Below are 45,832 nucleotides of genomic sequence, written 5' to 3' on the forward strand. Positions count from 1 at the left end.
TGGCAAACACATTAAGTTTTTAGAGACGCACCTGGGTACCAGGCTAATTAACCGTACCACTCGCAGGCAATCATTAACCGAAACCGGGCAGCTCTATTACCTGGAATGTAAACGAATTCTGGATGACATAGCCGAAGCCGAAAATAGCCTGCAGACATTGGAAAATAAGCCCAAGGGAAAGGTACGTATTAACTCTCCCGTCACCTTCGGTAATATAGTTCTCGCGCCAATAGTCGCTGACTTCCTGCAACAATACCCCGATATCAATATAGAACTGACATTAGATAACGATTTAATCGATACACTACATGAGCAGGTCGATCTTGTGTTCCGTATTGGTGAACTTGCCAGCTCCACACTTATAGCCCGACAGATTGCCGTCTATGAAATGGTATTTTGTGCTTCACCGGATTATCTTGCCAAACACCAAATACCACTTTCGCTGACTGACTTAATTGAGCATCAATGCCTGGGCTTCAGCTATAGTGATGTTCAGGCGAGTCTGGCACTGCAAATCGATACACAGGCATTTGACCAACAACACTCCAGACTGACCTCGAACAGTGGTCAGGCGCTGAAAGTCGCGACATTAAAAGGAGCGGGCATACTACTGCAGCCACGTTTACTGCTATCTGAAGAGTTGAAGCGTGGAGACCTAATCGAAGTGTTGAGTCATCGAGTGCCGACTCCTGCCCCCATACATCTCATGTATAAGAGCAAGGCCCAGCCACTGAAAACGCGGGTTTTCATAGAGTTCGTTATGGCTGCGATGAGTCATTCATAACGTCAGGTTTGATTTAACTCAGCCAACACCTCACAAGCTTGTTGGTGGATATCCCCCGAGCCTTGTAACCAATGGATCTTGCCGCCATGACGTTCGATTCGTCTGAACCAGGTTTCCTGACGTTTTGCGTACTGACCGATAGCGATATTCAGCCTGTCGAACATATCCTCATAGCTGATTTGCCCAGCGATATATTGACTGACAAATCGATACTCGAGACCATAATATTCCAGCTGTTCGTGTGACACGCCCTTGTCCAATAGCCCCTGCACCTCTTCGACCATGCCCTGCTCGAAGCGCTCCTTTAATCTGGTCTTGATTCGCTTACGCAGAACCTTTCTGTCCCATTGGATACCAAAATAGAGCGGCCTGATCTCGGGAAGTGCCTTAGGTGGCTTGGGGTCGACCTGTTTGCTTTTTGCGATTTCGATGGCGCGGTATAATCTGGGCCTTACCGTGAGATCGGTTTTTTCATATTGAACGGCATCGAGCTCCAGCAGCAGCTTCTGAACCTGCTCCAGAGGTTGCAGATCGAGCTCCGCCCTCAGGGCTAAATCTTTATCCAACTGCACAAATTCATAACCGGAAACCACGGCATCGACATATAACCCCGTACCACCGACCAGAATAGGCTGTTTATTGCGAGACTGAATATCGGTGAAAGCCTCGAAGAAATCATTTTGAAATTGGAAGGCATTATATTCATGGCCGGGCTCGACAATATCGATAAGGTGATGCGGCACTTCGCCATATTCGGCAAGATCTTTACCCGAACCAATATCCAGCCCCTTATAAACCTGCCTCGAGTCGGCTGAGATAATCTCTCCCTTGAGTTGTCTGGCAAGCTCAACACCCAAACGGGTTTTACCCGAAGCCGTAGCTCCAATGACCAGGATAAGGTTGAAATTTTTCATAGGTGGGCTGTTTTCCAATAACGGGCAAAAGATGAAAGTATAAATTTTACCTTAGCCCCGTAAAGCCGCCAACAGGATTCTGCTTTTGATAAGTGAAACTATGAGCCGACAGACCACTTCACAATATTTGCCGGCTCATATTAACCTGGAGAGACATCGATAACGGCTGCCGTCTGATAAGAAGCGGCCACCGATGGTGAGATAATACCAATCGATATTAGCCTAGATACTGATTGCTGTCTCTAAGGCGACACTCATCATATCGTTGAAAGACTTTTGCCTGTCTTCAGAGCTGAGTTTCTCACCGCGTTTAATATGGTCCGACACCGTGAGTATGGTTAACGCTCTGGCATCCAACTCGGCGGCCACACCATAGATCCCCGCCGCTTCCATGTCCACCGCCATGATCCCCATATCCTCCATCTTGGCGAACAGTTCGGGCTGCGGCGTATAGAAGAGATCCGCCGAGAAAATATTACCCACACGAACCTTCACTTTCTGCTCGCGAGCCTTGTTCACTGCAGTCTCAAGCAGATGATAGTCGGCGATGGCGGCAAAATCATGGTCGCTGAACCTCATGCGGTTGGTCTTAGAATCGGTCGAAGCCCCCATGGCTATCACCACATCCATCATATTCACATCATCGCGGACCGCGCCGCAACTGCCGATTCGAATGACATTCTTCACATCAAATTCGGTGATTAACTCATGGACGTAGATACAGCAGGAGGGGATCCCCATGCCGTGGCCCATGACCGAAATCCTGCCTCCCTTGTACGTACCCGTGAAACCTAACATGCCACGAACATCACAGACCTGCTTAGCATTCTCCAAATACTTGTCGGCAATATATCTTGCTCGCAGAGGATCGCCCGGCATGAGTATGGTCGGGGCAAAATCACCGGGGTTAGCATTAATGTGGGGAGTCGGCATAACAAATTCCTTATTGCTTTAGTTGACGATGATCTGAGTAAGAAACAGAAATCGGCCAATCGGACCAGGTCAAACAGGCTTCAGATGCGGGATTGCTTCTACTCACATTTACCCTAAATACTAGTTAATTATTACGAGTTTGCGCTGATACTTTCATCAAATCCGAAAGTAATAGCTTAAGTTCAGGATGCAAAGCCGATGTACGAAGAGGTAAAGTCTCAGGTTTAGAATTTAAAAAGAAGATGCTTGGTGCTGAGATATTGGTCGTGAAAATCAGTTGGCACCGCCATAACCGAGTGTGAGTCAGGGTTGATAACTCACACAAAGTAGACGGTGCCTAATCTGGTGCAGAACCCGGTAGACTCAGCCCATAGGCATGGGCTAATAACCGGAAAGCGTCATTGAGCCAGATAATTATTGATGCGCTGCCACATCCAGGGTCTGCCCATGCATCTCTCCCTTAACCGCCAGCTCATAAACTTTTGCTGTATCGGCAGCCGAAATACCCCAATCGGGATCCATACCCATCATCACCATAGTTTCTTTAACGAACGCCGGTGCAATGACATTCAGCCTTAGCTGTTCAAGCTCCAATGCCGCCGCCTTAACAAAACTTTCCAACGCACCGTTAGCCATGCTGATCGATGCACTGCCAGGCATAGGTTGACGTGACAGGACACCGGAAGTCAGGGTCATAGAACCACCATGATTAATATAATCGCGCCCTACTCTTAATAAATTCACCTGCCCCATCAACTTGTTGTTCAGTGCAAGTTCAAAGTCTTGATCACTGTGTGCATCCAGAGGCACGAAGTTTGCCAGACCGGCGGCAGACACCAGGGCATCCACCTGACCTACCTGCTCAAACATCTTTTTAATCGAATCTTTATCGCCGAGATCGACCCTGACATCACCATCGTTATAGTTGGCAGTGATCAGTTCATTATCACCGGACAAACGCTCATATACCGCTTTACCTATGGTGCCGCTGGCACCGATTATAAGAATTTTCATACTGTCTCCTGTCGATATTCATCTGTTTTAAAGCCAGATATCGATTCGATACCTGTTAACTTGTTTTACAGCTTACACCTGTGATTAAATATGAAAAATAACCTTAAAATGAATTGAATTTTCTCATGAAGAGAAATATAGACCTTATCACCGCCATGAGAACATTCCTGGTCGTGGTCGAACGGCACAGCTTCAGCGCTGCATCCCGGGAGCTGAATATCGTGGTTTCTGCCGTCAGTCGTCAGGTCGCGGATCTGGAAAAACACTTCAACTGTCAGTTGCTCTACCGTACGACCAGAGCCATGCATCTAACATCTGAGGGTGAGCATTACCTGCGCCAGTTTCAGGAGATCATAGCCCGGCTGGATAATCTCGAATCTTTCTCCCGCCATCGTGGGGAGATCATTGCCGGTCATCTCAAGATAACGACTCCCCAGGACAGCTCTCTGATAGGTATTCAGGTCTCGATAGAAGCGTTCCTGAAGTTGCATCCTCAGGTGAAAATCTCGTGGTTACAGTTAAATCGCTACGTGGATCTGGTCGATGAAGGGGTCGATCTGGCATTAAGAGTGGGTGAGCTGCAGGATTCCAGCCTGGTCGCCCGTCCGTTTGGTATGTTTACACTGAAATTTGTCGCCAGTCCCGAATACCTGAGACTCCATGGCAACCCCGACCATCCCAGCCAACTGGCAAAATATCGCTGTATCTTAGACAGCTCCAACCGCCAGCCCGGACGCTGGCAATACCGGGGATCAGGCAAAGAACAGCAGGCCAGGGTCAGCGCCGATGTCGAAGTGAATAGTGGCGAAATGGTGGCTCAATTTGCCGCCGCCGATCAGGGGATAGCCCAACTCCCCGACTTTCTGGTACAAAAGCATATTGAAGACGGCAGACTGGTAAGTATTCTGGAGGAGTTCGTCATCCCGCCAATCCCTATGTATCTGGTCTACCCGGCTAAACGGATGAAGAGTCCGGCACTGGAGGCCTTGCTCGAATTTTTGCTTTAAGTCAGATAAGAGAGAGTTTCACTCTCTCAAGCAATATCTTTATACGAAAAGTAGCCCGCCATTAAACTAAGCGTTTATAACCATACATATTTTCAAACCCCGGGATCCTTGACTCCCAAACGGGGGTATCCGCACCGATTATCTCCCTCAGGGTATCGATAAGTACTTAAAACAGAGGGATAACAACTTAATCGGCCAGGCATATGAGGGGCGATTCTGAGCTGCTCCGCAGTCGGTCCATTGAAGCCGTGATAACCTCAATCACGGCTCTCTAATCGCTTGACCGTAGCCAACCTTATCTCTCGCTCTCACTTACTTTAAATGATCCAGATGACTGACCGCATCCTTTAGCTGTTCATCAAGCTCTGCGTGCTTCATCACCAGCTTTTCACTATCAAAATTATCAAAGAAGCTGGGAATTGACAGACTGGCCTTCACAACACCATTGAAATATGGCGCCGATTGAATAGCCATGGCTAAAACACTGGAAGCGCCCATTGAGCCGGGGGAGGTAGCTAAGAGCACCATAGCTTTATTTTGGTAAACTTTTGGCTCGATACGGGAACACCAATCGAACAAGTTTTTATATGCCACGGTATAAGAACCATTATGCTCGGCGAAGGCGATGATGATCCCATCACTTTCACCTATTTTGGCCAGAAAATCTTTTGCAAGTTGGGGGTGTCCCAACTCCTCCTCTCTGTCTTGTCCATAGAGGGGCAGTTCGTAGTCATTGATGTCTAATACTTCAACCTCAACCTTAGTCAGGAGAGACGCAGCATACTCTACTAACTGTTTATTAATCGATTTACTGTGATTCGTTGCGGCAAAAGCGATAACTTTCATGGGTTACTCCTATGGTTCATCAAGAATAAATCGGACTAGATAACTGTTTATCACTCAATTGTAGTTCCGCTATCTCGGTTATAAAGTTCTTAAGTCAGATGGTTAATCTAAATAGAACATTTCCTTCTTCCCTGCCAGCTTTGCCGCTACCGGTTCAGCGGAACACTATAGGAGTCTCATCTCTTCTCAAATATAAATTCTCCCACTGGAGCACAAGTTTGACGACACCTGCGATCGCGACTATATGAAGTAGAAGCACAACAAAAATACCTCGACATAGGGCTTAGTTCTTTTCCCTGAACTCTGATTTTAAGTGATTTCTTAATATGACGGCACTCAGTAACAAACAGATTGCAGAGCGGTTACACCACCTTACTACCTTAAGTATTGCCCTTAATGACATCAAGAACATCAAGGTCCTGCTGGAGCAAATTCTACAAACCGCAAGAAACATCGCCAATGCCGATGGGGGTACCCTCTACCGGGTCAGCGCCGATAAATGCTCGCTCGAGTTCGATATCCTTATCAATGACTCTCTGGGGCTACATTTTGGTGGTACACAGGAGAAAACGGAGCAGATGCGCTCCATTCCTCTGACTCTGGACAACGGGGAGCCTAATTTAGAAGCCGTTGTCGCCTACGCAGCAAACCGCAAAGAATCCGTCAACATCGAACAGGTTTACGATACTCCCCTGTTCAGCTTTTTGGGGATGCGAAAATTCGATGAGTTCTATGGCTATCACTGCCAGTCTCTGCTGACAGTTCCCATGCTGGATCATAACTCCGAGTTAGTCGGCGTACTGCAGCTGGTGAACTCCAAAGAATCTTTCTCCCATCTGGTTCAACCATTCTCGATGACGGACCAGCTGTTTATTGAGGCACTCACCTCTCAGGCTGCTATCGCCATCACCAATCAGGAACTGATATTACAGCTGGAAAACCTGCTCGAGTCTCTGGTGAATTTAATCAACATAGGCATAGATGAGAAGTCACCCAATACGGGTAGGCACTGCCAACAGGTGCCTAAGTTAACCATGATGCTGGCCGATGCCGCACAAGCGACCAATGAGGGGGCATTAAAAGATTTCTCCATGTCCGAAAGTGAACGCTACGAGCTCTGGCTAGCGGGGATGCTACATGACTGCGGTAAGATAACGACACCTGTGCATGTCATCGAGAAAGCCACTAAGTTACAGACTATCTTCGACCGTATCCATCTGATCGATACACGCTTCGAGCTCCTCAGGCGAGACGTTGAGATCGACTTCCTGAAACAGCAAGCCATACAGGGGCCATCTGAGCAGAAATCCCGAGAGTTGGAGAATAAGCTAAAACAATTCGAGCATGACCGCACTTTTCTGGCTTATGCCAATATCGGCAGCGAGCGAATGAAAGATGAAGATCTGCAGCGCGTCGCCACCATCGCCAATTACACCTGGATAGATCATCAGGGCAATACGCAAGCTTTGCTCAATGAAGAGGAGGTTGAAAACCTGATGATCCCGGCGGGCACCCTGACCAATGATGAGCGAAAGGTTATCAACAACCATATCTCAGTCACCATACGCATGCTGGAAACCTTGCCCTGGCCGAAGCATCTGCAACATATTCCTGAGTTTGCAGGCGGGCATCATGAGCGGATGGACGGGAAAGGCTATCCCCGAGGCCTACGCGGCGAAGATATGTCGGTACAGGCAAGGGTTATGGCGATCGCCGATATCTTTGAAGCCTTAACGGCTAAGGACCGCCCCTATAAGACGGGGAAAACGCTGTCAGAATCCTTGAGAATTCTGGGAAAATTTAGTCTCAATGGACATATCGACCCCGAGCTGTTCCATATTTTTGTCACACAGAAAGTGTATCTGGAGTACGCCAATCAATTTATGGATAGCGCACAAATTGATGAGGTAGATGAAAGCAAGATCCCCGGTTACTCGAAGCCTCAATAAGCAGAACTGATGAATAAGAGCAGCCACTTTCTCAATATATTCAGCTTAGGCTTCCTGTTATTGGTCCTCACCGAGGTGTTCTGGATTAAGATGCTGGAGCCTCTGGAATTTGGTCTTTCAGACTATTTAGTCAAGATACATGCCCAAAGCGTAAAGCCTGACCCTGACATAGTGATTGTTAATATCGATGATGCCAGCCTGGCCCGAATGGAGAATCAGGTAGGCAGCTGGTTCTGGCCTCGCTCGGTTCATGGTGAAATGGTCGAGGGGATCAGCAAGCAACACCCTAAGGCCATAGTGTTCGATCTCTCTTTCGTCGAACGGGATCTCTATCGAGCAGAGAGTGACACCATGTTCAATCAGGCTCTCGAGGATAAGCAGAATATCTTTTTCGCCATGGTGCGCCTCGACTCAGAGCAAGATAAGAATGGACCCGAACTTGCGCTTATCGCCGATAAAGTTGGCTTAATCAGAACCGAAAAGGCGATGCAAAATGCCAGAGCCGCGCTTATGCCACCGCTGGCGATCGATTCTAAATTCTGGCGTTTAGGCACGGTGAACTTTCTTAATGACAGTGATGGTGTGGGACGAAAATATGATGTCTATAGGGATCTTTACGGCTGGTTACTGCCCTCTCTGCCAGCCCGGGTCGTGAGTGAACTCGGTTACGAGCTTCCCATGGTCGAGCATATTACACTCTCATGGCGTGGCCCGAAAAATCCCTATGGAAGGCTATCCTATGCCGATCTCTATGAAGACTTTAATCGGGAGATGCCCCTCAGAGACCCCAAGGAGTTAGCGAATAAAATTGTCATCATTGGCGCCGACGCCTCGGCGCTACATGATGTTAGAGTGACGCCAATCGATAGTCTCTATTCCGGCCTGGACATTCTCGCTACCGCCATAGATAACCTGAAGAACCAAAGCTATATGACGACGCTACCGTTATGGAGTTACTTGCTGATATGTTTGGCCGCCATTATCGGCGTTTATGTGTGTTTCATCTTCAGGGTCAACGCCATTTTCGTGGGACTCTCACTCCTGGGGGTAAGCGCTGTAGCCCTGCTCACCAGCTATCTGTTATTGAACCGGCAGATCTTACTTCATATGTTAACGCCACTCTTATTGATGTGGCTCTACTACTTCTCTCTATCGCTGCGCGAGTACCTGATCGAGCTAAGAGCGAGGAAAAAAACGGTTGAACTCTTCAGCCGATTCGTCGACCCGGTTGTGGTGAAAGAGCTAGTCTCAAGCGAGGGCTTAAGTCGTGAAGGGGAGAGCCGACAGGTCTCTGTACTGTTTTCTGATATTCGCGGCTTCACCAGCCTCTCAGAAAACCGTACGCCACAAGAGGTGGTGAGCCTGTTAAACCGTTACTTTACCCTGCAGGTGGCCGTGGTATTTAAGCATGGAGGTTCACTGGATAAGTTTATCGGTGACTGCATCATGGCCTTCTGGGGTGCTCCTCTGGACGACCCGCAGCACGCAACTCATGCGATCAATGCCGCACTGGAGATGGCGGAGGTTCTGCAGCAATTCAAAGAGGAGCTGGGGGAGCAGGATGCCAACTTTGATGTTGGCATCGGGATCCATTCGGGCCCCGCCGTGGTCGGCCTTATCGGCTCGGAGCAACGTAAGGAATATACCGCCATCGGAGACACGGTAAATTTAGCCAGCAGAATAGAAGGCCTGACTAAGGGGGTCTCCCGAATTTTAGTGTCCGGTGACACCATGGAACTGTGCGCCGACCACTTTGACTTCAAGCCCTACGGCTTCTATAAGGTTAAGGGTCGTGCACAAGAAGTTGAACTTTTCGCACCGGTAAGGAAAACCTGATGAAACAATTTTTAGCGGCTCGAAAAGCGATGCGACTCTGGCTGATAATGCCTTTATTCGCAGTGGCAAGCCCCTGCCTCGGACAGGATAAAGCAGAGCAGGAAAACGCGAGTCTGGTAAGAGATACTGAGCTTAAACGCAAGCCATTCAGCGATGCGCCCACGATCACAACCCTCCCCCAGGCGCTCGATATCCTTGTACTTTCACGGCAATCCAGTTGGTTGCAGATCAGGGCTGAAGATTATACCGGCTGGGTGAAGATGTTCAGTGTGCGTTTTACAGGTTATGCAGCACAGACATCAGACTCTTTCGCCGGTACCAAAGAGTTATTCAACCTCATCACCACGGGGAGCAGTGGTAGCACAGTCACGACCGCTTCTCGCGGGCTCGATGAGAACAAGTTTTCAGACCCCGCCCCTAACCCGGATGCCTTTGCAGTCATGCAAAGCCTGACAACATCTAAAACTGAAGCTCACTCCTTCGCTAAAGAGCAAAACCTTCGTGAACAGCAACAGGATTATCTTCAGGTATCAACACCTGGTTCCGGAGATAAATCATGAAACATCTAACCTTATCGCTTGTGATCTTCAGTCTCGCTGTCGCTTGCTCCGGCTGCGGATCGAATCAGAGTTTTGTGTTTAACAATATCGATATAGGTAAAGGGCTTTCGGCTCTGGGGCATACCCAGGACGCACTGACCGAGGTCGATGAAACGGCCGAAATTGCCCTGGGCCGAGATATAGCAACCAATCTTCTTGGTGTCGCCCCCTTACTCGAAAACCGGGAGGTGCAGCAATATGTCAACCGGGTAGGTCGCTGGGTCAGCATGCACTCAGAGCGTCCGGAACTACCATGGAGCTTTGCCGTACTCGATGACAACAGCATCAACGCCTTCGCCGCGCCCGGTGGCTACATAGTACTCACCAAAGGTTTACTGCTTACTCTCAACAACGAAGCTGAATTGGCCGGGGTACTCGGCCATGAAATATCTCATGTTCTGCGAAGACACCATTTAAATGCACTGAAAAAAGCCAGTGGCATGAGTGCGTTGACCGATATCACCAGCGTCATCTTAACCGCAAAAGAGCAAGATACGGAGTCGCTAAAACTCATTAATGCAGGAACAGAGTTATATACCCGAGGGTTAGATAAAGAAGATGAGTTTGAATCCGATCTGATGGGCATAGTCCTGGCCACCAGAGCCGGTTACAACCCTTATGGTCTGCCCGCCGCACTGCAGAGACTGGAGATGATACATCCCGATGACGCGGGTCTCGCCATGTTGTTTAAAACACACCCATCACTGGATGAACGACTCAACCGCTTAGATATGGGTATGGCCAGCGGCTTCGAACGGTTTGAGAACTTACCCACAGCCAAACAGAGGTTTGCCCGCACTATGGCAGGGATATCTTCGAAGGCTCGGTAAAATAAAAACTAAAAAGTTGGAATGTTATCCTTCAGAGTCGATGGGTAGCGCAGCTAATCAGTCACTTTAAACTGGTCTCGTCCGGCTTGCTTGGCGCGATATAGCTGCTCATCTGTTGCAACGACCAATGCCTCAGAGCTCATACCTGACTGCCACTGACATACTCCTTGAGACATAGTTACCCAAGGGCTAATATCTGAAGCGGGATGGGGGATTGCCCTGCTCATTAAAGCGCTTCTTATCGACTCGGCAATCTTGGAGGCGCCTTGAAGGTCGGTTGATGGCAGTACAATAACAAACTCTTCACCACCATAACGACTCACCAGATCCCGGGGACGCTTAACTGTCTCTGTCAGTACCTGTGCTACCGCAATGAGACACTCATCTCCGGCAGAATGCCCGGCACTGTCATTGAAGCGCTTAAAATAATCGATATCCATCATGATCAGACTCAGCGGATTATGATTTCTTTCTGCGGCTCTGATCTCCTGCTCCAATATGGTGTCGAATTGCCGTCGGTTACTCAATTGCGTTAAGCCATCGATTAATGCCAGCCGCCTGAATTGTAAGACTAACTTCTTTTTTTCAACATCCCGACTTACCGCCTTAATAAACCAGGACTCCATAATTTTCTGTCCGGTCGATACGATAGCGACGAAACATAAAAGTTTAGTTATAGGAAACAGGGGCGATTGCGGATAAGCATTTAGCCTTATCGCGCAGACACTGAGCATCAGGGGGAGCGTTGCGATCATCATTGCCCGCCTGTTAGGAAACAGCGCAATGGCCCAGGTCAGTATCAGGATGTCGATCATAGCCTCTACTGCAACAAGAGATTCATCCATTACATCTTTTAGTCCCCAGAAAACCAGCATCCAGGAAAAATCAAACAGCAACAAGAAGATATAAAAATTATTTATATTTAACTGTTTAAAACTAACTCTCTTAATGAGCAGGAAACGTATTCCAATGATGAGCAGCAGTGGAATAAACCAGGGGAGTGCCTGCAGTAATACAAAGAGCCCATAGGGTAAGAAATAGGTGTGGATAATGATCACCGAGAGCAGCAATATAGACATTTTCATTACCCAGCCAACGGAGTTGAGCAGGTATAGCTGCATCTCTTTTTTCAATTGAATTTCAAAAGAGGGGACCCGGGACTTCATATAGGTGATGACCAATGTTTATTCACGGTTAAAGTAAAGTATATATGACCAATAAATATTGACGAATAAAAGTGTTCAGGAATAAAGGGTTCTGGAGAGGAGTGGCGCTGGAATTAATATTACGATGGCTAAACTCACCTACACCATAATCCAGAAGGTTAGAGGTTCAAGGTTAGAGCTATCGGGAGTGACAAAAGATAAGCCTGCCTGTACCTAGCAGGCATCTTCTGAACCTGAAATGATAAATCTGTCTCTTAATCTTAAAGAATAAGTATCAGTATCAGCTCGGCTCTAATACACCCGTTTCCATGCCGCAGTTTTCTGCGAGTCGAGTCTTCAGCGCTTTATTAGACTTAGTCAGCAGGGCATTTTCTGCCTTCACTTCATCTAACTCTTCCCGGATGGCCAAGAACTTCTTAATCACTAAGTTTTTGTCAGCATTCGCCTTTTGCTCTCTCTCTTTCGTTGCCACCACTTGAGTTTTAAGGTCGGTAACCATGGACATTAATCTTTCGATATCTTCATTTTTTGTGAAACGTTGGTCACTGCCGACCTTCAGCTCGGCGATATCGTCTTCCTCTAACAGAGCATGAGTCTTATTCTTCAAAAAATAATAGCCGACTCGCGCCGAATAAAAGAGGCAGGTTATCGCCAGAACGATGAGATAGTGATTATCGGTAACCGCAGACAGTGCCGCTGTCGAGCGGGTTAATAGGTCGCCACTTGTACTAAAAAAGGTGGTGAACAGTTGGTTATGCCAGATAAACCAGATCAAGAGATAGGTGAGAATAAACCTAGGGGCAATCCTTTGATTTTCATTAAACTTAACTACCGCTTTTAATATTTTAACAGACATATCAAATTCCTTTTTTTGGGATAATGCCATCTTTAGTCATGCCTTTCAAGAATCTCTATTTAACAGCAACTTACAAATAGATATCAACGGCCCCGATTGTTGACCTGCTTCTCCAAACGAGCCGAACTCCTGTGCCGTTTATCACCCCTAAGCATCCGTTGCACAGGCGATAATTTGAATTGAACATCAAGCTGTAAACTCAGTACAGGTTATTTCGAGTAGAGACCCACCTCCCGCTGTGATCCCTTCCAGAAGCGTCGCCACTTCCTCTCCTGACTGGCAAGACCTTGAGCAATCGCATCCTGTAAGCCAGCTTCGACTAAGGAGTCCAACTTCAATTTTGCAACTTCTTGCCCCTGTGTGTGCTCAAGCAATCGACGGTAGGAGTAGAGAAAGTAATACTGACCACGATTACCGGCTCTGGAAAACTTGTACTCCATTATCTCATTCGCCAAGTTCATGGAGGAGTCTACCTGGTTTTCATCTAACTTCATCGAGATTAAATCGCCTGCCATCTCAACCATCTGGGTCGCATCATTACATGGCTGACTGCAATACTCGCCCTCCCACTCCTGGAACATAAAATGCGACAGGAAGAACTCATACATAGGCATATATTGGCGGGTCGTTCCCTTGGCGAGTAGCCAACCCAACTCCAGAGGATCATCTTGATGTCGCAGCATCAGGGCATAGGTCAGCTTAAAAGAGCGATGAAACTTGTCGGAATCCGTATTATGTTCAACATAATAGGAGTACTCCTCTGAAGTGTAATCCATAGGATCCAGATATTTGATCGACACACTATCCCACCATTCGGGTTTAGGTACGGCAACCTCGAATGCGAACCAACTCGGCCAACTCTCCTCCCTGCTACGTTCCTCTGCAAGTTGCCGGGTTTGCTGAGTAAATAACAGCAAATTGGTAACAACCGGTAAGATAAGCATCACCGCTACACCATAAACGAACTGACGACGCCTACCCTTTGCTATCTGACTGTGTCTGGTGAGCAAAGTAGCAATAAAAAATGCAAAGGACAGGAACAAGCCACTGATAATAAACAATAGCCAGAAGTGAAATGGCTGACTGATCCGTGTTTTTGGCTTGGCCAACTCGTTATAATAGATCTCCAGATCACCGCCTTTTTTAACCCTGCCATACACCAGAGGTGCAAGCTCACTGGCCAGCTCAATTTTGTCTTTCTTATAAGGGTTTTCAAACTGATAGATCACCTTCAGCGAGGTCGATGTCGACGTGCCGCTGCCGGTATTTGAACGGCTCTGAGACTCCACCTTGTTATAGACTGTGGCGTTGATCTTAATACTCTGCTCGATATAGAGCAGGTTGTTTATTCCGATAGCACCGACCACTAACGCAAGCAAGGCGGTTATTGCCCAAAACAGATAGCTCAGTCTTGTCTCGACAAGTCGCTGTTTATTTGAATCATTCTTCACAGTTAGTATTTCCCTATTCGCTACTGTGTTAAGTCATGACTAATAAGCTAGCACAGTTCGTCAACTTGAGAGCCCGAGCTTTTGCAACAAAGTATATTGAGTAAAATCCAGAGCAGCTAAAGAGACAATAGAAGGTAAAACAACAAGGCAAAATCATCCATTTAAAAAGCTTTTCAAGAGTTACCTGGAGGATATCTCGACAGGCAGCTTTCTCCCCCGATGATAGAGCGACTATCTGCGCCTCAAGCCCTATCGCTTAAAAATAGCAGTTATAGACAATAACCCCGCCAGGAGTCATCAGGCTGCCAGTCTGCCGCCCAAGTAGGAATATCTCTTGCTATCATAGGTCTCGCAATACCATAGCCTTGCGCCAACTCACAGCCTAATTGCAACAGTGCGATACCATGTTCAATACTTTCTACCCCTTCGGCAATCACTCCACGCTTAAATGACTTAGACAAGACCACAACACTCTCGACAATCGCCAAATCATCTGGGTCAGCCAACATATCACGCACAAAGGTTTGATCTATCTTAATCAAACTTGCCGGTAAGCGTCTGAGATGACTCAGTGAGGAGTAACCCGTACCAAAGTCATCTAATGCAAAGTTAACCCCCAGTTCAATACAGGCGAGCATGGTTTCAGAAACTTGCAACACATCACCTATCGCACTCGTTTCAAGTACCTCTAACTCTAAAGAGCTAGGTGCCACCTCAGGGAATGCTGCCAACAGCTCAGCCAAGCGCGTTGCAAAATCCTCACTCTGTAATTGAAGCGCACTAATATTAACGCTGACAGGGATATCCAGCCCCAGCTTTTTCCACGCTGAAATTTGACACAGTGCGGTGCCTATAACCCATTCGCCTACTTCTATACTGAGAATATGGCTCTCGATGGCAGGTAAGAACTCATTAGGGCCAACTAGGCCACACTCAGGAGATTGCCACCGTATTAAGGCCTCGGCACCAATCACCTTCCCCGTTCTCATGTTGACCTTAGGTTGGTAATGCAGCAAAAACTCATTCTGGTCTAGAGCTTTACGTATGCGATCCAACCTTTCATGCTGATTAACCATCGCCGCATTATGTGCCGAATCAAACAAACGATAACGGTTCTTTCCCTCCTGCTTCGCTACATACATGGCTTGATCTGCATGACGCATGAGCTGGTCTGCATCTACGCCATCTTGCGGATAAATGGTGACACCAATACTGGCTGAGACTTCCAGCCTTACTCCCCCCACCAGCACAGGTTCCGACGCAGCCTGCAACAGCCGCTCTAACATAGGCTCACAATCCTCCACCGTTTCTATGTCTTCCATCACAGCGACAAACTCATCCCCGCCTATACGTGCCAGCGTATCGACACTACGTAAAGCCTCTTTCATACGAGACGAGACCACAATCAACAGTTCATCACCAACGACATGACCGTAGGTATCATTAACCTCTTTGAATCCATCCAGATCAAGAAATGCAACCGCTAATAATGAGTTTTGACGTCGGCAATGCCTCATGGATTGGGTCAGACGGTCTGCCAATAATGTACGGTTAGGTAAGTGGGTTAACATATCATAATGAGCAATGCGCTCTAATTGCCCCTGATGCTCTTTAATCGCCGTGATATCGTTGAATAGGGCCACGTAGTGTTGCACTACGCTTGCATCATCGAGTACCGCGCTTATCGTGAGTATTTCCGGATAAACTTCGCCATTCTTGCGCTTGTTCCAGATCTCACCGGTCCAATGACCTTTTTCTTGCAGCGTTGCCCACATCTCTTTATAGAATTCAGGTAGATGACGTCCAGATTGAAGAAGCCGCGGATTTCCTCCTATCACTTCATCGCGTGTGTAACCCGTAATAGCACTGAAAGCATCATTTACGTCTATGATGACACCTGAAGTATCGGTGATGGTAATACCTTCTCTGGCATAGGTGAATACTCTGGCGGCAAGTTTGAGCTCCTCTTCAGATTGCTTGCTCTTGGTGATGTCTTGATGCGTGCCTGACATTCGCACCGGCTTGCCATCGTTCGTCCATTCAACCACCCGTCCTCGGTCGAGTATCCAGACCCAGCTACCGTTCTTGTGCAGCATCCGAAATTCACACTCGAAGATTTCTAGCTCACTCCTGAAGCAACTATTTAACAATTCATGGACATTATCTGCATCGTCGGGATTGAGTAGTTTCTCCCAGCTGTAGATAGTTACTGGCTCAAGCTCTTTAAGGGTGTACCCCAACATCTCGGCCCAGCGTTCATTGAATATGGTTTTACCAGTTTGTACATTCCACTCCCAGGTACCTATATTGGCGCCCCAAATCACTTCAGCATAACGCTGACTTTGCTCGCGAAATTTCTTTTCAGTCTCATGCAAATCAGCTTGGGTTTGCCTATTTCGGGTAATATCCTGGACCAACGATGTCACACCGATGACTTCACCACTCTCACTAACAATTGGTGTGTTATACCATTCACAAATGATGGCCCTGCCATCTTTTGTTATGTTCTCATTTATATTTCTGGAAGCTTCATTATTTTTAAATAACGCCTTACCGATCTTATTGATATCACCTCTAACCTCTTGAGATACCAATAAGTCTACTAAAGATCGTCCTCTGACTTCATCAACAGAATATCCAAAGATCTCTTCGGCTGAGCTGTTCAGCTCAATACAGTTTAAGTTTCTATCCCATGAAATATACCCAAGCGGAGTATTCTGAATATGATGAGATAGCATCGCCTCACTAGCCTGTAACTTCATCGCAGTCTTATTGCGCTCAGTGACATCCCGAATAAAGCCCATATAGCCCTGAATTTGACCATCAATAGTTTTGATCACTATTCTGCTTGTCTCGCCGACAACTATGGTGCCATCTTTTCGCACATAGTTGGCTTCATAAGGTTTAAGTTTATCCTCTGCATTTAGATTGAAATATCTGTGACCTTGTCGCTCGTATTCTTCATCACTTTCATAAATAACCGATGTTTTTCTCCCTGCTAGCTCATCAGCGCTATAGCCTAACATCACCTCCATACCATGATTTATCGAAATAATCCGGCGCTCTGAATCGGCGAAAATGAAAGCATCGCTAACACCGTTAAAAATTGATCGGTACAGGATTTCATTATTTACTGATGTTGCTGTAGCTTTCTCTAAGGCGCGTAAAATTTCTTCGCGTTCGCTAATCTCTCTTGGTACCCAGCGCTTGAGGAGAAGCAAGATCACCAGCAGGCCAGCAACAATATTGATTACTTTGGGGATAATGAGCAAAGAGGGTTGCGACAACAGCTCGTTGATTGCTTTCGGTATCAGTCCGTACAATGAGTTGAAATACAGCCCAAAATAGACACTTTCAATTATTGTCCTGAAGGCATCAATAGTAAGGATAGTAAGAAGAACTGCAATCGTTCCACCAATGGCACCATCAACCTCTTTTAGTTGTCTGAGTTTTGCCAGGTAAATACAGACAATAACTAACCATAGGGTAGCCAATACCCAGTATGATATCGGTGTTATCAATTCAAACGAATCCATTTGTTTTATCTCTAATAAACTTAAAAACAATCCTTCAAAGCTAATAACCATAGGGCATAGTTATATGGCTCGTTTAGTAAAAGCACTCTTCATTTTCAATGGCGAATTGAAATAATATAAACAGTGCAATGCCACCTATGGAGGCTCTTGTATGAATTGTGGCAATACTATTATCTTCAGCGGCACACCATTTCACGCAATAGTTCACCCACACTACCTGCCAGCAGACTTTCTTAAACAGGTAGACTCGTAATCTTTATATTCATATAGTTAATCGCGCTAACAATATGAATCACGGCCTGTAATTGCCTTCTGTTTCACAGACTTACCCCACCACAAAAAACCGCTGGACTTTCCCTTGAGCAACTAAAGCTGCCATGTTTGGGTTTCAGGCAGAAACGGTTCAGTAATATTGTTCCTTAGAAGCACTATCGAAACGAAAGCACCAACAATCTTTTAACATACGTATTCTGGCGGGAACTATAATTGATTAGCGTCACTAACATGTATAAAAAATAACTATTTAGACTTGAAACTTCCCACACAATCACACTTTGGAATCGATTCCAGAGCATGCAAAAGTAAAGAGGCCGTTACTTAATAAGTAGACAAACTGACTGGTACCCCTTTAAACCTGATAGGCTTTTAAAGTTCGATAAGCTATAGCTTATAACTCCTAAAAATAGGTGTTATCGGAGTAGTCATAGAGCCACTGCGGACGGTAGACCACCAGGAAGGTGATAGCCATACCGTTAAGCAGCGCCTCGGGAAACCCGAGTAGTGGGATCAGCACCAGGTAGTTATCCATAAGAAAGGCCCAGTCATAATCCGTCGTCAGCCACAGCCAGACGGACCAGGCGAAGATATGAAACAGGATAGATAGGAAACCGTTGAGAAATGCGCTGCCGAAAATATAGACGAACAGGTGGTGAGGTAAATATTTAAATATCTGGCTGTAGACCCCATAACAGAGAAACAGCGGCAGACCGATAGCCAACAAGCCATAGATCGCAAAATCGAACGGCACCTTGAACATAAAAGTGGCAAAAAACAGCACCGGCAGCAGGGCAACTACAGTCGCCATTCGCCAGCCATACATCAGCATCAAGGTGATCAGCCCCAGAAAGTGAGCATGTATCCCAGGGGTAATACTGGCATCCATCAACCACAAGCCGTTAACGCAAACTGCCACCAGCAACAGCCGTGACTGCCCTGCTTTATCTTTTACCAGCGCCCTGAGATCATCACTCGGCCATATTGCCCACAACCACAGCAGCAACGCGGCTATCGAGAGAAGCTGACCTTTCCCGATACTCCAATCTATCTCGCTAAAGCGTTGCAACAAAAACTCAGTCATGACCAACAAACCTTCAGTGTAAAATCATCCAGGCTCACTGCTAACTTAGATCAATATAGGTTAAGCAGCCACTAAAGAAGAGAAAATAGAACCAAGCAGAATATGTTTATTGCCATATGTTTACACAACTATTGCCTACATGAGGAAGGTTCCGGTATGACATTCAATAGTCGATACCAATGTTGCGATAACCTCTATTTATTAATGGATGAAAATCTGTTTTACTGACGGACAATTTCGTTTCCAACATCCCCCTGAATCACGAGCCTATCCGATGAGAACCGATTACCAGCAGCGATTAAAGCCTGTGATCCGCTACCTTGAGCAAAATTTCAATCAACCGTTGAACTTGCCCGAGGTCGCCTCCAAAGCCAATATCTCCCCCTACCATTTCCATCGGGTATTTAAGGCTGTCACTAACGAGACGCTGGCGGAGTATCTGAGACGTTTAAGGTTGGAGCGTATAGCCACAGATCTCTTCTATAAACAGATTTCAATCACCGAGCTGGCATTGAATAACGGATTCTCAAGTTCTCAAAGCCTGGCCAAGGCATTTAAACAGCGCTTTGGCTTAACACCGAGTGAACTAAGGGAATGTGAAAGCAGCGAGAAACTGTGTCAGTTGATGCGAAATAGCAAGATTGGACACACGCTGCGCAATATCGGAAACGCCAGCCAAGGCGATACTCCCTACCATGGTGATATTGACCAACAAGGGAGAGTCACAATGGAAACCACAACAATTGAAGCCGGTACCTTAGCCTACATTAGAGTTACCGGGCCTTACGGACAGGGATATGAGGAGGCGATGAAAAACCTCTGCATCTGGGCCGGTGCTAAAGGGATTAGCTGTGAGAATGCGATCTTCATCTACCACGATAACCCGGAGATCACCCCGGATGATAAATGCCGTACCGATATCTGCTTCAGGGTACCGGCAGACACTCAGACAAGTGGCCGGGTTGAGCTACAGGCGTTTCCCGGTGGAAGCTATGCCTGTATTCGTCAAACCGTCAAGCAGGTGAACGAGTATGGCCGGGCATGGAATGAACTGATGAAACAGGTTGTCGAAACCGGACTCGAGTCGGATGAGCGCCCCTGCTTCGAGCTATACCATAGCTTCGACCCACAAACATATGTAAGCGATGTCAGTTTCTGCACCGCGATAAAAATCTAGCTGTAATTTATTAACTTAGCATGACAGGCCACAATAGACGGGGAAGCATAATCGCTTCCCTATTTGCTCTATCTCAGGCTTTCTTAAGATATTTTATTTTCGGTTCAGAAGAGCGGATAGAGGCTAACATATTCAAACCAGCAATTGATTTACATCAAACTTCACCCAAAAACCTATGTTCCCATGGCACTTAATGAGTTAAATTTTAATCAGGGTCAGATGCAACTTTCTCTGTACCCTGAGTTCTTAATTGACGTTAGTCGGCCAACCTTATGTGTCGCCTATGAGTTCACGTTAATGCCAACAAAACGATAAACGGATTTTATATAAAGCTTGCTTGCAAACTTGTAATTAACGACAGGGTTAGCTTTACTTATAAAGCGATAACACTGTTTATTAACTACCTAATTAAAAGGGGTTTTTATGTTAGGCGAAGATCACTCTCTTATCAATGAGTTTCCTGAGTACCAAGAAATAATTGTCCAGCTTTCTCAAAGCAACGAATCCTTTGCAAAAGGGGCAAAACATTACGATGCGCTAGACAGAGAAATTCGAGAACTCGAATTAAAGGGCGCGCCCATCGATGATGAATCCATGCATCAACTGAAACATGACAGAGCCGAACTGAAAGATTCACTGTTTCAGCGCTTAGCAATTGAAAAAGCATAGCGCTATTAATTACTAGCGCCTAGCCCAGCTTTAACCGAAAGCTCAAGAATAAGCAGACCTGAGTATAATTCTACTCAGGCCCGCTTATTTTTGTGCCTCATCCACGACACACTTTCAAACCACACTTTCAAAAAGAGCTCGCAACCAAAGCGTTACAAATGTTTCATAAGATTACATTAACTGGTATCTTTGCTCCGCATATTTAGAAAGGATACTCAAATGCTGGAACAAAAGTTAAAGTCCCCCAAATTTTTCAAATCAATCTCAATCGTTAAATTCCTGCCACTTATTTTGCTGGCTATTGCCCTGTTCAACTCTTACTTTATTGTGATTGAAGGCCATGTCGGAGTGGTAAAACGTTTCGGTGAAGCTAAGGGACAGGAGAATCCGGGTTTACACTTTAAGATCCCCTTCATTGAAACCGTCGAGATGATCGAGGTTCGTACACGTAAGAATGCTGAAAAAATGGCGTCGAGCACGAAGGAGCAGATGCCGGTCACCATCGAGGTATCCGTCAACTGGACGGTCAACAAAGAAGCCGCCCTCGATCTATTCAAGCGCTATGGTGGCTTGACTCAGTTCGAACAACGCATTTTAGATCCGCGCTTTCGTTCTGCCACCAAGGATACGATTCCGCAATTCGAAGCCGAACAACTCATTCAAGACAGGGCCAGTGCAATTCAAGGCATAGAACACCGCCTGGCAGAAGAGATGGAAGGCTTCCCGGTTGTGGTAGATAACATACAAATTGAAAATATTATTCTGCCGCAAAAGTACATTAACTCGATTGAGATCAAGCAGACCGAGAAGAACCTCGCGGCGGCAGAGGAGCACAAGCTCGAACGTCAACGCCTCGAAGCCTTAAGAGCGGTCAACACCGCCGATGCCAAAGCAAAAGGAATTTTGAAGATCGCCGAAGCTGAAGCACAATCCATTCTGTTAAAGGGTAAAGCAGAAGCTCAGGCAATCGATGCTAAGGCTAAAGCCCTCAAGAATAATCCATTGATTGTTAAGCTGACAGAAGCGCAAGCTTGGGACGGAAAACTGCCGACCACTATGATGGGTGAAGGCGTGATGCCAATCATGGATATCAGAGATAAGTCAGAGTCGAACTAATCTTTAGCTATATAGCTGAGGTGGAGTTGAGTGGGGTCGAGCCTGACTCCACTAATTACCATAGCGAAAACAAAAAAAGGGATACTTGGGTGAGTATATAGTAGATATCCCTTTTTCATCTTCTATCGCCCCCAGCAAAAAATAGAGGGGGAACCGATTAGAACTGGTAATGCATGCCTAACGCGAAGTTAGAGATATCCATATCGGCGTTTTGTAGTCCATTAGAATACTCTGAGTCCACCTCACCAGTCACAAAATCATAGCCAAGACGAATATTCAGATTCTCAGTCACAGAGGCATTAACCCCTACGCCATAGGCCCAACCGAAGCCGGTGAAATCTTCATTTCGAAAGTAATTAGGTCTTTTAACAACGGCTATAGACGCAATACCGACTTTACCGTATACGGAAAAGGTATCATCGATCTGATAGGTAAACTTAGGCGTAATAGCGAAAGTACCGGCACCGATGTCTGTATAACTGTCACCCAGATCGCCTGAGAGAAACATGTTGGCCTCTAAACCAAACCACTCGTTAAAGTTATACCCACCGTATGCACCAAAGCCTATACCAGATTCACTATCACCAGATTTAGCTTTAAGTTGACCTAAACTGCCACCGACATAGAAGCCGGTGTGGTCATTGGCAGCCAACACATTCGTTGATGCAAAAATAGCTAATAATGATACTGCCGCGATAGAAAGTTTTTTCACAATATTCCCCAAAAAAATTATTTTTCGTTACACCTGTTTAGATGTGGCGCGTAGATTAATGCAAACCAGGTAAAAGAGTTAATCAATTCTGTTGGAATCTAAGCCCTATTCAGCAAGTGTTCAGGTTCAATTAAAGGCTGTTACAAGGGTTCAACACAAGACACATAAAATGCGGGGGAAGTGACACTCTAATATGTAAACTTGCTGTTTTCTATACATAGCAACAAGTATAAAAATGGAGGGGGATGAGTGTTGAAATTGACATGAGGATGGGAACATTGCCTGTCCCCATTTTTCCTACTTTCCACTAGTCTCTATCGTGCTTGCCTTTGACGTATTCAAACTCCACTTTCGAAAAATTAAGACTGATACTCTCCATAGGCACCGTATCTCCGGTACTGTTAGTCCCGGGTCCAACGCTATAACTGGTAACGATAACATCCTTTAATTTATAACGCAGATATGGTTCGCTACCACGTCGTTTCGATGAGACCAAATCGATAATAGCCTCATCAAATTGGACACCATCACAAGAGGCTTGCTGTAATTTTACCGATGACCTATCAAGCTCTCTGACTATGACCACATCCCCAGGAGTGGTATCCCCCCTCGGCGGCAGGTTAAGTTGACATGAGCCGGTATCAGAACCGGTTTGAGCCGTAAAAAGCGGTGAGCTCATCGACTCAATAATGATCCAGTCTTTGTGCTCATTATCTGTCGACTCACCTTTAATATCACCAAGCTTCACATAAGCCGCAGCATTAGCATTCACAGCCATGCCAAGCATCAGAAAAAGTACCAATAACACTTTATAAATATTCATTAAATTCATCTCCAAATCTATTATCACTATTTAAATGTCGAACCTAAGCACTTGAAACCTAAGGGACAAGCACTAGCCCAATTCAATTTATGCATCCTTTCAAAATTCAATCTATCTTCCCTGATATGTCCACCGTTGAAATAACACTGGAGAGTTTGTTACCCGTAGCGGTTTACTTGATATGCACACCTTTGAGTATAGACCAGACAGCGAAATGACTATTATTCGCACTAACAACATCGACTCATTCACACGCAGAGATCTGGCTAAACAAAAAGCTTCATAGTGAAGCCTTTTTACTGGCGGACGATTCAATGCACCTCCATACTGGTGCTATATCCTAAAAGCAGGCAAACTTTTAGCGATTTACCCATATAAGATGAGGGCTCACATGCTGGTTACCTTTAAAACAAAGTACTATTCAAACATCACCCTATTTGGGAATATCGCACTCACGTTTATCAAAATCATGGGCCATGGCGGCACGGTACCGGGAGCCATTCGAGCGGAAGATGTGCCCGCTGCACTGCAAAGATTATCTAAGGCTATCGAGCAGCAGTCGGCTTCCCCAAAACCCGCACCAAGCTCCGGCTATGATGACGATAACGAAGATAATGAGCCGGTGGTAAGTTTAAGACAGCGTGCCCTACCTCTCATCGAGTTGCTGCATTCTGCAGTGGAATCGGAATCAAACGTGATGTGGGAATAATACCCATTGCATTAAATAATTAACCACGCTGAATGATCAGGTACTTAATACTATTGGTATACCTCTCAATCTTTAGTAACAATTCTTTGGTTGACATTTTATGGCAGTCTTAGAATATGGTGCCGATTAATTAACACTCCCCCTTAGCAAGGAAGAACATACAACAATGAATAAATCCTTAATAGCTATTGCCTTAGCCACGACTTTTTTAGCGGGCTGCGGCACTTCAGACATCAACAACAACGAATCGAAGAGCGAAGTCACTAAAGCGGTCTCCGGCAAAGCCGAGCTAGGTAGCTTCGGTGTCGATCTATCGGCGCGCAACGAAGCCGTTAAACCCGGCGATGACTTTTTTATGTATGCCAGCGGTATCTGGTATGACAACTATGTCATGCCTGCCGATAAAACCCGCTTCGGTGCATTTACCGGTTTGGCCGAGCGCAGTGAGAAGCAGGTCAAAGAGATCATCGATGACATCGCTAGTCGCAGCGACCTAAACGATGAAGAGCAACTGATCGCCGAGTTTTATCACTCTTACATGGATACCGACACCATCAACAAGCTCGGTATCACCCCAATCCAAGGTACCTTAGATCAGATAGCATCCATAAAATCTACCGATGATCTAACTAAGGTATTTGGTAATGCCTGGCTCACAGGTGCTAAGTCTCCCATCGGTGGTGGCATGTGGTTTAATCGCCTCGATCCTAATCAGTACGAGATGTCTATCGGCGCCGGCGGCTTAGGTCTGCCCGACCGCTCCTACTACCTCGAGCAGAGCGAACGCTTCGTCAAAATCCGCAGCGCCTATGTTGAGCATATTGCCAAGATGCTGACCTTTGCCGGCATTAAAGACACCAAAGCACGCGCCACTGAGATTTTAGCCTTAGAGACTAAGATGGCCGAGGGTCAATGGCCAAGAGAGAAACGCCGTAACCGCGACCTCACCCTGAATCAGGTAAAACGCGAAGACTTAGCCAAGCAGTACCCAGGCTTTAATTGGGACGCCTACTTCGCTCAAACTGGTTACCAGGTGCCGCAACTGAACATCTCTCAGCCAGAGCCGGTAAAGGCTATGATTGATCTGGTCAATGGAGAGTCTCTCGGCATTTGGCAGGACTACCTGACTTTCCACACCATCAGTAACAATTCTGACCTATTATCTGAAGATATCTACGCCGCCAGCTTTGCATTTTATGGCAAGACCTTAAGCGGTCAGGAGGAACCTAAACCTCGCTGGAAACGTGCCGTTGCAGAGATGTCAGGCACACAGTCTCTGGGCTTTGCCATAGGCAAAGTCTATGTGGCGCGCTACTTCCCTGAGTCATCTAAACAGCAGATGGCTGAGCTGGTTGAAAACCTGCGTACAGCTCTGGGTCAACGAATCGATGGTCTCGACTGGATGGGCGCTGATACCAAGGTCAATGCCCACGCTAAACTGGCTGCATTTACCCCTAAAATTGGATACCCGGATGTATGGCAGGAGTTCGAAGGATTAACGCTATCTGGCGAAGACTTAGTCGGCAACATTGCCCAGCTGCGCCAGTTCTTTAAGGCTGAAAGTGTCGCCAAAGAGCTGAAAAAGACTGACCGTAATCGCTGGGGCATGACGCCACAACGTGTTAACGCCTACTACAACAGCTCATTTAACGAGATTGTCTTCCCGGCTGCCATCCTCCAGCCACCATTCTTTGACCCTAACGCCGACCCGGCCGTTAACTATGGTGGTATCGGTGCCGTTATCGGCCACGAGATGGGACACGGTTTCGACGATCAGGGCTCAAAGTCCGATGCCAATGGCATCCAGCGTAACTGGTGGACAGACGAAGACCGTGCCGCCTTCGACGCTAAAGCGGATAAGTTAGCCGAGCAGTACAGTAAGTACGAGCCTATCCCGGATAACTTCGTCAATGGCCGTAACAGTCTGGGCGAGAACATCGGTGATGTGGGTGGTTTGGCTATGGCTTACCATGCCTATAAACTCAGCCTGAATGGTAAAGAAGCCCCGGTCATAGATGGGGTCACCGGTGATCAGCGCTTCTTCCTGGCATGGGCACAGGTATGGAAAGAGAAACGCACCGAACAGAGCATGCTTAACCAGCTCCGTGGCGGCACTCACGCACCGGGCCGATATCGCGCACAGGCACCACGTAACCACGATGCCTGGTATAAAGCTTTCGATGTTAAGCCAGGTGACGAACTGTATCTACCTGAAGATCAGCGCGTACGTATTTGGTAAAGGCTTTTAGCTTTTAGCTTCGAGGTTCGAGACTTGAGGTTCTAGGTTAATATGATCCATGTAGGAGCGGCTTTAGCCGCGAAGCTTTTAGGGTTCGAAGTTCGAGCTGTAAGCTTTAAATCATAAGCTGTAAGTTTTAAGAAAAATGTAAAAATGCCAGTCAGAATCCTGACTGGCATTTTTTTGCGGTCCCTTTAACTGAAGAATCTAAAAAGTCCGGTTGTATTGCAACCCAACCATCATGGCATTGGCATGACTGGTCGCAGTAAGGTTGGTAGCCAGATAAGTACCACTAGCCATATCTACCGGGATCATAGGTTTCGATTCAACCACACTCACATCTTCGCCCAATACATAGGTAAAACCAAAATCCAAATCGGAGTCTGGCGTTAACCGGTAAGTGAAGCCGGTTGAGAAGAACTGTCGATCGGAATCGGGAACCGAAATAGAGGTAAGCTTATCCTGTGCGCTGGTATCGTACAGATAGCCCGCCCTAAGGGTCCAGTCGCTGTTCAGGTAATAAGTTGCGCCGATAGCGTAGTGCCAGCCATCTTGCCACTGATAGCGATTAAGGGTACCGCTGGTCTCGGCCTCGAGATTTTCAAACACGCTCCAACCTATCCATTGAATGCTGTAATGCAGCGCAAGCTTGCTGTTTTCGAGGTGATGAAAACCGGAGAATTCAGCCATATTCGGCAACGGGATCACTACCGTATCGTCGATTGGGCCGGACTCGGGAAGATAACCTGCGTAGTCGACATCCCCCTCAGTCTCCATCTCAGGACTGTAACGGTAAGACAAACCGAAGCGGTTGTTATCATCGAGCTCATACACGGCGCCAAGATTAAATCCCAATCCAAACCCTTTGGCATCGACGGTCAATAAATTCGTGTCTGTAGGCTGCAGGCTTCTTTTTAGCTTGCCGGTACTGGCAATGATATCGAGTCCGGCACCTATGCTGAAATGCTCACTCATGCGATAGGAGCCCGATAACCCCAGGTTGTAGCTCTTAACTTCACTCATACCGCCATACTCGCCGGCGATGTAATCATCACTATATTCGGTTTTGGTACCAAAATTTGAATACGCGTTAATGCCCCAGGCAAACTTGTCATTGATTGGCATGATAAAGTGAATATTGGGCGCAATGGCGTTGTCGCCGGCATCATCATAATTAGCAGATTGAACCGAACTATCGACGAGTGCCCCCTGGCTATACAGCTCACGGGTATAAAGCGCATCTTTCACTTCGACCATAGAAGTGATGCTGATGAAACCCGCCGACAAAGCGGTCTCATTAAACAGTGCCATGGTGGCAGGGTTACGCGCCATAGAGGATGCGTTATCGGCTATCACCGCATCCCCGGCAAAGGCGCGTCCCAGACCGGCGTTCGATTGCGCGTTTAACTGAAAGCCGGCACAGATTGCCTGCTGTGGTAATAATATCGTTGCGCCAATAATGATTGTTTTGTTCAATCGACTCATCTTTCTCATAGATTGCTAACCTCTGACTCCCGCCCTTTCCGAGCTTATCGAGTTTGGTTTATCGAACTTGGTTTAACGGAGTAAACAAAGCCATATTGGCTGCCACTCAAATTAGAGTAAAAACACTATATTGATAGTATGCGAATATCTACCGCATTAATGAAATTAAGGTCGTATTTTGGACGAAAAAGTAAAAATAATTGTTGAATAGTGAAGCGGGTGTTTCAGATGCGAGGATTTGAGGTGTGAGAATTTGAGGTGCGAGGATATCTCATGACCCGCCTCTTGCCTCTGTGATAATGAGATAGTGGAATGAGGAGATGTCGATTGACCTGACACCTCCGAGGCATATCATACTTAGTGTTTAGTACTGACCCCATTTCGTACCATCTCTTTACCTGTATCGAAGATTTCTTGAGTGATCCAGCGAGCATGAAGCAGTTTATTATTGTTATCGAATACCGCAACGAAGTGGCGTCCGTCTGCGTTGTTGGTAGCCATACCTACGCCGGCAACACCTTCCAGGCCCAAGCCACCATTTTCAACCGACAGTAAAAAGCGTTCCAACTCTTCCAGGTTATCGATAACATTTAATTCGTCATTCATTGTTTAATACTCTTAGTTTTTAACCGACTGCAGGCAGCGCAGCCTCAACGGCAATATGCGGCGTACTCTACAGATCATAGTCGATGATTTGAAGCCCGTAATGGCGACTTAGACAGAATAAGTAACACTCCTTGCCCGCCACCCAGCCATGCAATGAACATATAAAAGGAAGCCAAGCTTGCCACCTCTGAATGCCAATCAGCATGAGAAGCACTATTAATTTTAGTAAATATTTTTCTCCGGGACGAACAGTTTCCCAGAGCAATGAAACAGTTAGAGCAAGGGGGCTACAGGCCAGAGCCAGCGAGCCAAGTGGAGGGCTTCATCACTGACAAAAACAGCTATATTTAATAGAGGGGAAACTACGCAGGTAAAACAGATGAAATACTTCAATCAACTCCTCATAACCCTATCATTAGGGCTTGCCATACTCTCTTCCGCCCAAGCCTTGGCCGTAAGTAAGGCCCCGGAAATTACATCTAAAGGTCAGGTCATAGCAGAGCAGAAACAGGCAATGAAAAACCTACATGGAAAACTTAAAGCATCACTGCGCGCGGCCGAGCGACACACAGTCGAACTGACCAGCAGTGAACTACAAACCTTAACCACACCGGGCATGGATCCCACCGGCCGATACAGGGTCGGCGTACATCGCGCCGTCGGAAAATCGGTCTCCCACGATAACAGGGATCTGATCATCAACATTCCCGGTGCCTATGCTGTTCGACTGGAACTGACCCATGTTAGAGGCGTGGTTGCTGTGTTCAACGAGGCGGGACAGGCATACCAGTATTCACAGGATGGCTTCACCCATACCTTTATCGGTGAGCAGGTGACAGTTCGTGGCGCGGCTCATATAGAGGGCGCAGGTGCCGTTAACAAGGGAGGGAATCTGTGTGACTTCAATGCTTCCTGCGTCGAGAACGCCGAATGTAAAAACATCGGCATGCCAGACAATATTGATGACGTCCGTAACGCCTACGCCAGCATACTATTCAGATCCGGTGGCTTCTATTATGTCTGCTCCGGAGGCCTTGTCGCCGACAGCGACAGCGGTAGTGAAATCCCCTACTTTCTGACCGCTAGGCACTGCGTCAGCAAGGGGCGGGAAGCTAATTCAGTCGAGACCTTCTTTCAATATACTCAGAGCTGTTCTACCGAACCGCAAGATTGTAGTACACAGCCCGACTTCAGCACGGTTGGCTCGAGCATAGTCAAGAGCGGCAGAAAGGGGGACTACTCACTACTTAGGCTCTCGCAGATTCCCCCTTCCGGTTCTGTGTTCTTGGGCTGGAACTCTGACCCAATTGCCTCCACTGATGCCGCCGAACTGTTTCGCATTAGCCATCCGGGCGGTGCACCTCAGGCATACTCAAAACACTGGGTGGATACAGACGCACCAAACTGCAGCTCCTGGCCACGGGGAAACTGGATCTACAGTCGCGATCTATTTGGTGCGACCGAAGGTGGCAGCAGTGGCTCACCTGTGTTAAACAGTAATGCCGAGATCGTGGGTCAACTTAGCGGAGGCTGTGGCTACAATGTCAATGATGTCTGCGACAGCGGCAGTAACGCCACCGTCGATGGCGCTTTCGCGGCTTACTACTCAGATATTTCACAGTACCTCGGAGGTGGCGATCCGGATCCCGGCGGTGATTGTACCGATGCCGATGGAGATGGCTGGTGCGTCGAAGAGGGAGATTGTGATGATAACGATCCACAAGTCAATCCCGGCAGAAACGATCGTGGGCGCAAATGGGGCAATGATGGAAAAGATAATGACTGTAATGGCATTATCGACGGATAAGCACTCTACACTAAGAACTCAAAGCCGCGATAATGCAGTACCGACATAGCCTCAGACAGCCACCAAATATCGGTGGCTGTCTTCCGGGTAGCCCCAAGCTCACTATCGTTCATATTTAACAATAGGTTACACAGCTATTAACAGTCTTAAGATCCGAACATTGCCGTTTAGTTAAAAGTGATCCGCCCTCCCCATATTTTGCTTGTTTTATCTCCAGGTAGCCAGATTTACACATGAACGACAAGACCACACTGGCAAAAGGGTATAAGATATCGCCACCAAAGATAATGATTATCATTACCATGACAATTAAGGTGTACGATGAACAAGCTCCAAGTTAGTGTACTGGCACTGGCAGTCACTGTAGCACTACATGCTCAAGCCGAAGAGATCTCTTTACCATCCAAATCAGAACAGGATTCAGCCGCTGTAAAACCTGAAGTAATAGTTATTTCCGGCTCACGTGTGGAGCAAGAGATAGAACAGGTTGCAGGCTCAATCTTAGTGATAGACGAAGCGGCTATCGAAAAAAGCATGAGTAATGACTTTGGTAGCTTGTTCCGTAACGAATCCGCTGTAGGGGTTAAGGGCGGGGCTGGTAAACCAACCACGGTGACCATTCGTGGTATTGGTGGTAACCGGGTGATGATGGTAAAAGATGGTGTACGAGTCAATAACCAGTATGCCTCTCCACTGGGGCCGGGAGCCGAAGGGACCGGACGTGGACTCACCGAAGTACAGAGCCTGAAGCAAATTGAAGTGGTCAAAGCGGCGGCCTCTACCATGTACGGCTCAGACGCCCTCGGTGGTGTGGTGGTTATGCGTACAAAAGATGCCAGTGATTACTTGATGGGTGATGATAGCTACCTGTCGCTCAACAGCGGCTATAGCGGCATTAATAATGAATACAGCGCCGGTTTTACCGCCGCCAACAGCGTGGGGAGTTTTGAAAATTTACTTACCTACCAGCGCCATGAGGGGGAAGAGACACAAAATTATCAGCAAGACCTACCGGACTCAGAACTGGTGCAGGACAGCATCTTGCTGAAAAGTAAGTACCACTTCAATGAGCATACCTCCCTGCAGCTAAGCGTCGATTACCTTGAGCAGAAACTTGAACGTTGGGAGCCGATGTTTGACGAGAGTTCAGCATTAACTGAGCAGATCGATACCCGGCGCGACACCCAGGTACTTAACGGTGCCTTGCAGCTACGCTCAGATAAATCCAGTTCGCTGCATGATAACCTGACTGTAGTCATGTACTACGGTACGACTAAGCAAAACGAAGATCGTGACTACTACAGTTTTGACGGTAACAAGCAAGCTACCAATGATCGCGCCAGAGAGTACATCTTTGAAGACGAGCGCCTTGGGATCACCAGCACCTTCAATAAATACATAGGTGAAGAAAGCTATGGTCATAACATTACCTACGGAATGGATCTGGAACTTTCGAGCATGTTGCGCCACCGCACCTACGCCGAACAGAATAGCGGAGAATGGCAAGTCACCCACCCCTTCACCTTCGCCGATACCGATAGCCAACGTATCGGTATCTTTGCTCAAGATGACATCAAACTGCTCGATGGAAAACTGAACCTGATAGCTGGGATCCGTTTCGACAACTTCGAGAACACACCTGACAAGTCAACATTGACCTCTGACCAAGACCCGGAAAATTTTGATGCCATGAGTGAAAGCTTCTGGTCACCTAAGCTGGGGCTTATCTATCACATAACCAATGATGTCAGCGTCTACGGGCAGTACACCTATGGCTATAAGATGCCGACCCCGGATCAAAAATGGGGAGAGCTGGTGATCCATGAGCCCGGCATGCCGATGGAGGTACTACTCAAACCCAACTATGATCTGGAGTCAGAACAGAGCAACACCTTCGAAGCTGGCGTTCGTGGCAGCCACAGCGATACCAGCTACGAGCTAACCCTGTTCTACAGTCAGGTAAAAGATTATATAGACTGGCAGTTCCTGGGTATGGAGATGTTCCCCCAGATGAACCTTCAGTACGGCTACTTTAACCGTGAAGAGGTAAAACTATACGGTTTTGAAGCTCAGGTGAGTCAGTGGATAGGCGATAGCTTAGAGCTATGGGGAAACCTATCCTACACCCATGGCGAAGATGAAAACGGCGATTATCTTAATAGTGTCAGCCCTATGCGTGGAACAGTAGGTGCCAACTACTACACCGACCTTGCAGGTATGGAAGCCGATCTGGCCACGGTCGTGCGTTTTGCAGACAAAATGGACCGCACCACTGACCTGGATATTTTTCCGGGGATGGATACATTCAATAGCGTATATAACACCGCTGGCTATGCCGTGGTTGATTTAACCTTAGGTGTGCGGATAAACGAAAGCTGGAAGCTAAGAACCGGCGTGTACAACCTGTTTGATAAAGAGTATATCGACTATGCCGATGTGGCTGGCCAATCGAAATACCTGCTCAATTCACTTGGCACGCCTGATACCAACTTCACTCAACCTGGGCGCTATTTTAATGTTAGCGTGAACTACCAGTTCTAAGACCATTTAAGTGAACGAATGAACAAGTGATGACAGTCTAAATACTAATACTAATACTAGTGCTTAGTCTGTCATCAGACTCTTCATGAAAGCTAGAGGCTGCAACCAGCCAGCGATACCAGCGCCATCATCTTTTCCCGCCGACAATGATTTGAACAGGTTAGCATTTGTGTATATATCAGGCTATCCGGCGTTTATCTTTGCTGCGCTTGTTCTGGTACATACGTTTATCGGCGAGAGCGAGACATTCTGATTGATTGTTACTTTCCCGGGCGTGGGCAACACCATAGCTGATGCCGGACTGGGGCCATTTAGACTGCAGTGCATTTTGACATTGAGTCATCATCCGCTCAATTTCCTCTGTCGCTGACGCCATATCGGCAAGCTCCATATCGGCAGACAGTGGGATATTGAGCAACCAAACAAATTCATCCCCGCCGGTGCGAAACACTTCACCTTTACTATCGAGAGTGTTGGCCATGGTTTTAGCGCCATAGCACAGTAAGGCATCCCCCTGATCATGACCGAGTTTATCGTTAACCTGCTTAATCCCGTCGAAATCAATAAAAGTAATAATGTAATTGCCATCGACTTGGGCCAGCGCTTCGCTCAGGGCATAGCGGTTACCTATGTGAGTAAGGGGATCGATTCGGGCCAGGTAATAGGCGCGGGAGTAGTCTTGTTTTTTTTGCTGTAACCAGGCAGCTAGGGAGAGCAGTATGCAGAAGCAATCGCCGGCTAAGGCTAACAGGACGATGAGCTCCGCATGCTGTTGCCCCGTGAATACATCACTATGAGACAAGATATAGTAGAGCATGGATAGACCATACAATAGGTTACCCAGTAGATAGTACTTAGCCCGAAAATCACTATAAATCAACATTTTCCAGCCTGTAACAATGGCAAGCGGCACCCAGATCAGAGCGATGATATGGGAGATCGTAAATGAGATAGAAAAGCTCAGCAGTGGCATGGTTAAGCCAAAAATCAGACAGACGATGGACACTCCATTGAATAGCTTTGCCAGACGTTTATGCAGAGAGTCAAAGTTAAATAATAGTTTGGTAAACTGGCTGGCTGCGGCGATGGCAAAAGGAAATATTACGACACCGAGATAGGTGGTATTGATGCTCTCGATGTTAAACACATCATCGATTAAGCCCGAGGCCGCCGCCCAGCCTAAACCGTGTAGCCCAATGTAAGCCGAACAGGCAAGAGTGACGGCTAAGCGCGTTTTAACGTACAGGGTTAAGGCGATGGCAGCCAACGTTAGCATTACAGCGATTGAAAAGAGTGTCACCGAGTTGGTGATAAATTGCTTATGGTAAAAACTCGCGCTGTTAATTATCTCGACCGATAGCGGCAGCGCGTAATGCTCGGCTTTAATGTAAAGCCAAAGGAAGCCACTTTCTTGCTGACTCAGAGGCAGTTCAAAAGCCTGAGTGTGCATTAATTTTGGGCTGCTAATGTCGCCATGCTGTGAAAAGTTAATCACGCGGGTATTTACATATTGTTCTGATTGCCAGAAGCCGAGCCCCTGGTCAATAAAATTGGCATTGATTCTGACAAACCAGCTTGCTGCTCCCGCCATCTGGTTATTCAGTTTTAACCGTGCGACATAGGCACCAGAGTGATTAACGATTGAGGTTTCGACGGGGCTCGATGATCGATATAGGTGTTGAAGCGCTTCCAGCGATGCCGGAGGCGAGTCTGGCTCGGCGTCAATTTTGCGCCAACTGTCGATGTCTTGAATGACGATATCTGTAGTTTCTGTGAGTTGCCTCCCCTCCAATGCAAAGCTTGGAAAAGAGGGAAAAAACGTCGCCATCCAGAGCAACAATAATGCCGATACGCACTTAACTGCCATGTTATCCATTTGTTGCCGTTAACTATGTAGCAAGCCTAACATAGTCAACTCTCCTAGAGGTAGGTAATGCATTAAAGAAAAGTGAACCAAGAATCGTTAATCCTTACTCGTCAGAGTATAGATGATGTTCAAAACAAACACGGTTAATCTTATAGGCCCTCTTATTGCTCTTTGATGGGGGATTAAATAGAGAGAGAGTCCAAATTAACAGGGCGGGCAAAGTTGAATCCTGATGCTCGCCTGAATCTCATTCACAGGTAAACTTCCTGCAAGCCAGTGATGCATAAAGAGAGAAAACAAGGAGAACAGATCGAGTTAATATGTCGGTTTCGTGCTCGATAATTTCACAGTACATGCCATAATTGCTTGTAGTAGCTGCTTTTTCTCCGGCCTAACAACCCTGGCCCTTGGCAGAGGTGATGATGAAAAAACAATTAAAAGTAGTGGTAACCGGTGGCCCCGGTGGTGGCAAGACCACGGCGCTCGACCTTTTTCGCCGCGAGCTCGGCGATACGGTTGCTATCGTTCCCGAATCGGCAACCCTGCTCTTTTCCGGTGGTATCCCGAGATCCTCTGATGAACAGGTGATCAAGAATGTTCAAAAGACCATCTTTTCTCTGCAGCAAAATGTAGAAAACATCCAGGAGAAACAATATCCCGACAGGCTACTTATCTGTGACAGAGGCACATTAGATGGTCTGGCCTACTGGCCCGGAACGGAAGATGAGTTTTTTGAAGAGGTAGACTCTACCATTGAAAAAGAGCTGAGTCGTTATGACGCCGTCATCTTCTTCGAATCTGCCGCTGCCAGCGGACGTGACATTCAAAGTAATAACCCCATCAGAAACGAGTCTTCGAAGCAGGCAGCTGCGTTGGACAAGAAGCTACAGAATATATGGTCGCGACACCCCTCTTACTACTTCGTTGGCAATTCAGAATCCTTCGTAAAAAAGATTATGTTCGGGATCATGACCATAGAAAATGTGATCAACAGACACAACGGAGGGTACGTGGGACCAAGCTTTGTGCCCACTTTGTCTAAGTAGCTCTTCCTAAGCGCTCTTTCCTGCTGCTCTGCCCACTTTAAGCATCAAGACTATTGCATGGCCGTTGCCGTAGAAGATAGTCGTTGGTAATAACAGTGCTAGTGTCAGCCTCAAGAATAAGCTTAATACTGAGTCACGTTAATTTTTCAGCGCCAGAGAACTTGAAACCATCGTTTTCGATAACGGCGAAGAACCAATTCGAGTTAGCCTCGGATCATATAAGAAAAAGTTTATTCAGCCCTACTTACTAAACCTTGCTCCCCATACGTTTCTTCATAAACGAACAACTGCTTCCCCTATAAAAAATCTGGCGGGTTTGCCTATGGATATTTGATCTACATCAAGGATTCCCCCCCAACCCGCTTGAAGATAACTTGAGTCCATCTAGGCTTGAATATGACCAAGGTGAGACGACTAAAAAAGTAACTCCTCAGTCACAGCTTTCCATAACCCAAGCTGTCGTTTACCTATAAGGAATAGCTTCTTTAACTATAAGGAAAATATACGATGAGCTTTTTTCAAACTAACCATGAACCATGGACACTAAATTCGATGCTCTCCCGATTGCCACGGCAACTGTTGGTAATTAGCCTTCTTTCGGTCTGCTACCTATTCGCCAATACGGGCCAGGCCCGAGCAGCTGGCAGTGGAGATTGTGGGCAAGTAGCCAACGCAGTAGGAGAAACTGAAACTTCCATTTCATCTTGTATGGGGGAACTACTCGAGTCCCAGGAAAATATGATAGAAGCGGTGGAGGGGGCGCTCCATCAGACGCGTGCACTGAACTTATCCCCTTTCGGTATGCAAAAGAGTGTCATGAACGATGATCTTGGCGACAAAATACAATTCCTTCGTGACGAACATAAACGAGCAAAAGAAGCGAACGACGCGGTGGAAAGTAATGACTATGATGAAATGTTAACCAAGGCCGACCAAGAAAAAGGTAAGAAGTGCAAAACCTCAGATATGCCTTTCTATGAGTCTCTGGCGGAAGATAATTATATTCTGATGGGATATTCCAGCTTTGAGAGTGGAAATGGGAAAAATAAATTAGGTAACGGTAAATGTGACTTTTTCTCGGCGATAAAAGATGACGGCACCGACGTCTGGATAAATGAAAGAGCAGAAAATATGTGTCAGGAAATCTGTGCTGACAAAATTAATACCAATGGCTCAGGAAAATCCAGAAAAGAGGAAAGAAAGCAGAGAGTCGTTGGTCGATTGACCGATGGAATATATACAGCCAAAAGGGCAACTGACACCATTAACGACGTTACGAGGAACCTGACCATACTAGAGAGGCAGTTAATCCCTCTAAACGCTAGCATGTCCACCAAAGATATTTGTGAGTCGGACTTCGATGTCGCAGCCCTGCTTGAAATTATCGCAACAGGTGTCTCCATCGCAAACAGTGCAGTCTCTTTCACGACCGCCGCATTGGAAACAGCAGAAAATAATGTCAAGCCCGCAGCTAATCAGACTGTTGCAGGTTTTAATGCTGGCTCCGCTGTTATTCCATTTGCTCTAGTAGCGGGTATCTCCAAGATGGTTGGAGAAGTCGTCGGGGCCGTCGAGAAAGGGCTCGTTATCGCTGCACAAATTGTATCGGCATCTGCAGACGATACTACCCAACAATGCTTGAAAAGCGTAAGAGATAATGGTGTAGATGTAAAAGCTGATGTGACGAAACTAAAGGCAGATACAGCGTTACTGAAAAATAACGCTGCAAATAACAGCGCTGCTCTGGCACAAGTTCAGCTGGAAATGGAACAACTCAAGCAGTTATTAGAGCAAAACCAACAACTGCTATTAACCCCCCAAGGCAAGCGTGAGGGCTTCAATTAGATTGACGTAAAGGCTGATAATAGACTCAGACAAATATTGCTTTACCGTCATCATGTGGGCACCGAAACGCCTCCTAAGGGGGGCGTTTAATTTTTAGACCTTTAATTGAAAAACACTAAGCACAAATATCCTCGAAGAGTTGGTCAGCTAACTCTTGCAGGGTTTCGGCCTTTGGCTGGGTGTGTGCAAAGGTTCTTAAACCATAAATCCCCATGGCTAGAAAGCGTGCCAGATGTTGACTGTCACGTTTAGCGCTGAGCTCACCACTGACTTGGGCCTGCGCAAAAACATCGGCGAGTCCCTGCTGCCAGCTGGCTAAATTATCCGTAATAGTTTTTTGCACCTCATCATCTTGTTGAGCCATCTCGTTGAGCGCTTTAGTGAGCAGGCAGGCCTTCGCCGCTTCACCACTGATGCACTCCTGAACTGTGTTATCCAGATAGGCTTTCAGCTCGACTAATACCGGTCTTTTACCTGCGAAAAAACTCTGAAACTCGGCACTACTATCATGCTTATACAGCTCTAAGGCCGCTAACAGAAGACCACGTTTATTACTGAATGCGCAGTAGATAGAGCCCGGGTGTATACCTGTGGCTTTAGTCAGATCTTGCATACTCGTCTTAGCGTAACCTTTCTCCATAAAGGCGGCTATGGCGGATCTCAGTACTTTATCTCTATCAAATTCAGCGTTGCGCATGCGGGCTTTGACTCACTAATCGTCTATATCCTGATTGTACTTAAGTTTGAATGTTTGTTCAAAATAATACTTGAATGAACATTCAAATAAGATTATCTTGAATGGACATTCAAGAAAAAGAGACCGCTATGACTGAGAACCTATTTCAACCTTTTGCGCTCAACGAGACTATCACCCTACAAAACCGTATCCTGATGGCACCGCTGACTCGTTGTATGGCAGATGATGAATTAGTACCGACTCAGGCTATGGCTGAATATTATGGTCGCCGCGCCGAAGCTGGACTTATCATCTCTGAAGCTGTGCTTGTTCGTTCCGACGGTCAGGGCTACCCCAATACCCCCGGTCTGTTTACCCCGGCTCAAGTAGATGGCTGGCGTGTGGTGACCGATACAGTGCATAAAGCCGGTGGCAAAATATTCGCCCAGTTATGGCATACCGGCCGAGTAGCCCACCCTCATTTCTTTGAAAAATCTGGTTCAACTCAGGTAATTGCCCCCTCCGCCGTTGGCCTGGAGGGAAGTCTGCCCAGAATGCGAGAATTGAGCTATCAGGTTCCTAAAGCTGTAAGCCATAATGAGATAGTGCAATTAGTCGCCGATTACACACAAGCTGCGGCGAACGCGATAGATGCCGGCTTCGACGGTGTCGAGATCCACGGAGCTAATGGTTATCTTATCGATCAGTTCCTGCATCACGACAGCAATCGTCGCACCGATGAATATGGTCAAACAGCCGAAAATATGGCCCGCTTTCCCTTGGCTGTTGTGGATGCGATCTCTGCCCGCATTGGCAATGACAGAACAGGGCTAAGGGTTTCACCGGGAGCCTATGTCAACATGGCCGGAGACAAACGAGACCGCGCCGTGTTTGATTACTTCCTCACTGAGCTGGATAAACGTGATTTAGCCTTTTTACATATAGGTATTTTCGATGATGCCATGGAGTTTGATTATCTGGGTGGCAGCGCATCGAGTTACGTACGTAGCGTTTATAGTAAAACCTTGGTTGGCGTTGGCAGCTACAGCGCAGAAGCGGGTAGCGCCGCCATAGCCGAAGATAAATTTGATCTGTTAGCGATCGGTAGACCTTTTATCGCTAATCCCGATTATGTCGCCCGAGTTCGTGAAGGGAGTGAATTGGTTGAATATTCAGATGAGATGCTAACCAGCCTAGTGTAAAAACTAGTTTAAAGAGATAAGTGTGAGGAGTTTGCTTCAATAAATTTAGTGTGAAAAGTTTTTAAAAATCATCAATCCTGTGTCTTATTTTTGTCTTGAGGCAGAAGAGGTTAACCTAAATGGCTAACCTCTTTTTTTTTGCCTAAGTGATGTACCCTTTAGTCATCGGTTATTACTTTCGACCGGCTATCGCTTTTGCCATCGCGGCATCGGCAATCTCTTCGAGCTTGGCCAGATCAATATCCTTATGGGATTCACAGATAAACCAAGGCTCGCGAGAATCTGGTTCCAGCATGATGCCGCTCTTAATCAGGTTATGGGCAAACTCGGTATACAGGTCGCTGTCGGTCTTCTTCCAGTCACGATAGTTATGCGGTACCTGGCTGCCAAAATGAATACCGAACATGGCATCGGGGCCGGCGAACCTGTGCTCGATACCGTGTTTGGTAAATACCCGTGATAACACCCGTTGAATATCGACGCCGGCTTTGTTGATGGTGTCGTAGGCATTGGTTTCATTCAAAATTGTCAGCGTCGCTTTGGCGGCACTTAGGGCAATCATGTTGGCGGTATAGGTGCCGCCATGGGTAACGCCATTTTTCCCAAAGCTGATCACGTCCATCACCTCCTTGCGACCACCGAAGGCGGCGACCGGATAACCATTGCCCATAGCCTTAGCGTATGTGGTGAGATCGGCATGGATGCCATAGAGCTCCTGTGCGCCACCTTTAGCGACACGGAAACCCGTTTTAACTTCATCCATAATCAAGAGGGTACCATTGGCATCACAGATATCACGCAATTTCTGCATGTATTCCTGGGTCGATGCGATGCTGCCGCAGTTGCCTAATATCGGCTCAATGACGATGGCTGCGATATCATCGCCGACACGAGCAAAGACTTCATCGATGGCTGCGAAGTCATTGAGAGGCACAGTTTCCAGGTGCTCGCGACTCGCCTCTGGAATACCGCCACCAAAAGCAGCGATCTTTGGCGCCGCTTCGGTTTCGCTATCCCAGTTATCGACGTCTGATTTCCACATCATCTCATCGTAAAGGCCATGAAAACCGCCTTCAACCACCACAATCTTGTTACGGCCGGTAAAACCACGAGCGGTGCGTACCGCGCCAATCACAGCTTCTGTCCCCGAGTTGGCAAATCTCACCTTCTCAATATTCGGACACATCTGCTTTATGAGTTCGACCACCTGAGAATCTAGATCGGTTGAGAAGCCGGAGATAGTGCCACGTTCGGTAATAGCTGCCACAACCTGTTGATCGATTCGAGAATCGCGATAGCCCAAGATGATAGGCCCGTAAGCGAGGCGGAAATCGATAAACTGCTGGTCGTCTGCATCGGTAATGGTGCAGCCCAGGCTGCTTTTAACGAATACTGTGTTCTCTTCACCCCAGTAACGGTAACTATCAGCCACACCCAGAGGCATGTTGTTGTGGGCCTGTTTTAACAGTGCATTGGTGGCGGGTTTATTAGCATTGCTCATCGTGTCTGTCTTCATCATAAAAAGTCTGGCACGTATGATACAGATCACAGTAAGGCTTTACTATATTAGTCCGGCATATCTAAAGAAGAACAATGAATATGGATGGTGCCCTTCTACTTTGAACATGGGGAGATGCAGACAATGGACTCACAGTAATCACCTCCCTCTTTTACCAAGAGTCGACATGGAATCGTGCCGCTCTGGCTTCAGCCATGGTGCAATCGGTAATGTGCATCAACTCACTCAAGGTGATATTGGGGTTATCGTTAATCAAACGCGCAAGCTTTGCCTCTAAAGGTTCCAGCTTGTCGGTATGATCGAGCAAAGCGGTTTCAATTTTCTGGATAAGGTAACGAAACTCAGCAGCACCTTCCTTCTGCAATTGAGCCGCTTTCAACTGCCTCTGTTTCAACTGTTCAGCAAACGATTGGATCTTGGTAGCTTCACCGGATAGCCCCCAATTCCTGGAGCGACGCACACGCTTAAGCCCGCAGTGATACTGCTTGGCCACGTCTTGGGCCTGTTTGACAGCTTCCCTTCCTATTCGATGAATAAGAGAGGGAAGTGAGATGGTGATGTCTTCAATCATGGCTTCATTTATAACCCTTGAAATTTCACTCTGGGTATTTAATCAAAAAAGTAACGAGAACAAATACCTACAACACAACGTTTTTACATAAATATGTGGTAGAGATATTGAACTCCACGCTTAATTTAAGTTAAAGTGTGCAGTTAGGGAAACGAAAGCAAGACTCTACTCTATTTTAAGGGAAAGTAGAACTTGGCCTTTCAGGGATGAAGATAAACACGTAGCCATTTATAAGAGTACTATCTCCATAGATAGCTATGCATGCAGTTGATTAACAATAAGCTTCCTCCATAAATTCGCAAGAATGCCTCCCAAAAACCACCTCAGTAATTAGATTTAGCAATGGGTATTTTAGTTATTATCCTTGTAGCTCAAATTTCATTTTTGGGTCCTTTAGTGTAGATAACAGGTTTAAGGAAAAGCATCATTAATCAAGTGTAGACACTGAAGTAGTCACATGTATAATCCGCAAGATTATTGTACAGATTTTCAAAGTAGATTAAGCATTAATGCTTAAAAATAAAAAGAGAGCAAAATGAAAAAACGGAATATTTTAACATTGGCATGGATGGCACTTTTTTGCCTTCAAGCCCCGGCGTTTGCATCAGGTTTAGATGCAACCTCTGCAAACACAAGTGCAAAGCCTGATTCAGCTCAAACGTTTCTAAAGCGTAAAGTAGCAATTGCAAGGTTTTCAAATGAAACCCAAGCTGCGAATAGTTTTCTCGTAGACAGCTCCAACAATCGAATTGGCAAACAAGCGGCTGATATTCTTAGCGCACGCCTGGCTGACACTAATAAGTTTATTATGTTTGAACGCCTTGACAGTGAAGAAGTCAACTCAGAGAACATATTAAAAGGCATAAGTGATAGTGGCGTTTCTGTCGATTACTTAATCGTCGGTTCCGTAAGCGAATTTGGCCGCTCGGCAGAGAGCACTACAGGTTTGTTCTCTCAGTCCAAAATACAAAAAGCTTATACAAAGGTTAACGTTCGTTTAGTTGATGTCACAACAGGAAGAATAATAAGTTCTGTTGAGGGCGCTGGTGAAGCAACTACTGAGACCAAGAAAACATTAGGGGCTGGTACATCTGCTGCATTTGATCAAAGTCTAACTGATAAAGCGTTATCACAAGCGATTTCTCAAATGATCAGTAATTTGGTTGAAAACATGACAGCCAAGCCTTGGAAATCATATTTCCTATCAAATGAAGATGGAACATACATCATCTCTGGAGGAGAAGCACAGGGTCTTTCTGAAGGGATGGAATTGATCGTTTACCAGAATGGCAAACAAGTGAAGAACCCGCAAACCGGTGGCCTTATCTCTTTACCTGGAAAGAAGATAGGTAAAATCCAAGTGCTTTCAACATACGGAAATGACGAGTTTGAACAAATCTCTTTCGTAGATGTTATTGAAGGGTCGATTAGTGATGACCTGTCAAAATATTACCTTTCTGATAAATAAAATGAGACTTTCATGAGAACAATATTATTTCTATTTTTAAGTGTGTTTCTGGCTGCATGCGGATCAAATGTTCAGCGAAGTGAAACGGGTTTAGAGCATGAACAAAAAGTCGTCATCATTGCCGACGTGTTAATTGGCAATTCAATTACTGTTGCAGCAATCAATAACCATATAATTAATGGCAAAGACTTAACTCCCTATGCAACGGGTGTTGTGGGCGCTGCTGATGCTGCAGATGAAAATCGTCAAATTCTGGTAATAAAATTGGACAAAGGCTCGCATAGACTTTCTATCAAGAGTCCAGCAGGTGCTGTTCTTTTTGCTAAAGACATTTACCTAGCTGATGGTCAAGTAAGAACAATACGACTCTAAAAGGAAAGTAACCAATGCTAACTAAAACAAGATACCTTTTTATACTTGCCGCAACATTTATGTTTGCAGGCTGTGCTTCGGTAACCGAAAGTGGATATTACTGGGGAAATTACTCAGAGACATATTACGAATATATTAAAGCACCATCAGAGCAAACAGTCACAAACCATCTCAATGAATTAAACAACATTGTGGATACATCAAAGAAAAAAGGTTTGAAAGTTCCTCCAGGAATTTACGCTGAAATTGGTTACATTACAGCTAAACGTGGGGATAGCGATGACAGCATTGCTTATTACCGTCAAGAAGCCGAATTGTACCCGGAGTCCAAAGGCTTTATTGAACGCTTAATATCAGATCAGAAATAGGAATAAACATGCGCTTACTAATTTCAATTACTATTGCTTTGCTTATGTCGGGCTGTGCAGCAACGACAACAACTAAAGAAGCAGCCTTTCCTGAGATGTATTCAGACGTCAATCGTCAAGCCATGCTCATCGTCCCTGTTATCAATGAAACAACAGCCGCTGAAGCCCCCGACTTCCTAAATGCGACGGTTGCTCAACCTCTGGCAGATAAAGGCTACTATGTACTACCAGTTCCAATTGTGAGCAATATTTTCAAAGAAGCGGGCATTATTGATGGCACACAGCTAAAAGGGATCCCTTTCTCAACCTACAAAGATAAATTTGGGGCTGAGTCGGTATTGTTTATCAAGCTGACATCTTGGGAAACTAACTATATGGTAGTTTCTGGTAATGTTACTGTGGGCATGGAGTACATATTAGTTTCAGCAGAAACAAATAACGTTTTATGGTCATACAAAAACACATTCGTATTAGATACTTCTGGCTCTTCTGGTAACTTGATTGCAGATATAATCGTAACGGCAATATCAACAGCTGCAACAGATTACGTCCCAGTGGCAAGACGTGTACATGCTAACGCTGTAACTACACTACCAGTCGGTAAATATCACCCTAAATATCTAAAAGATGGGAAAGTTAAAAATGTTATTCCTGAGCTAGCTACCGCTCCAGTAGAGAGATTCTAGAATACCAGTAAGTGGGGGCAGAGTTTGTCCCCACAGATTTTTCTAACTCAGTCTAGGCTTCTATCGTCTCGAGCCTTGTATCGGAAACGTCGCTAAAAGCTGTATCCCTTGCAAATTACAGTACTCAAGCGATTCGTTTAGCTCATCTAAGCCAATACCCAGATCGTCCAAAATATCCGGGTTGATCAACTCCTCCTTAGCATATAGCCCAGGCTCGGCATTAATCACGGCTAAACGTGAAGCAATATAAAGCAATTTGCTATTATCGGGCAAGGGATCACCCTCTGCACGATTAAACTCTGCAATAGGCTGTATGATAGTGTCCGGTAGATTCCACAGCTTTAACAGCTCGGTAGTGCAATCAGCAAAGGTGAAACCAAATACCTCGCTCTGGCGAAGCCAAGGTGTTTCCTCGCGATCATAATCCTCACAATACCTGACTTTATCCGGCTCGCTGTGGACAATAGCCAACATTCCCAGATTATGAAATAGCCCGGACAGGAAGATATTATCGGTATCGGGAGTCTGCTTGGTTTTTGCAAAATACTTACAAATCAAGGCACAATCTACACTTATCTCCCAGAATTTATCCAGATCAACGACTTTAGGATCTATGCTGGAAAATGCTGCGGTAACACCATAAGCATTGACCAACTTTTTTACCTCCTTAATACCAAGCAGGACAAGGGCTTTAGAAAGGCTGTCTATCTCTCTTGGCATACTGAACATCGCACTATTAGCGATTTTTAAAATCGATGCGGCAATAGCAGGCTCATAGGCAATGGCATCGGCCAACTGCTCCATGCTGCAGTCGTCACTGGATAACATTCGATTCAATGTAATATAAACATCAGATAGCACGCATATTTTTTGCGCTTGCTTGGCGTAATCAAGAGGTGAAGATGACATTAGATCCACCTTGTACGGAGAGGGATACACTAATAATAGTTAACGAGTTAATTTGTTCAATGCAAATGGTGAAGAGTATGCGAATGAAACACAACTTCCCCACCTATTGACCACTACATTCCAGTCACCGTCAAATGTGTGGCTTAACAGAGCATATAGAAAAATGTTAACCACTTTCTTAATTACTAAAATGTGTGCTTTCCTGACAAGGCGAGCTAATATTTACTCTGACCCTGTGGGATCCCCACGAATTTAATAGCATGCTTGTGGATCCCTGACTAAATCCAGTAGTGACTGTATCGCAGCTTGCCAATGCGCCTTTACTAACCTCAACTTCTTAT

The 45,832-nt window shown here is 46.3% G+C and carries 38 protein-coding genes (1 of these 38 only partly in view); 20 read left to right on the forward strand and 18 right to left on the reverse strand.

Annotation, left to right across the window (positions count from 1 at the left end):
* On the forward strand, positions 1–784 hold the 3' portion of the coding sequence (locus tag EKG39_RS16960) for a LysR family transcriptional regulator (protein WP_126507168.1). 98 nt of this gene lie to the left of the window's left edge; only the last 784 of its 882 coding nucleotides appear in the window; the start codon falls outside the window, past its left edge; its stop codon occupies positions 782–784.
* Between the two features lie 2 nt (positions 785–786).
* Here the strand turns inward: EKG39_RS16960 and miaA are convergent, their stop codons facing one another.
* From miaA to EKG39_RS16975, 3 genes are all read right to left on the reverse strand, one after another.
* A complete protein-coding gene (miaA, locus tag EKG39_RS16965; protein ID WP_126507169.1) occupies positions 787–1,698 on the reverse strand; it encodes a tRNA (adenosine(37)-N6)-dimethylallyltransferase MiaA in 912 nt (303 codons plus the stop codon).
* A gap of 222 nt (positions 1,699–1,920) precedes the next feature.
* Positions 1,921–2,631: a purine-nucleoside phosphorylase gene (deoD, locus tag EKG39_RS16970; protein ID WP_126507170.1), complete on the reverse strand. Its 711-nt coding sequence runs from the start codon at positions 2,629–2,631 to the stop codon at positions 1,921–1,923.
* 414 nt (positions 2,632–3,045) lie between these two features.
* Positions 3,046–3,645: a short chain dehydrogenase gene (locus EKG39_RS16975; RefSeq protein ID WP_126507171.1), complete on the reverse strand. Its 600-nt coding sequence runs from the start codon at positions 3,643–3,645 to the stop codon at positions 3,046–3,048.
* A gap of 125 nt (positions 3,646–3,770) precedes the next feature.
* On the opposite strand from EKG39_RS16975, the gene EKG39_RS16980 reads away from it, so the two are divergent.
* A complete protein-coding gene (locus tag EKG39_RS16980) occupies positions 3,771–4,652 on the forward strand; it encodes a LysR family transcriptional regulator (RefSeq protein ID WP_126507172.1) in 882 nt (293 codons plus the stop codon).
* Positions 4,653–4,964: 312 nt separating this feature from the next.
* Here the strand turns inward: EKG39_RS16980 and EKG39_RS16985 are convergent, their stop codons facing one another.
* A complete protein-coding gene (locus EKG39_RS16985; RefSeq protein WP_126507173.1) occupies positions 4,965–5,498 on the reverse strand; it encodes an NADPH-dependent FMN reductase in 534 nt (177 codons plus the stop codon).
* A gap of 326 nt (positions 5,499–5,824) precedes the next feature.
* Here EKG39_RS16985 and EKG39_RS16990 point away from each other — a divergent pair, with 326 nt between their 5' ends.
* Genes EKG39_RS16990 through EKG39_RS17005 form a run of 4 tightly spaced genes read left to right on the forward strand, consistent with a single transcriptional unit; the run spans position 5,825 to position 10,712 of the window.
* Positions 5,825–7,447, forward strand: coding sequence for a GAF and HD-GYP domain-containing protein (locus EKG39_RS16990; RefSeq protein WP_126507174.1), 1,623 nt, complete (start codon positions 5,825–5,827; stop codon positions 7,445–7,447).
* A 9-nt stretch (positions 7,448–7,456) separates the two neighbouring features.
* On the forward strand, positions 7,457–9,283 hold the full coding sequence (locus EKG39_RS16995) for an adenylate/guanylate cyclase domain-containing protein (RefSeq protein ID WP_126507175.1): 1,827 nt from the start codon (positions 7,457–7,459) through the stop codon (positions 9,281–9,283).
* Complete coding sequence (locus EKG39_RS17000; RefSeq protein WP_246028541.1) at positions 9,283–9,843, forward strand: hypothetical protein; 561 nt, start codon at positions 9,283–9,285, stop codon at positions 9,841–9,843. Before EKG39_RS16995 ends, EKG39_RS17000 begins: the two co-directional genes overlap by 1 nt.
* The gene (locus EKG39_RS17005; RefSeq protein ID WP_126507177.1) at positions 9,840–10,712 is read left to right on the forward strand and encodes a M48 family metalloprotease; all 873 of its coding nucleotides are present in this window, start codon (positions 9,840–9,842) and stop codon (positions 10,710–10,712) included. The genes EKG39_RS17000 and EKG39_RS17005 overlap by 4 nt, the downstream gene beginning before the upstream one ends.
* A gap of 53 nt (positions 10,713–10,765) precedes the next feature.
* Here the strand turns inward: EKG39_RS17005 and EKG39_RS17010 are convergent, their stop codons facing one another.
* The 5 genes from EKG39_RS17010 to EKG39_RS17030 form a co-directional block, all read right to left on the reverse strand.
* The gene (locus EKG39_RS17010; protein ID WP_246028542.1) at positions 10,766–11,878 is read right to left on the reverse strand and encodes a GGDEF domain-containing protein; all 1,113 of its coding nucleotides are present in this window, start codon (positions 11,876–11,878) and stop codon (positions 10,766–10,768) included.
* A gap of 280 nt (positions 11,879–12,158) precedes the next feature.
* On the reverse strand, positions 12,159–12,734 hold the full coding sequence (locus tag EKG39_RS17015; RefSeq protein ID WP_126507178.1) for a coiled-coil domain-containing protein: 576 nt from the start codon (positions 12,732–12,734) through the stop codon (positions 12,159–12,161).
* Positions 12,735–12,943: 209 nt separating this feature from the next.
* On the reverse strand, positions 12,944–14,185 hold the full coding sequence (locus tag EKG39_RS17020; RefSeq protein WP_126507179.1) for a hypothetical protein: 1,242 nt from the start codon (positions 14,183–14,185) through the stop codon (positions 12,944–12,946).
* 269 nt (positions 14,186–14,454) lie between these two features.
* Positions 14,455–17,721 carry a bifunctional diguanylate cyclase/phosphodiesterase gene (locus EKG39_RS17025; protein ID WP_185817640.1) on the reverse strand — a complete coding sequence of 1,089 codons (3,267 nt, stop codon included), beginning with the start codon at positions 17,719–17,721 and terminating at the stop codon, positions 14,455–14,457.
* Positions 17,722–18,397: 676 nt separating this feature from the next.
* A complete protein-coding gene (locus EKG39_RS17030; protein ID WP_126507181.1) occupies positions 18,398–19,078 on the reverse strand; it encodes an energy-coupling factor ABC transporter permease in 681 nt (226 codons plus the stop codon).
* A gap of 274 nt (positions 19,079–19,352) precedes the next feature.
* Between EKG39_RS17030 and EKG39_RS17035 the strand changes: the two genes are divergently transcribed.
* The 3 genes from EKG39_RS17035 to EKG39_RS17045 all read left to right on the forward strand — a co-directional run bounded on the left by EKG39_RS17035 (position 19,353) and on the right by EKG39_RS17045 (position 22,040).
* Positions 19,353–20,255 (forward strand): AraC family transcriptional regulator, encoded by a 903-nt coding sequence (locus EKG39_RS17035; RefSeq protein ID WP_126507182.1) that lies wholly within the window; start codon positions 19,353–19,355, stop codon positions 20,253–20,255.
* A 423-nt stretch (positions 20,256–20,678) separates the two neighbouring features.
* Positions 20,679–20,924 carry an HP1242/YdcH family protein gene (locus tag EKG39_RS17040; protein ID WP_126507183.1) on the forward strand — a complete coding sequence of 82 codons (246 nt, stop codon included), beginning with the start codon at positions 20,679–20,681 and terminating at the stop codon, positions 20,922–20,924.
* A 219-nt stretch (positions 20,925–21,143) separates the two neighbouring features.
* Positions 21,144–22,040, forward strand: coding sequence for a prohibitin family protein (locus tag EKG39_RS17045; RefSeq protein ID WP_126507184.1), 897 nt, complete (start codon positions 21,144–21,146; stop codon positions 22,038–22,040).
* 157 nt (positions 22,041–22,197) lie between these two features.
* Here EKG39_RS17045 and EKG39_RS17050 read toward each other — a convergent pair whose 3' ends face one another.
* Both EKG39_RS17050 and EKG39_RS17055 read right to left on the reverse strand, forming a co-directional pair.
* Positions 22,198–22,752 (reverse strand): porin family protein, encoded by a 555-nt coding sequence (locus tag EKG39_RS17050; RefSeq protein WP_126507185.1) that lies wholly within the window; start codon positions 22,750–22,752, stop codon positions 22,198–22,200.
* Positions 22,753–23,059: 307 nt separating this feature from the next.
* Complete coding sequence (locus EKG39_RS17055) at positions 23,060–23,575, reverse strand: Hcp family type VI secretion system effector (protein WP_185817641.1); 516 nt, start codon at positions 23,573–23,575, stop codon at positions 23,060–23,062.
* 391 nt (positions 23,576–23,966) lie between these two features.
* On the opposite strand from EKG39_RS17055, the gene EKG39_RS17060 reads away from it, so the two are divergent.
* Positions 23,967–24,284, forward strand: a complete 318-nt coding sequence (locus tag EKG39_RS17060) for a DUF1840 domain-containing protein (protein ID WP_126507187.1) — start codon at positions 23,967–23,969, stop codon at positions 24,282–24,284.
* A gap of 166 nt (positions 24,285–24,450) precedes the next feature.
* Entirely contained in the window at positions 24,451–26,523 is a 2,073-nt protein-coding gene (locus tag EKG39_RS17065; RefSeq protein ID WP_126507188.1) for a M13 family metallopeptidase, read from the forward strand.
* A 207-nt stretch (positions 26,524–26,730) separates the two neighbouring features.
* Here the strand turns inward: EKG39_RS17065 and EKG39_RS17070 are convergent, their stop codons facing one another.
* Both EKG39_RS17070 and EKG39_RS17075 read right to left on the reverse strand, forming a co-directional pair.
* Positions 26,731–28,008, reverse strand: a complete 1,278-nt coding sequence (locus EKG39_RS17070) for an outer membrane protein transport protein (protein ID WP_246028543.1) — start codon at positions 28,006–28,008, stop codon at positions 26,731–26,733.
* Between the two features lie 357 nt (positions 28,009–28,365).
* A complete protein-coding gene (locus tag EKG39_RS17075) occupies positions 28,366–28,614 on the reverse strand; it encodes a hypothetical protein (protein WP_126507190.1) in 249 nt (82 codons plus the stop codon).
* Positions 28,615–28,993: 379 nt separating this feature from the next.
* Here EKG39_RS17075 and EKG39_RS17080 point away from each other — a divergent pair, with 379 nt between their 5' ends.
* Both EKG39_RS17080 and EKG39_RS17085 read left to right on the forward strand, forming a co-directional pair.
* The gene (locus EKG39_RS17080) at positions 28,994–30,421 is read left to right on the forward strand and encodes a trypsin-like peptidase domain-containing protein (RefSeq protein WP_126507191.1); all 1,428 of its coding nucleotides are present in this window, start codon (positions 28,994–28,996) and stop codon (positions 30,419–30,421) included.
* Between the two features lie 321 nt (positions 30,422–30,742).
* Positions 30,743–32,962, forward strand: a complete 2,220-nt coding sequence (locus EKG39_RS17085; protein ID WP_126507192.1) for a TonB-dependent hemoglobin/transferrin/lactoferrin family receptor — start codon at positions 30,743–30,745, stop codon at positions 32,960–32,962.
* Between the two features lie 178 nt (positions 32,963–33,140).
* On the opposite strand, the gene EKG39_RS17090 is transcribed toward EKG39_RS17085, so the two are convergent.
* Positions 33,141–34,838: a sensor domain-containing diguanylate cyclase gene (locus EKG39_RS17090; protein WP_126507193.1), complete on the reverse strand. Its 1,698-nt coding sequence runs from the start codon at positions 34,836–34,838 to the stop codon at positions 33,141–33,143.
* 413 nt (positions 34,839–35,251) lie between these two features.
* On the opposite strand from EKG39_RS17090, the gene EKG39_RS17095 reads away from it, so the two are divergent.
* Positions 35,252–35,875 carry an AAA family ATPase gene (locus tag EKG39_RS17095; RefSeq protein ID WP_185817642.1) on the forward strand — a complete coding sequence of 208 codons (624 nt, stop codon included), beginning with the start codon at positions 35,252–35,254 and terminating at the stop codon, positions 35,873–35,875.
* 507 nt (positions 35,876–36,382) lie between these two features.
* Entirely contained in the window at positions 36,383–37,720 is a 1,338-nt protein-coding gene (locus EKG39_RS17100) for a hypothetical protein (protein WP_126507195.1), read from the forward strand.
* A 115-nt stretch (positions 37,721–37,835) separates the two neighbouring features.
* Here EKG39_RS17100 and EKG39_RS17105 read toward each other — a convergent pair whose 3' ends face one another.
* Entirely contained in the window at positions 37,836–38,417 is a 582-nt protein-coding gene (locus EKG39_RS17105) for a TetR/AcrR family transcriptional regulator (RefSeq protein ID WP_126507196.1), read from the reverse strand.
* Positions 38,418–38,545: 128 nt separating this feature from the next.
* Between EKG39_RS17105 and EKG39_RS17110 the strand changes: the two genes are divergently transcribed.
* Positions 38,546–39,598: an alkene reductase gene (locus EKG39_RS17110; RefSeq protein WP_126507210.1), complete on the forward strand. Its 1,053-nt coding sequence runs from the start codon at positions 38,546–38,548 to the stop codon at positions 39,596–39,598.
* A 172-nt stretch (positions 39,599–39,770) separates the two neighbouring features.
* Here the strand turns inward: EKG39_RS17110 and EKG39_RS17115 are convergent, their stop codons facing one another.
* Both EKG39_RS17115 and EKG39_RS17120 read right to left on the reverse strand, forming a co-directional pair.
* Complete coding sequence (locus EKG39_RS17115; RefSeq protein WP_246028544.1) at positions 39,771–41,117, reverse strand: aspartate aminotransferase family protein; 1,347 nt, start codon at positions 41,115–41,117, stop codon at positions 39,771–39,773.
* 151 nt (positions 41,118–41,268) lie between these two features.
* On the reverse strand, positions 41,269–41,688 hold the full coding sequence (locus tag EKG39_RS17120) for a ribosome recycling factor family protein (RefSeq protein WP_126507197.1): 420 nt from the start codon (positions 41,686–41,688) through the stop codon (positions 41,269–41,271).
* Positions 41,689–42,223: 535 nt separating this feature from the next.
* Between EKG39_RS17120 and EKG39_RS17125 the strand changes: the two genes are divergently transcribed.
* From EKG39_RS17125 to EKG39_RS17140, 4 genes are read left to right on the forward strand one after another with little or no spacing between them, the layout of a single operon-like run.
* Entirely contained in the window at positions 42,224–43,156 is a 933-nt protein-coding gene (locus EKG39_RS17125) for a CsgG/HfaB family protein (RefSeq protein WP_126507198.1), read from the forward strand.
* Between the two features lie 12 nt (positions 43,157–43,168).
* Entirely contained in the window at positions 43,169–43,528 is a 360-nt protein-coding gene (locus tag EKG39_RS17130) for a putative periplasmic lipoprotein (protein WP_126507199.1), read from the forward strand.
* Between the two features lie 14 nt (positions 43,529–43,542).
* Positions 43,543–43,896 carry a DUF4810 domain-containing protein gene (locus EKG39_RS17135; RefSeq protein WP_126507200.1) on the forward strand — a complete coding sequence of 118 codons (354 nt, stop codon included), beginning with the start codon at positions 43,543–43,545 and terminating at the stop codon, positions 43,894–43,896.
* A gap of 8 nt (positions 43,897–43,904) precedes the next feature.
* Positions 43,905–44,582 carry a GNA1162 family protein gene (locus EKG39_RS17140; RefSeq protein ID WP_221767379.1) on the forward strand — a complete coding sequence of 226 codons (678 nt, stop codon included), beginning with the start codon at positions 43,905–43,907 and terminating at the stop codon, positions 44,580–44,582.
* Positions 44,583–44,642: 60 nt separating this feature from the next.
* Here the strand turns inward: EKG39_RS17140 and EKG39_RS17145 are convergent, their stop codons facing one another.
* Positions 44,643–45,491 (reverse strand): HDOD domain-containing protein, encoded by an 849-nt coding sequence (locus tag EKG39_RS17145; protein WP_126507202.1) that lies wholly within the window; start codon positions 45,489–45,491, stop codon positions 44,643–44,645.
* Positions 45,492–45,832: the final 341 nt, after the last annotated feature.

The organism is Shewanella atlantica (genome assembly GCF_003966265.1).
Classification (GTDB): Bacteria; Pseudomonadota; Gammaproteobacteria; order Enterobacterales; family Shewanellaceae; genus Shewanella; species Shewanella atlantica.

What these genes read in the sequence shown, in the direction of transcription:
- miaA (WP_126507169.1), bottom strand. Translation starts at nt 1,698, where the DNA reads ATGAAAAATTTCAACCTTATCCTGGTCATTGGAGCTACGGCTTCGGGT.
- deoD (WP_126507170.1), bottom strand. Translation starts at nt 2,631, where the DNA reads ATGCCGACTCCCCACATTAATGCTAACCCCGGTGATTTTGCCCCGACC.
- EKG39_RS16975 (WP_126507171.1), bottom strand. Translation starts at nt 3,645, where the DNA reads ATGAAAATTCTTATAATCGGTGCCAGCGGCACCATAGGTAAAGCGGTA.
- EKG39_RS16980 (WP_126507172.1), top strand. Translation starts at nt 3,771, where the DNA reads ATGAAGAGAAATATAGACCTTATCACCGCCATGAGAACATTCCTGGTC.
- EKG39_RS16985 (WP_126507173.1), bottom strand. Translation starts at nt 5,498, where the DNA reads ATGAAAGTTATCGCTTTTGCCGCAACGAATCACAGTAAATCGATTAAT.
- EKG39_RS16990 (WP_126507174.1), top strand. Translation starts at nt 5,825, where the DNA reads ATGACGGCACTCAGTAACAAACAGATTGCAGAGCGGTTACACCACCTT.
- EKG39_RS16995 (WP_126507175.1), top strand. Translation starts at nt 7,457, where the DNA reads ATGAATAAGAGCAGCCACTTTCTCAATATATTCAGCTTAGGCTTCCTG.
- EKG39_RS17000 (WP_246028541.1), top strand. Translation starts at nt 9,283, where the DNA reads ATGAAACAATTTTTAGCGGCTCGAAAAGCGATGCGACTCTGGCTGATA.
- EKG39_RS17005 (WP_126507177.1), top strand. Translation starts at nt 9,840, where the DNA reads ATGAAACATCTAACCTTATCGCTTGTGATCTTCAGTCTCGCTGTCGCT.
- EKG39_RS17010 (WP_246028542.1), bottom strand. Translation starts at nt 11,878, where the DNA reads ATGAAGTCCCGGGTCCCCTCTTTTGAAATTCAATTGAAAAAAGAGATG.
- EKG39_RS17015 (WP_126507178.1), bottom strand. Translation starts at nt 12,734, where the DNA reads ATGTCTGTTAAAATATTAAAAGCGGTAGTTAAGTTTAATGAAAATCAA.
- EKG39_RS17025 (WP_185817640.1), bottom strand. Translation starts at nt 17,721, where the DNA reads ATGGATTCGTTTGAATTGATAACACCGATATCATACTGGGTATTGGCT.
- EKG39_RS17030 (WP_126507181.1), bottom strand. Translation starts at nt 19,078, where the DNA reads ATGACTGAGTTTTTGTTGCAACGCTTTAGCGAGATAGATTGGAGTATC.
- EKG39_RS17035 (WP_126507182.1), top strand. Translation starts at nt 19,353, where the DNA reads ATGAGAACCGATTACCAGCAGCGATTAAAGCCTGTGATCCGCTACCTT.
- EKG39_RS17040 (WP_126507183.1), top strand. Translation starts at nt 20,679, where the DNA reads ATGTTAGGCGAAGATCACTCTCTTATCAATGAGTTTCCTGAGTACCAA.
- EKG39_RS17045 (WP_126507184.1), top strand. Translation starts at nt 21,144, where the DNA reads ATGCTGGAACAAAAGTTAAAGTCCCCCAAATTTTTCAAATCAATCTCA.
- EKG39_RS17055 (WP_185817641.1), bottom strand. Translation starts at nt 23,575, where the DNA reads ATGAATATTTATAAAGTGTTATTGGTACTTTTTCTGATGCTTGGCATG.
- EKG39_RS17060 (WP_126507187.1), top strand. Translation starts at nt 23,967, where the DNA reads ATGCTGGTTACCTTTAAAACAAAGTACTATTCAAACATCACCCTATTT.
- EKG39_RS17065 (WP_126507188.1), top strand. Translation starts at nt 24,451, where the DNA reads ATGAATAAATCCTTAATAGCTATTGCCTTAGCCACGACTTTTTTAGCG.
- EKG39_RS17070 (WP_246028543.1), bottom strand. Translation starts at nt 28,008, where the DNA reads ATGAGTCGATTGAACAAAACAATCATTATTGGCGCAACGATATTATTA.
- EKG39_RS17075 (WP_126507190.1), bottom strand. Translation starts at nt 28,614, where the DNA reads ATGAATGACGAATTAAATGTTATCGATAACCTGGAAGAGTTGGAACGC.
- EKG39_RS17080 (WP_126507191.1), top strand. Translation starts at nt 28,994, where the DNA reads ATGAAATACTTCAATCAACTCCTCATAACCCTATCATTAGGGCTTGCC.
- EKG39_RS17085 (WP_126507192.1), top strand. Translation starts at nt 30,743, where the DNA reads ATGAACAAGCTCCAAGTTAGTGTACTGGCACTGGCAGTCACTGTAGCA.
- EKG39_RS17090 (WP_126507193.1), bottom strand. Translation starts at nt 34,838, where the DNA reads ATGGATAACATGGCAGTTAAGTGCGTATCGGCATTATTGTTGCTCTGG.
- EKG39_RS17095 (WP_185817642.1), top strand. Translation starts at nt 35,252, where the DNA reads ATGAAAAAACAATTAAAAGTAGTGGTAACCGGTGGCCCCGGTGGTGGC.
- EKG39_RS17100 (WP_126507195.1), top strand. Translation starts at nt 36,383, where the DNA reads ATGAGCTTTTTTCAAACTAACCATGAACCATGGACACTAAATTCGATG.
- EKG39_RS17105 (WP_126507196.1), bottom strand. Translation starts at nt 38,417, where the DNA reads ATGCGCAACGCTGAATTTGATAGAGATAAAGTACTGAGATCCGCCATA.
- EKG39_RS17110 (WP_126507210.1), top strand. Translation starts at nt 38,546, where the DNA reads ATGACTGAGAACCTATTTCAACCTTTTGCGCTCAACGAGACTATCACC.
- EKG39_RS17115 (WP_246028544.1), bottom strand. Translation starts at nt 41,117, where the DNA reads ATGATGAAGACAGACACGATGAGCAATGCTAATAAACCCGCCACCAAT.
- EKG39_RS17120 (WP_126507197.1), bottom strand. Translation starts at nt 41,688, where the DNA reads ATGATTGAAGACATCACCATCTCACTTCCCTCTCTTATTCATCGAATA.
- EKG39_RS17125 (WP_126507198.1), top strand. Translation starts at nt 42,224, where the DNA reads ATGAAAAAACGGAATATTTTAACATTGGCATGGATGGCACTTTTTTGC.
- EKG39_RS17130 (WP_126507199.1), top strand. Translation starts at nt 43,169, where the DNA reads ATGAGAACAATATTATTTCTATTTTTAAGTGTGTTTCTGGCTGCATGC.
- EKG39_RS17135 (WP_126507200.1), top strand. Translation starts at nt 43,543, where the DNA reads ATGCTAACTAAAACAAGATACCTTTTTATACTTGCCGCAACATTTATG.
- EKG39_RS17140 (WP_221767379.1), top strand. Translation starts at nt 43,905, where the DNA reads ATGCGCTTACTAATTTCAATTACTATTGCTTTGCTTATGTCGGGCTGT.
- EKG39_RS17145 (WP_126507202.1), bottom strand. Translation starts at nt 45,491, where the DNA reads ATGTCATCTTCACCTCTTGATTACGCCAAGCAAGCGCAAAAAATATGC.